Genomic DNA, 56334 nt, shown 5'->3' on the forward strand with positions numbered 1-56334 from the left:
TCGGGGGTAAAATTACGTTTTATACGTTTAGTCATACGATCACCTAAATAATAACGAGGCCATAATATCAACCTCTAACTAGATGGCCAAATTAACTATGCCACTTCAGAGAGTCGCCCTCAGGGAAAGATGATCAATGTGACTGAAGCTTTTTTCGACTCTATTCTGACCAACATCCGCCTTCCTCTCTTTACGCCGACCCACCTGGTGAGTTCATATCTGCCTGTGTTTATCTTGAGCCAAGCATTGACGGAGACTTGCGATGCCTTATTGTTGGAGATCAATAAAGCGCAAAAGGAGGTGAATAATAATCCTCTGCTCATACAACTGCTGTTTTCATCACTGCTTGTCGCGTTAACTCGAGAGCGGAAAAGTAATACTGAGCACTTAAGTGAAACTCAGACGATGCGCTTCAATCAATTTCTGTTATCGATTGAAGATAAATTCACCCAGACCAGAGACGCATCAGCTTATGCAGACATGGTGCACATCTCCTATAAGTCCTTAAACCAACTTTGTAAGCTGGCTTGTAATCAAACGGCTAAACAGCTGATCGATGCCCACACCATATTAGAGATCAAGAGAAGACTCATCATAGAAAACTCCCAAGTACAGGAAGTCGCCTATGAACTCGGCTTCGATGATGTCACTTATTTCGTCAAGTTTTTTAAGAGACACACCTTACTGACACCCTCTCAGTTCAAGACGTACACTAAAGCGAAATAATGCTTATTCACATCGTGGCGAGTCGTTTTTGTATGCACTTCCAATAATGTAAAACCGCATTGTCCATTTATAGTGATGGATATCAGCTAACTTTTACAAGCCGATTTAATACACCTAACCTCCGCTTCAAACTGTAATCATCCTTAAGCTGGACCTGATACCTATTTGAGGTCACAAAATGGCAACAGGGTTCGAAAAACACCATTTTAAAGCCGATAAGCCCATGCCGGACATTAAGCCTTTCTACTACTTTTAGGGTATTAAAGTATGAGTTAGCGAAGAGTTAAAGACTTTTATTGCAAACAAAGCAGTACCGAAACAGGACTGTATTCTTAATGTCTTGGTAGCTTCAATTTTGTCTGTGAGAAAAGTGATTAATTTTTTGCCTCGGAACATATTTTAATGATTGATATATAACGTTTAGCTAACCATTCGCTTTATTCGTTATCTATCTTACTGATGAATTCTAATCTGAAAAAATATGTATTTTCAGCGTTAGAGTTAACCGTTAGACAATAAAAATAATATCCAATATATAGCGTTATAAATATATTAAGGGCATGTCATGATGAATATTACAGAAATACGTATTCCATATAAGAAGTTAATCCTTGCCGGTATGATCTCTATGCTGGTGGCTTGTGGTAGCGATAACGACGATCCACTTCCTCCACCAGTAGATAATACCCCACCCGTTGCTAATCCAACCGATGCAGAAACTATCAACGGCAGCAGTATATTAATCGATGCTTTAGCCAACGATACCGATGTTGATGGTGATGCGTTAACTATCGAAACAGTGTCTGTGGCAGACGGAACAGGTACCGCATCGATTAAAGATAATAAGATCTTGTTCGAACCTGTAGAAGTCGGTACCACCACACTCAATTACACCATCTCAGATGGTAATGGTGGCCAAGCTGAGTCGATAGTCACTGTCGTGGTGATATCAAATGAAGTTGCCCTAGCCTATGTGGGTTCCAACACCTGTGTCTCTTGTCATACAGATAAAAAAAGCTATCTAGAGACCGGACATAACTTTAAGTTGACTGAGGTTGTTAATGGAGAAAAGCCTGTCTACCCGTTTTCCTCTATTCCTGACGGGATCTTGGAATTTTTTGATGTAAACAACACGCTGGGTAACCCTTCCGGCTGGGCAGATATCGGTTACGTTATCGGTGGTTACAAAAGCAGTACCATGTTTATCGATAAGAATGGCTACATCATGACCGAGAATGCGGTTGGTACATTCCCTGTACCAGAGGGGACCGAAGCGACTCCCCAAATGGCATGGCCCTGGAACCCGAATGATGCACCCGATTCACATGGCTATGATTACTGCGGCAGATGTCATACTACAGGTTGGCAAGATTACACTGAAGGCACCGGTGATTATCGAAACCTGAACAGACAAAATGATATGCCGGGAATGGGCGGCACGTTTGCTATGACCGGGGTTCAGTGTGAAAGTTGTCATGGCGCCGGTAGTGCTCATATTAAGGCTCCAGCAAAAAATAATATTGTTAAAATAGCTGAAGCACGTGTTACTGGAGATTACCTTGCTGAGGATATGGGATATGGTAAGGCGGCTACCTGTACCGAGTGTCATACCACCGATGATGCAGTCAGACGCTATCCGGACTATTTGTCTCCCTTTGACCAGATCTTTGGCGGCGTAACTCAAGGTGCACGCTTGAGCCGGAACACAGGCTTTGGCCCCGAAGGACGCCGAGATGGTCGTGGTGGCCGTCACGCGGGCACAACCTTAATAGGTACAGATCCAGATACTGGCGAGGCGATGGGCAAGAAGAAGGACTTCACCTGTTCAACTTGTCATAACCCTCACCAGTCTGAATACAATCAGGACAAACCTGGCCATGAAGACGCGATGGTAAGAGAGTGTACCGATTGCCATAGCAAGGAGTTCGCCGACGCCCCAGGCAGCAGCATCGCTTCTGTCGCTCATGAGCTCGCTGCCAAGTGCACCGATTGCCACATGCCAAGTTCATCTCACTTACTCAAGATCGATCTCGAGGGGGCAAAGGATGACCCAAGACACTTCTCTGCAGACGGCGAGTACATGAAACCATGGCTTCGTGCCTACGATAGTTGTTCAGGCTGTCATGCGGATGATTATGACTTGCGAGCTTCGAAGATAGGGAAAATTCATAAGTAACTAGTTTTACGTCAACGCCAGTCACTTATCGTGGCTGGCATTTTCAATAGGCTCAGTTTAACTGTTGTCACTTACACGTTAGCTGATTAACTGTTCAGGACATTGATAACTAATGTGTTGATGGAACCGCACTATGAGTTCTTGGCGTGATTTATCTAACGCCAATTCAGCCGCAAAGTTCTTTAGCGCTTCTTCAACCCGATTCAAATAACGGCCAAGCCCACCATCTTTAGAGTCTTTCACTCCTGCTGCAATTGTAAAGCTAACCATTTCAACTAAATGGTCACCCTGCCAATGACGAATAAATTGTTGCTCTTCAACATTGGGGTCAAAACCGAGCATTTGTACTTCGTCGGTACCATCAACTTGATCGTATTTACTGTTGCGTACCAGTGGTGTTAGCCCATTAGCCACCATCGCAATTCGATTGAGCTGTTTGGCTGATGTTGCTTGGATAAAGGCATCTTCTAGCTTTTGATACAGTGCTGTAAAGTCATTTGCATCTGCTGGCAACATCGCTTGTTTAAGCATACGGCTTAAAGGTAGCTTTACCGTCACATAGCATAATGAACCATGTTCTGCAGGCAGCGGACAGTTTCTGGCTTTATATCTGTCGCTAATTGAGCGCAGCTTATATCCATAACTCTCTTTACTGCCCTTAGCTTTGGCGAACAGATCATAAGACAGGTGTTGATGATCGCGGACTTTAATGGTGAGATCTTTTTCTGGCAATTGAGGCATCAATTTTGCGATAAAAGACTGCACCTTTAGATGAAAGTTAGCCGAGTTACTGCGAATATCTTCACCCGTCGCTAAAAATACAATCCTGATTTTGCGTGCGCGGTAATCGTCCTGACTATGCAGACTTTGTGCTTCATGATACTCAGGATTATAGAAAAATATGATCTGCTCTGCGGTTGGAAAGCAATACGCTTCGGTGTGGAAACGCACCACGGGTAACTTATCATTAGTGATCACATGAAGGTTATATAACTCTTCTTGCTCAGCAAGATTAAAAATGGCACGACTAAGCGTCTTATAACACGTTTTGTAATCGGGGTAATGGGCCAACAAAGCATCCGTTACTTTGATTTCTGCAGTGATGTATTGATTGCTTCTAACATCCTTGGGTATGTACACTTTTTGCTGATGGCTAAGGGACATATATACTCCTTTTGATAAGTTAACCATGTTTAGCTTGGCGCCAATGGTAGCGATAAACGCTGACGATAACCCTGCGGTAAGACACGCTTTTACCTGCTGGCAACATAATACCCGTCGAATATGATTTATTTCTTAAAATCCAAATGTAAAAGCTCATTCTAGGGACAAAAGTTATCATCATGGCTAGCCATGTCGTTTTTAGAACCTCTATATATGGCCATTTTATTCGACTCACTCACCGCACATTAGCAAGCCTGTTTATCAAAAGAGCCCCTCCGCCTGTTTTGCATTATTCAACTAAACTAAGGCAAACAGATAAGAATTGGCCAAAAGGGCTTTTGATGATCAGTACCGATGAATAGTGAGCCCCCCAAAGCGCCTTTGGGTATTTTCCCAAGTTCGTGGAGTGAACAACGGGCCGGTCGAATTCCCGGTCATATTCCGATATGGGTGGGGATCCTGTCTGAATTAACCGAATTTGGCATTTTCTTTGTCGCCTACTTTATTGCCAAGTACAACTACCCTGAAGCCTTTTCCCAAGGTCCCCAAAGTGTCAGTACCCTCGCAGGGGTAACTAACACATTGATATTACTTTCAAGCAGTTACTTTATCGCAAAAGCAATGATCAATATTAGGTTAGACAATCGAGTCAAGTGTGAAGCCTATCTGTGGCTCACTCTGGCTTGTGGTTGTTTGTACTTATTGGTGAAGACGGGCGAATTCTATTGGAATCATCAACAGGGCTTTCGCACCAGTAGCAGTCAGTTTTTCACCGTCTATTACTATATGACTTTTAATCATTTTCTCCATGTAGGTTGGGCTGCATGCGCGGTGTTGTGGGTTATATTTCGTTTGCGCCGAGGGGCCTATTCAGCGAAAGAGCATTCAGGTCTAGAAGCATTAGCCATGTACTGGCACATGATTGATTTGATGTGGATCCTTATTTTTCCACTCTTGTATGTTCTAAGGTAGGCCCTGATGAAACCTTTTGGAAAAATGGAGTATTGCTGGTGGACCCTGATTGGAATAACGCTATTCAATACGTTTTTAGGTGAGCAATTCAGTTCTTCAGCGCTGGTTAGCATCTTGGTGGCATTAACCGTGATGTTTAAGGGATTAATGATCATCGATCATTTCATGGAGTTGCGCCATGCCCATCGCTACTTACGATTAATGATGCGCGCCTACCTTATTTTTTTCCCATCCTTGATTATCGTAACGACCTTTTTATGAACCAAGATAGCCAGGATGTTTTTCTGCTAAACATTTGATAAATGCTATATTTAAATAGCTTTCTTTTTGAGTCGTATCGAATATTAGGGAACAATATGACCTTTTCAACTACCACCGCAATTGCTATTAAAGACCCGATATTCTATCAGCAGCAAGACAACGAAATACAACTCTTCGAGTACGCGTATTCTCATCAACTGCCATTACTCATTAAAGGGCCAACGGGCTGTGGTAAGACCCGTTTTGTCGCTCATATGGCAGAGAAACTTGGCAGACCTTTATACACAGTCGCATGTCATGATGACTTAACCGCCGCGGATTTAGTTGGACGCCATTTGATTGGTCCAAATGGGACTTATTGGCAGGATGGACCGCTAACGAGAGCGGTGAGAGAAGGCGGTATTTGTTATCTCGATGAAATCGTCGAGGCGCGTAAAGACACCACTGTGGTACTGCATCCCCTGGCCGATGATCGCCGCATATTACCCATCGAACGCACCGGAGAAGAACTCGCTGCAGCACCGGGCTTTATGCTGGTGGTATCTTATAATCCTGGTTATCAAAATATTTTAAAAGGCATGAAAGCGAGTACTCGGCAGCGCTTTGTCGCATTGCGTCTTGGCTATCCCGATCCTCTGCTTGAGAGCCAAATATTGATGACAGAATGTCAAATAGAGCAAGACTTAGCGGTTAAGTTGATTGAATTGGCAGGATCGCTGCGCAGACTCGACTGTGACTTAGATGAAGTGGCTTCTACCCGCCTGTTAATTTATGCGGCGCGAATGATATCCAGTGGTATGTCGCCGTTAGCCGCATGTCGCAGCTGTCTGGCGGAGCCCTTGTCTGATGATATCAGCACTGTTGAAGCGCTAATGGATGTCGCGCGCCTGTACTTCGATTGTTAGTGCCCTCTACCGATGTAAAGTCATAACATGGCCAATACTGGATCCAATCAGGTACCGACCGCTGATGTCGCGAGTGTGGCATCAAGTCCACGGCCATATTTGCCCGGTGATTTAGCCATGTGGTTTTTTATTTTGGCGGAACTCACAGTATTCGCTATTTTTATTATTGGATTTGCAGTCACGCGGCAGTTGTACCCCGATATGTTTCAACAGGGACAAACCTACCTGCATCCCGTCGCTGGTGGGATTAACACCATAGCGTTAATCTCCAGTAGTTGTTTGGTCGCCCTCAGCTTAAATGCGATAAAGCATTCACGTCAAAATTATGCAGCAGCACTATTGGGCGGTGCGTTACTCACGGCGAGTGTCTATTTAGCGGTGAAGTCATGGGAATATAATGAGCTAATACAACAAGGATTTGGTTTGTCGACCAATACCTATTTTACCTTGTATTTTTTTATCACAGCATTTCACTTTATGCACGTCATTCTCGGGATGATTATCTTGGGGTCCATGGCATTCAAAACCACAAAAGGAGCCTATCAGGGCAAAAGCCTTTCGGGTTTTGAGTCAGGTGCTTGCTACTGGCATATGGTCGACCTCGTGTGGATCATTATTTTCCCACTGCTGTACGTTATTAACTAATGATAACTAGGCAAATGCGAGGCTGCAAAATATGACCCATCATCAAGGCCTCATTCTCCGAGTTTATCTCTATCTGATTATCCTGACAGCCGCGTCTGCTTATATGGGCAGTGTCGCGCTGGGCTCAAATCATTCCTGGTTGCAAGGTGTGGAAGAAGTTGTTTTAGCCAGCATCCTGCTGGTGACGTTGATAAAGGGACTGCTGATCGTTGATGTCTATATGGAATTGAAACAAGCGCCGACATTGTGGCGCAACTTACTGCGAGCCTATGTCATCTTACTGCCGATAACGATTGGCTTGATATACATCTTATTTTAAGTGTTCTGCTGTCTAGGCCTCATTAAGCATCTGATTAAGAACCAGATTTAGTAACTAATTTAATCTGCTAGGCGTTAGCCTCTATATCTATTTTAGGCGTGATATCAATAACTAAACTTGCTTGTAGCCCATTTTATTACCCGCCCACGCTCGCACTAACATCCATACCGAAATCAGAATAAATACCGCGTGCACTGAGATAAAATAAGTAATGACAAATACCCAAGTCATCCCAGAATTTAACCCCCCAAACAATATGATCAGTGCACTCACGAGTATTAATGCTGTTGCGGCAGCTAAATTCAACTTAATGGCAAAATGCAGGTGATACGTGGCAAAGGAGTTGGTCGCAAATTTATTGATTTTGCTGAGCAGTACAATAAACGATAGCAGCGGCAAAAAGGTAAGATTGAGTAGCGACCACACGGCAATTGCAGACGCTTGTTTTATTTCGTTTTGATCGTATTTATTTATTTTCATGTTTACATACCTGTCAGCTGACATCCGTTATCGGGGTAAATAAATGATCATCAGTAAGCAAAATAACGCAATGAATACAAAGGCCCATAAAAACACTCTGGTTTTGTAAAAACGGCTGCTAGGGTGAGCTTTTGGTAAAGCCATGCCACAGTGGCAACAAACCGGCACCGGGTCGGTCAAATAACCCGTCGTTTCGCTATCAACTGTGTTTTCAGTCTGACAATACAAACAGGGTATTTTTTCGATCATTTAGGTCTCCTTTGCTCAATAAAATCTAGGAAGAAGATTGAGTCAGTTGATGATACAACTGCGGTAACTTTGTCGGTAACTGGCTTGGGTCAAAGATAACGCTGAAGCCATTATGACCAAAAATGTAAGGCAGATATTGATCAGCCTTTTGATCTATGGTGATACAAAATGGTATGAGACCAAGGCGGCGGGCAGCGATAATCGCTTGTTTGGTATCTTCAATGCCATATCGACCTTCGTAATTATCAATATCATTCGGCTTGCCATCAGTCAAAATAAGCAGCAATTTTCGGTGGTGTGTTTGTTCCGCCAAAATACTGCTCGCTTGGCGGATGGCTGCGCCCATGCGGGTATAAAATCCTGGCCGCAAACTCAAAATACGGCCACGTATATGATCATTGTAGGATTCGGAAAAGTTCTTTAACAGTGTAAACCGAACGTGATGCCGCTTTACCGATGAAAACCCATACAACGCAAATGGATCGCCCACAGCAGCCAAAGCTTCACTGAATAGCAGCATGCTGTCCTTAATCACATCAATAACCCTAAGCTCATTATTGATGTAGGCATCTGTCGACATCGAAAGATCGGAGAGTAACAAACAGCTGATGTCACGCTGGCAGCGCTGAAAGCTACGGTAGAGTCCGGTGTCTTGCGCCATTGAAGTCTGACTTTCAATATGAAAATCCAACCAGGCAGTTAAATCAATTTCATCTCCACTCGGCTGAGATTTCTGCCAGTTTTTAATACTTTGCAGTTGCTGGAATTGTTGGCGTATTTTTTTGGCTGCCGAGTGTAATGATGATGGCAATGCCAGTGGCTTGCTGTCGCGAGGTAACATAGGTTGTAATAAACAGCGATCGGCAACCAGTAGGTTAGATTTATAATTCCACTCAGGTAGCGTAATGCCTTTCCCTAAGGGTAAGTCATCCTCAATGGCTGCGGGTAAATCGAGATCTATTTTAAGCTTAGCGGTTTTTTGCTTTGAGCCCTTTGCCACCGTAATAATATCAAGATCTTCAGCCACTCTTTGGGCATCATCATCTTCGGTGTCGTCCTCAGCCCGATTCACTCGTGAAAACTCGCTCCATGAGAATAAGTTTTCTAAGCGAAAAACCATCAGACTATCTTTGGTATCCTCTTCCTCTATTCGTTCTGATTTTTTTCTAGCCTTTACGCTTTGCTGCTTCTTTGCCGCTGATGATCCTTCCTCTTCTTCGCAATCAATATCTGCCGCGCTAAAGGGGTTCGCTTTGATGTTCTCATTGGGATACAACCAGATATAAATGGCTTGAGGTGCGTAGTGGGCGACCGGGAATTCAATAATAGATTCAGGGTGTGTTATTGCTTGTATCACAGCCCTTTCGAGCGGTTGTAAGGATTTAGGCAATGCTTCAACAGGGACTCGCTGCTTGAGTATTGCAGTCACAAGTCGTTGATAGCGCGGTCTTATCGCGGGGTATTTACGCAGAACTTTGGCTACCACAGTTTGATTGTCTCTGGCCCAGTGAGTGAACTGTTCGGGGTAATGCGGGGCAAGAGCGGCAAGCCAAAGGTAGAGTTCTTTATTCAGTTGTGGCGTATCAAAAATAGCGATGGATTGCGGCAAGCGCAGGCTGGTTTCATCTTGCCAAGCAAGGCTGACTTGTTGCTTGGCGCCTGAAATTTTATCGATAAACTTTCTATGGGCATAATAATCACGCGGTATAGCGGCCTCGACGCGTTTTGTCGGTGAGCCTCCAAGCGCGCGAAAAATTACCCCAACCGATTTCTTGATATCATCAAATTGAACACGGGCATGATCAAATTCAGTGTTGCTTTTTTGCACAATGAATTTATGCCAAATACTCCCAACCCATTCTTCCATATATGGTTAACCATGGTGATAAAAAATAGGTGGAACTAGCGTCGATAGCAACTCAGCGCTAGCTCCATTTGATTAATACAGTCTATTTAGCAGCTTTTCTGTCGACAAGAAAGTTGCACATATAGGTGATTAAGCCTATCAGGAATATGAGCCCCGTCGCTTCTCGTGCCCAATAGAAAATTGACAATTTATCCTGAGTTTCCATAAAGCTTAATGCTTCGCCGCCTTCGGGTAGACGTTGTAACCAGACCTGCAATACCCCTGCTCCAGTTAAGAACAGCGTAATGAAAACCATGGCGACCGTCATTAACCAGAAGCCCCACATTTCCAGCACTTGCGCTTTTTTGCTCGATGCTTCGCCAATACCGCGTAACTTCGGCATCGCATAGGAAATAATGGTCAGCACTATCATTGCATAGGCACCGTAAAAGGCCATATGGGCATGTGCCGCAGTGATTTGCGTCCCGTGAGTGTAGAAGTTGACCGGTGCCAATGTATGTAGAAATCCCCAAACACCCGCGCCAAGAAATGCCATGACTGCCGTACCTAACGCCCACAGCGTTGCTGCTTTGTTCGGATGTTCTCGGCGGCGGTTGTTCACCATGTTGAATGCGTACAGCACCATGGCAAAGAAAGGCAGAGGTTCTAACGCGGAGAATACCGAACCCACCCACTGCCAGTATTCAGGCGTGGCTAACCAGAAAAAGTGATGCCCAGTCCCCAGTAGACCGGAGATCAATGCCATCGCAACAATCACGTACAGCCACTTCTCAATAATTTCTCGGTCAACACCAGTGATCTTGATCAGTATAAAGGCGAGGATCGCACCCATAATTAATTCCCACACACCTTCAACCCAGAGGTGGACAACAAACCACCAATAGAATTTATCCAACGCAATATTGGACGGATTGTAGAAAGAGAATAGGAAAAACACAGCCAGTCCAATGAGGCCGGTGATCAGTACCATATTGATCACCGTCTTTCGGCCGCGCAACATCGTCATACCGATATTGAACAGAAACCCGAGGCAGACGATAACAATACCAATTTTAGTAATGGTGGGTTGCTCTAAGAACTCCCGCCCCATCGTCGGGAAATACTCATTGCCCGTGATCTCAGCCAGCCTTGAATAGGGAACCAACAAATAACCTAACACGGTGAGTGTGGCAGCGACGGCAAATACCCAGAAGAGCAAGATAGCGAGTTTAGGGCTATACAATTCAGTTTCAGACTCTTCGGGCACAAGGAAATAAGCGGCACCCATAAAGCCAAATAATAGCCAAACGATGAGCAAGTTAGTATGCACCATTCGAGCAACGTTAAAGGGGATGACCCCGGCGAGAAAATCTCCCACCACATATTGCAAGCCCATCACCAAGCCAAATATAATTTGTCCGGTAAATAGAATAAGTGCAAATACAAAGTAAGGTGTCGCAACCGATTGTGATTGATATTTTAAAGTGCTCATGCCTTAACCCTCAATGTTCGGTGGCCAGCTGTTAACGTCTATTTCAGCGGTGAATTTTAAGAACTCTGCTAAATCGTTAACCTGTTGTTCCGTTAAATTAAATTGAGGCATTTGTCGGCGTCCAGGGACACCAAGAGGTTGAATTAGCATCCAACTTTGCATAAAGCCTTTAAATGCATCGAGATCACCGCCACCGCGGCGATAATAAACATTCCCCAACTCCGGCGCATAATAAGCGCCTTCACCAAGGAGCGTATGGCAACCAATACAGTTGTTGTCTTCCCATATGGCTTTACCGTTTGCAACGGCTTCGGTGAGATTCTCTCGATGATCAGATTTGGGCATTTCTCTGGTGGTATGCATAGCGAGACCAGCAAACAACAGTAGGAAAAAAACACTGCCGCCATAGTAGATATTTCGAGCCATACCTTTTGTAAAAGTGTCTGACATATTACTATCCCTTTACTTATTTACTTTCACTTTTGGTCAAATATTAGCTAAGTGTAGACCATGGTTAAGTATTCACTGGAATTAAACAGATATATTAGACACTTGAGTGCGACAGGAGCTACACGCTAAACCATCGAAGTTAAGTCACTGTAATAATTTATTAAAATGATTCGATAGATAAACAGCCAAGATGTGCCGTCACCTCAGAATTTTAAAGCTAAGCTAGCGTGTTACTCAATTTATATACCTCGTCTTATGGCCTTATTAATCGCCTTTATACAAGCCAACACTTTTTATAACCCCCCATTTAAAAATAGAAAACAACGCAGATTCGAAAGAGCTAAAATGTCAAAGAGTAGACGGCGTTTCATCTAAATTTGGCTGTACTTTAAGGTAGGTTTATTGGGCTCGGTTAAACAGGCTCAAGCCCATCAATAACAAATTTTGCTGCAGTGCATTACCAGCAAATATAGAAATATAGTTTGTAGAAAATAGGTTGGGGAAAATATTAAAGGTAGCGAATTAACCAGTCTAAGGCTCATCCATCGTCATAGAGAAACCTCTTGTTACCAACCAAGCGTGCCACTGAGAATAAGCATGGCAGGTCAATTTATTATTTAGTCGAGCTGATTGTTTGTTGTTAGGTTTTTTAGCACAAAATCAATAAAGGTGCGGTTTTTAAGTGACAGTGTTCTGCTTCTGTAGACAAGGTGTATAGGTTTAGCTATTGGGGTAAATGCTGCCAATACCTCTTCTAATGCACCGAACTCTATGTCCTTACAAACCAGTATTCTGGGCTGAAGAATAATACCCGCTCCATTCAATGCCGCGGCCCTAAGTGCATGCCCATTATTCGATGCCAGCCGACTATTTCGTTTACTGAATGCATCCGTGCTTAACCTAAAGCTCTGCATTGTTTGCCCCTGACTATAGACAAAACCCAAGCAAGAATGCCCTTTCAAATCTTCGAGTTCATCAGGCTTACCCTGGTGAGCTAAGTAAGCTGTAGAGGCACAAAAGCACAAATTGTAATACCCAAGCTTACGCGCAATTAATGTCGAGTCGTTCAACTCGCCTATTCTCAGCAAAATATCCGCATCGGATTGAAAAGGGTCGATCAGCGAATTATCCAATGTCATCTCAACATCAAGCAAAGGGTACTCCTGCAGAAAGGCCGCGACTATCGGCGCCAACAGTTCACTTCCAAGGGTAACCGGACAATTTACCTTGATGGTGCCCATTGGCGTATTCTCAAGCATTTGAATTCGATTTTCGGCATCGACGATGTCTTCAATAATCCTCTTACACTCTTCATAATAAACCTGGCCACTTTCCGTTAACGACTGCTTCCTTGTCGTCCGATTCAAAAGGCGTGTTTCAAGTGATGATTCAAGAAACTGAATATGTTTACCGACCATGGTTGCCGACATATCAAAATGATTTGCGGCACTGCGAAAACTGCCGTGCTCAACCACGGAAACGAACACTTGCATGCTTTTCAGCTTATCCATTACGCACTCATAGTTTATTAAAAATCAATTAAAGCCCACTTTATCAAACTTGAAGACTCAATTATATTGAGTTTTTTCCTACAAAGTGAATAAACAATGACGATAGCAATAACAGGAACGCTTTCTATAACAGCAGAGTTAAAGATAAAAGACACTGTTGAACTGAATGACGGATTATTAGCCATTCAGAAATTTTGTGTCGATATGAACAGCGAACAAGGCTGCTTCCTTGCCGTTGCTCATCAAGATAATCAAGATCCAAGAAAAGTCATTTTGTGGGAAATATATCGAGATCAAATAGCATTCGATGAACATTTTAAGGCTGAGCATACTCAAGCCTTTATCAAAGAAGGCCTAACAGACTTAATTACCGCCTATCAAACACAACCGATGGCGACTCAACTCACAGGAGCTAACCAATGAAATGGGGAATAATAGGCACTAGTTTTATTTCTGGCATCATGGCAGAAGCCATTAATGGTGATGATAAAAGTGAGCTATACGCAGTCGCAGGAAGAACGCAGACAACATTGGATGAGTTTGCCAAAAGTTACGCGGTGCATAAATCCTATACCGACTATGATGCGCTCATTAACGATCCCAATGTCGACATCGTTTATATCGCACTGCCAAATCATCTTCATCATGAGTTTGTCGTTAAAGCTGCCGCTGCGGGTAAAGCGATACTGTGTGAAAAGTCACTGTCTATTGATATGGAAAAGACCGAAATCGCTCTCGCAGCCGTTCAGAAACACCAAGTCTTTTTTGCCGAAGGCTTAATGTACCTGTGCCATCCCTATATTGAAAAAGCACTCAGCGTGCTAGTTTCAGGAGCCATTGGAGAGATAAAAGCCATACAAGGCTCCTACGTCGCGGCAATTTCTCAGTTTGTAAATGCTGACAGTAAGGGTGCCTTGTATAACCTTGGCTGCTACCCAATGTCTCTCGCTTATCTCATCCTAAAACAGTCGCTATCTGCAGCCGAATTGATGGACTACAGCGTATCAGCCATCGGCAGAAAAGGGGCAGACAACAATATCTGTGAATCCAGTGCGACTTTTCGTTTTGCGAATAAGGTCAATGTACAGATCCATACCGCGGAAGATTATGGGCTTAAACATGGTTTTACCGTGCTGGGTAGCAAAGGCTGCTTAACGTTTAATAGTAATCCATGGCTTCCAGGAGAAATGAATGAATTTGAGCTGGAAACCTACGAAGCGAACAAAGAAACCATTACAGTAACAGCCGCAGGCGATGCCTTCTTCTATCAAGTTCGAGCGATACGTGAAGCGTTTGAACGTGGTGATAAATCACTGCAAGCGCCTAAAGCGACGCCGGAAAGTTCTGAAGATATCATGAAATTATTAACCGACTGGGAATCGAGTACCCAACTGAGTTAAAGCACCAAGTTTGATCTGTTAACGGTCATCACACCATGATTTTGCTATTTTTTCATTGAGAAAATAGCAATCAATTTTGGTTCTGGAATGAATGTGAGGCTGGAGATAAATTAGTTAACACTTTGTATTTATTGCATTATTAACTATAGGGTCATGTTGTTTTTTATGTTGTTTCTTAGGTGGAAAAGTATTTTACCCCCCACTTATTTAATCTTCAGATTTAAACGCCTAAAAATACCTGTTACTAATGAATTAAAGTCATTATAGACAATACGGTCTTGGTACTCGTAAGAAAAGCGTCCATGAAACATCAGCGTCATCACTAAATCGCGATAGCCCAAGTAACAGGTATAACCATCAATATCATGCCAAGCTGTTAGTCCATCTAAATGGTATTTGTCATCATGCTTCTTACCCTTTGACAGCACATGATTAAAGACGAAAAGATGTTGCGATAAAGACATAAGCCCTCTTTTAAGCGTATATTCCCGCTCTGATTAGTAACAGGTACAACCCACAATCAAACTCGCTGATGGCTAGTTTAATACGTATAAAAACCCGTAATGGTTCAAAGCAATATTGATGCATATTTTACATCAGACGAGCAGATCTCATCCATGGTGATCACGGATAAATACATCCATGTATAAACCCCCTCTTTCACCATCCATGGTGATCACGGATAAATACATCCATGTATAAAAAAAGCGAATCCTTAGATTCGCTTTTCATTTGCAGACGTGAGTGACCAATGATCATTAAGTTTTACTCAATGAAGGTTACTCTGAAACATCTAAGTCAGCAGCTTACTTATAAAACGCTTCAACTGTGCCTTTTGCCGTCACCATCAACGGTTGGCCACGACGGTCTAATGCTTTGTGTGTCGGCACTTTAACCCAACCTTCACTGATGCAATATTCTTCAACATCAAAACGCTCTTTGCCGTTAAGCATAATGCCAATGTCGTGGTCGAAAATTGCTGCCACATGATGTGGGCTACGAGGATTAACGGAAAGGCGATCAGGTAAAGCTGGTTTTGATGTAGTGTCAGTCATGGTCTGGCCTGTAATGAAAAGTGGTTATCAATAAATCGTGCGCCATTGTAGGCAATACAAACCTTATGCTCAAGTGCGGCCGTCATAAATGTGAGTGCACTAGTCCTCACTTATCTAGACATTAGCTAGACAGCCCCTAAACGTTCGCTAGAAAAGGAGCATCTTTGCCGCTCGTTTAAACGAGCTAACGGATAGCTTCGAGCTTCTCAAGCAGGACTCGCAAGAGTGGGTCCCACCGCCTATATGCAAGCTGTGCATATAACGACAACTCAGCATTTCAAGCCATCATAAAAGGAACAATGAGTCGTTATGATACCTCACTCGTATTTTATTTCGGCTTTAATGGAAATAAGTTGACAGATTAGAAATTCAATCTTATATTTCCGTTTAAATGGAAATATAAAGCCACCTATATTTCAAGCCTAAGAGAAGTCATATGGCTATCATTGATTTGGCGCGGTGTTTCTATCTACCAAGCTTACTTCATTAATAAAATCTGCACAGGGAAGCATCATGATTGACAGCATTTCGATACACGCCTCGCAAGATGCAATTGAGTGGGCGCTAACTCATGGTATGGTGCTAAAAAACACCCCTTATTCCGCGACTCATACGGCATTTAGCTTTACACCAACAAGCATTAGCCGAGAAAGATATGCTCATTTAACCTCTTCAGTTAACTTACTGGGCAAGTTGGTGCACTTTGCATCTGAAAATCATGCATTTTTACACCAAGCCATTGCGCCAATAACAAGCGGTGATCCGTTTTTCAATGCATTGCTTCTTATGCATAAACAAATTCATGACTCGCCAAACAGTGCAAAAAGATTACCCTTATTACTCATGCGCAGTGATTTTATGGACGATACAACTGATGGCCCTAGGCTCATCGAATTCAATGGTATTGCTGCAGGGATGGGACCGTTTGGCCAGAGAGTGCATCAGCTACATAAATACTTGCAGCTGCAATCAGCACAAGCCTACTCAAAGTGGGGAAGCTTAGATGCTGAACTCGTCGACAACCCTGCAATTGAAAGACTCTCACTTGGGATAGCAACCGCAGCGCAGAAGATAAAATCGGAGTTTGACGATGCTGGACCCGCTGTATTTTTAATGGTGGTACAAGCAGATGAAGATAATGTATATGATCAGCATTTACTTGAGCACGCCTTACAAGTCAAAGGCATTAGCACCGTTAGAAGAACATTCCGACAGTTACACGGTAAGTTATCAACGGGCGTTAATGATCGGCTGATTTTAGAAGATGTCGGCGCAATTGATACCATTTATCTGCGAGCAGGTTACCAATATTGCGACTATCAAGCACATGACTTAATCAGCAAGGTTTGTTGTGATGCGCTAATGCAAACTCGTATTTTTATCGAAAAACATCGCGTAGCGGTTAATGCAACCGTAAGCCAGCAACTCGCCACCAGCAAGCGTGTGCAAATGTTACTGTCCTCAATGACGCCCAAAGAGCTCACAGCCTTTGGTTTATCCGTTGATGAAGCCAGTATTGTCAGTGAGTTACTAGGAGAGATGCTGCCTATCACCGAGAACTCTGCCACTTGGATAAAGCAAAGGCCAACAGATGAATGGGTACTTAAAAACCAAGGAGAAGGCGGCGGACACTGTATTTTTGGCGACGATATCCATCAAAAACTGTTAACACTGCAACCTAATGAGTATCAAGCTTGGTCATTGATGCGCCGTCTGCACCCCGCTCCAAGATCTGCTTCTGCTTTGACTGTACGCAAAGGTGAGCTGCAACAAATCGATGACTTGATCAGTGAGATTGGCATGTTCACTGTGCATATAGATGGCATCCCCGCTACAGCTGAGCAAGGTTACGCTGGCTATTTGATCCGAAGTAAATCGGCACGCACAACTGAAGGTGGCGTCCATAGTGGTATGGGAGTATTAGATTCGCTGGTTTTTAGTGATGAGTCATCATGGGAGCCCAAGTGATTATGTTATTTAAAGTTTAACTAAAGCTAATTGACTAGAGGTTGATTTATCATTGTTCTCCATAGAGAATGGTAGCTCGTTTTAGTAGTTTATTTCGCAGTATAGATCAGGAGTTAGTGTTAGATGATGACAAAATGGGCGACACGTTTTTTACAGATGGCCGAGCTCGTTGCATCTTGGAGCAAAGATCCCTCCACCCAAGTGGGTGCAGTGATCACCGAAGATAACCGGATTGTCTCATTAGGTTACAACGGCTACCCAAATGGGATCTCCGACAGTGCCGAAACCGACAACCGTGAGATGAAGCTCCTAAAAACCCTTCATGCAGAAGAGAATGCCATTCTCTTTGCTAAGCGTGATCTCAGCGGCTGCGAGATCTGGGTGACTCATTTCCCCTGTCCTAACTGCGCTGCAAAGATAATCCAAACTGGCTTAAGTACAGTCCATAGCCCGCAACCAAGCGAAGATTTTCTGTCACGCTGGGGAGAGAAGATTAAAATAAGCGAAGATATGTTCAAACAAGCTGGCGTTAAAGTCGATTGGATGCAGCTAGGATAATAAGCGGGGTCAGTTTCTGACCCACTTATTGAATCTAAAATAACGGCTATCCCGCATTTACAATCAATCTTACCAAGGCAATACCTGACCGTTTGAATGCCTAAATACACCGGACTGACTCATATCAAGCTGTTCGATTAAACCAACAATACGGCTGGCCGAATCGGTTGCTGAGATGTCTCCGCCGTGATTAACCATATCTGTTTGCACATAACCCGGGTGATAAATACCAACGGCGACCTCTTTAGGGGCTAAATCATGGCTTAACGACATTGATGCCGCATTTAAAGCGGCTTTCGACATACGATAACCATAACGACCACCAGAAGTATTATCTTCAATTGAACCCATTCTCGAGGTGATCATCGCCACCTTAGCACCGCGAGTTAACTGCTGCTGAAGCGCTTCAACCACACGCAGAGGTGCAATAGCATTGACTTCAAACTGGGCGCGAATGGTATCAAGGTTTAAGTTTTCTAAATTCTCATCCCGTAATATGCCAGCGTTACACACCAACACATCAATCTGTATATTCGCTAATGCTTGTTTCATGTTGGCAATGCCAGCATCCGTTGCCACATCAATATCAGTTACCACGTTCACCTTTAAAGCAGATAACGCGGCTGATGATGTACGACATAAAGCAATAACATTTTTACCTTGAGCGGCATAAAGGGCTGTTAACGCTAAACCTATACCGCGATTGGCACCGGTAATGACGACAGTTTGAGACATGTTTGCTCCTACAAGCTAAATTAATAAACTGAAATATCTCATTATAGCTTTAGCCACACAACCAGCGTTGGCAATTGCTCACACTTTGTCGCCGTTTACGCTGTAAATATTCACAACTTAGAGCAGGCTGCACTCTTTTTAACTCAGTGGCTTTTAAAGGAATCGCCATTATTTCAACCATCCGCTTTGAAGTTTATTCGCTCAGGCAGCTATTAAACCTGCAGTTTGAAGTAGAACCTATATAGTTCATTTGCTAGAATCCCCCCCTATTTTATGGCAACTGTATTTACTGCCACACTCAGGTGTCACGGATCAGTTTCGCACTGAGTATTCAGGTTTTACTATTTAAAGGCAGGCTATGACCGTTCTTCTTATGACTCCACCGATGACCCAGCTGAATACGCCCTATCCGGCAACAGCGTATTTGACGGGTTTTTTACGCTCTCGAGGCTATGAGGCGGTTCAGCGAGATCCTGCTATTGAGCTTTTCCTAGAAATGATGACAGCACCTGCGCTGGAAATTATTCGTCAGCATGTGGAAGAAAACTTCGACCACTTTGAAGAAGATGAGCTGCCTGATACTATTTCGACCTTTATGGCTGAATTTGACCGCTACCACCTAACCGTTGAGTCTGCTATTCGTTTTTTGCAGGGTAAAGATCCAAGCCTTGCACTGCGTATTAACTCGCGTCGTTTTTTACCAGAAGGCCCAGCATTTGACGCGATTGCTCAAATGGAAGCCGTATCCGGCGATGTGTTGCAAGCAGCCTTTGGCAACCTTGGCGTACAAGATAAAGCCAAATATCTAGCAACGCTGTTTATTAATGACCTGTCGAACGTCATTACTCAGGGAGTTGATCCCTACTTTGAAGTGAGCCGTTATGGCGAGAAATTAGCGGCGGCCAACCCCAGCTTTGATAATCTCTACGATACCTTGATGGGCGAACCTAGCTTCAGCTCTGAGATTTTAGAACAATTGGTTGAGCTATATCTAGAAGAAACACAGCCTAGCGTGGTCGCGTTAACCGTGCCCTTCCCCGGCAATATGCTCGGCGCCTTACGTATAGCGCAAACCTGTAAAGCCATCAATCCTGAGATCCCCATCATCATCGGGGGGGGATTTATCAATACCGAGCTGCGTGCGCTGAAAGACCCACGCGTGTTTGAGTTTATCGATTTTATCTGTCTCGATGACGGCGAACGTCCTTTTATAACGCTGCTGGAATACTTTGAAGGCAAGCGTGAAGTCGACGAGCTGGTACGAACCTACTTCCTCGCAGAAGATGAAAATGGTCAGCCATACGTACACTTCAATGAAAATGCAGAGCTGCAGGATATTCCACAAACCGAAGTCGGTGCGCCGATATACGATGGCCTACCATTGGGAGACTACCTGTCTTTATGTGAAATGCTTAATCCAATGCACCGCATTTGGAGCGATGGACGCTGGAACAAACTGACCATAGCGCATGGTTGTTACTGGCGTAAATGTAGCTTCTGCGATGTCAGTCTGGACTATATCGACCGCTTTGACGCCGCTAGCGCCGATGTGTTGGTGGATAGAATCGAAGAACTCATTGAAGAAACCGGAGAGACAGGTTTCCATTTTGTTGATGAAGCGCTACCGCCAAAGCTTTTGTTTACCTTTGCAAAACGGCTAATCGAACGTGGCGTGGTGATCAGTTGGTGGGGCAATATCCGTTTTGAGAGGACGTTTAGCGAAGCCCGTTGTCAGTTGTTGGCAGATTCAGGTTGTATCGCTGTTAGCGGCGGTCTTGAGGTGGCGTCTGATCGTCTATTGAAACTGATGAAAAAAGGCGTGAGTGTTGAGCGAGTCGCCCAGGTAACCAAAGCCTTCAGTGATGCAGGTATATTGGTTCACGCCTATTTGATGTATGGCTTTCCTACCCAAACCGAACAAGAGACTGTTGACTCGCTGGAAATGGTGCGTCAGATGATGAATCAAGGTTGCTTCCAGTCCGCCTACTGGCACCGTTTTGTGGCCACTATCCACAGTCCTATTGGCATTAACCCTGAGAAATTTGGCATTACGCTGGCTGAGCGCCCTGAAATCTTATTCGCTGAAAACGATGTGGACTTCACCGATCCAACCGGCACGGATCATGACATGCTTGGCGAAGGACTGCGTAAGGCGATCTACAATTATATGCACGGTATTGGCTTTGAACAGCCAATGAGCTTCTGGTTTACAAAGCCTGTTACACCGACTCTGATGAAAAAAGATCTGGTATCAAGAGCCGTTAGCAATCTAATCTCCAGCAATGAAGAATAATCCGCGATTAAGAGTCAGCGATTAAAAACCATTAGCGTCAGCTGAATATTCATAGATGGTATCTATAAAAAAAGGCCACTTTCTTGTTGCAGAAGAAAGTGGCCTTTTATTATTAGCGATAAAAGGACTCATTTTGTTTCCTTAGTTATCCTTAGTTATCCAGAGCAGATTAAAATCTAGCGATATATAACCCTGAGACTTACCACCTTATAAGCCAACTTGTGTAAAACAGCCCCTAAGCAATTACCTCTATATTGACGTCCAGTTCGACATTTATATCTCTTGCTCAGAGAGCCCATTCTAGCTTCAGCCTCGCTTCCTCAAACATCAAATTTAAATATTTTAAGTATAAACAAGATTCAAGATATCAACCCACGATTATTGGCTGTCATTTTATTTGTTTTCTAATAATAAGACATTGATTTCATTAATTAGTCTTATATTCACATACTATCTGCGTCCTATTTAAACGTCGGCCTGCATGGCAGGCATTTATTCAGTCAAAGCAAGTACGGTAAACCTAATTCGATAAGCTCGGAAAGAGCAGGTTCTAAAGGATAGTAAACTATGAGGGAGATGAGTCGATTGAATAAGAAGGTTATTATTGGCGCAACGATATTGTTTTCACAACAGGCATATTGCGCTGGCTTTCAGCTAAATGCACAATCAAACGTTGGCCTGGGACGCGCATTTGCTGGAGATGCAGTCATTGCAGATAACGCGTCCTCTATGTCGCGTAATCCCGCCACCATGGCGCTGTTTAATGAGCCCGCTTTGTCAGTGGGTTTCATCAGCATCACTTCCATGATCGAAGTTAAAGATGCGCTTTATACCCGAGAGTTATATAGCCAGGGAGCTCTCGTCGATAGCTCGGTTCAATCAGCAAACTATGATGATGCTGGCGACATGACTATCGTACCTAATATTCACTTTATCATGCCAGTCAATGACCAGTTTGCCTGGGGCATTAACGCGTATTCCAACTTTGGTACTAAAACAGAATATAGCGATGATTACATTGCTGGTGAGTTTGGTGGCCAGAGTGAAGTTAAGAGTTACAATCTTGGTTTATCCGCCTCTTATCGGATTAATGAGCATGTTAGCCTTGGGGCTGGGCTGGATATCATTGCCAGTACAGGTAAGCTCAAAAGGAGTTTACAGCCGACAGACACTAATCTACTGACTGTCGATGCTAAAGGTTGGGGACTGGGATTTAATCTAGGCGCTGTGTACGAGTTCGATGATAATAACCGCTTTGGTTTGGCTTATCGTTATAGCCCAGAAATGGAAACTGAGGGCGATGTCGATTACGCGGGCTATTTACCTGAGTCAGGACCTATCGACGATACACTGCTGATCCCCCTGCCAAGCATGGTTGAATTTTCTGGTTTCCATCACCTCAAAAACACCAATATCGCACTACATTATAGTATTCAATGGATAGGTTGGAGCGTGTTTGACCGTCTGGACGCCGAGACCAGTGGCACGCTGAATGATTATGAGTGGAAAGATGGTTGGCACTACGCTATCGGCGCCACTTACTACCTGAATAATGCTTGGACCCTTAGAGCTGGTTATCTGTACGATGTCAGCGCACAAGATCAATTGACCTCTATTTCGGTACCGGATTCAGATAGACAATTTTTCTCAAGCGGTTTTACATACCAGATAACGCAAAACTCCAATATGGATTTTGGGTTTACTTATGTATTAGGCCAAGATGTAAGTGTGGTGGAATCAAAACCTATGATCCCAATAGATATCGCCAGTGGTACCTATTTGGCCACAAATCTTACGGCAACGAGTCATGCCAATGCCATGATGGTCGGATTACAATATAACCGTACTTTTTAGACTCTTTGGTTAAAATGGGGCAAACAAAGCCCCTAAAAAACAGCTAAAAATATGCCTTCAGGAAGCTGAATGGCATATTTTCCACATCAAAAGGCTTTACGGACAACACCAGAGATACAATGATAAAAAGCGGTGTCTTATTAGGCTTACCAGTATTCCTCTGAGCCTAACCATTAATAATAGGTGCCCATCTCACTTTTACTTTACCACTAACAATCACTAGTTAAAGGCAGGTAGAATAGTGGATCATTCGATGCTGGCAATACTGCATACAGCAATAAACAGTTGTCTGCGATGCTATAACCTTTAGGGAGGAATACAACGGCAAAACCCGCAAGTGGAAGAAGGCCCCAGTCAGCTTCAAAAGAGTCATCAGCAAACGTGATAGCTTCAAATGAACCTTCAATAGCATTAGGAATATTGGTTGATGTTGCCGCAACATAACCAAAGGAAGTCATAATGGTAGTGCCATTATTAACGATAGAACCCTGCTCTAACTTTTCTTGCCCTTCGAGTACGGCCTTGGAGTAAACCAATTGGTTTGTTGACTTTAATGTACCCTCAAGCGTTTCCATATTGGCGAGTACAGCATCACTCTTTAAGTTAATAAAGTTAGGTGCGGCAACGACAGCAAGCACACCAAGAATAATGATTACCACAACGAGCTCAATTAGAGTAAAGCCATTTTTATTTCCGTATTTCATTTGTCCCTTAATTGAGCTTTGCGTAAAGATACTTATATTAATAGCCATATCTTGGTCAATCGGCAACTGTTTTAATGTCGGTGGGTACAACAATTTGATTGCAGTTCAAACTGTCTCATTAATAAGTTGGTCAGGGCAAACTAAAGAATCTATCTACACTTTGTAGCGTAATGAGCTTTGCAAAAGGATGGATGAACGAACAACAATAGGTGGCCATGTTATTTTTTAGCGATGCATCAAAGTTGCCATTTCAAGTAACGACTGCTCGATATTAATCTGCATCTGCTCGAGTTTGCCCTGCATTGCACTTCGACTTGTCATATTAAAGCAGATGGAGTCACTGCGCGTAAAGTAGCGGATCCCGTAGCCGTCATCAACAAGCGGCCCGTAACCCGCCAGCTCTACACCGTAGTCTGACGTAGTGCTGGTACAAACCACACTGTGCGTTAATGCCTGGTAGCCTTTATCTGTAAATATTTCTGGTAGCTTATCAATTCCGATGTCAGACCCAGCCTCTTTATAGCGGTATTGTAGCGCCATAAAGTGGGAGTAAATCCCAAGACCGAGTCGGCATTCTTTTGCCCTTTCAACGTGTTTTTGAGCAGCCTTTATGAGCGAATCTATTTTCGTCTGAGCACTGCAGTCGGCGTTACATATATTGTGAATAAAGGCCATCGACTCATGAGAAACAGTATGTAAAGCGTCGAGGCGTCCATCGAGAAAAGTTCTCGTCATCACCGCCTCATAGGCGCTGTAGCACTTTCCATAAATCTTATATTCAGCGAGCTGCAGCGCCAACTGAACGAACGCATCGGGACTTACACCAAGCTGTTTTATTTGGTTTTTGCCAAACTGAGTAAAATTTAACACCCTCGTCTGGGTATTGGCTGTGTGCTGCTTAAACGAATCTACCGCTGTCGAAATTGTCTGTCTCAGCGCATCATTTAGATCAAACTCAATCTCTTTAACGTTGGGGCAAGCAGCTTGTTCAGTCTGTAAAGGGACAGGGCTTTGATCAAAAGAAACCTTATCAATCGTGTCATAGACATGCTCAATCAAACGCAGCATCACAGAGCCATCAACCCCGGTATGCTCAAAATTAATCCCAGTCTTACCATTTTTGAAAACGATAAATTGTAGCGACTTATCGAAAAATCGATCCTGACCCGCACCGTGGAGTAATTGCTTTGAGACTTCGGTGATTTCTTGCGGGCTTTTTTCATCGAGACACAAAACAAACGCGGCTTCTTCCACAGCTGTCATCGCTTTTTTATTATCAGCCGATATTTGAAGTAAATCTGCTCGGCTTGTTGCCCATTGATCACGAAGCATGCTGCTCAGCATACCTAAATTTTGTCCTTGCTCTGAGGGAGATAGAATACAATTCAACTCAAATTCAATCGCAGAGGGAGAGAGGATATTTCCATTGTCATCAATGATATCGAGTTTGTAGATACGCTGATGATGCATGATGACGAGGTGCTTTCTGGACGATGAAGTTTTGAACTCGTCCGTCCCTTGGTGCGGTATTCTTGTTGAGGAAAAAAGATGGCGATACTGATTCATGCATAGCGGTAGGTTTTTCTGCCTATCAACCGAGAGCTCTTTTTTATCAATCAAGGCGATAAAATGATAAACACAGCTAATCAGCGCTGCTGCGATATTAGCCTGTGAATGTGTTGTTTCATCAAGCTTACTTTTTAGGTAATAAAATACGTTGCTGTTAATCACCAGCGATTTGGGACACGCCAGATAGAAATCGCGCCAAACGGGGGCGAACCAGTTCCCAATGGAGGGTTGCTGAGCCCATTCAATCAACTCATTCTGCAGTTTTTCACCGTCTCCGCCAGGCTGAAGAAACTGTTCAATCACTTGCTTGGTCTTCGTTGACTCTTGTTCCGTTAATAACGGCTCTGACCATTCAATGAGTTTACGGCAGGCGATATTTAAGTCCGGCACCGGCATGACTGGTAACTCTTTTTGACAGCTAAATGTGTTCCCTAACAATCTTTCGACTCCTTTGCTCAACGACATATATATTGATGAACTCTCATAAATGAATGCTGACAAATGCGCGCAGCCTGAGTGATTTGTCTGGGGCAAAGCCTCTTATAAAAATCGATTACTGGTCTCTCACCCGGAAGATAATGACAACCAAAATAGTTACAGCTGAAATAGTTTGAACTGTAATTTTCTAGTAATTTCCATTGCTATGGCAATAACCTAAAGCCCGACAAATAGCGAGTTTCGAGCAGTACATTACGCTTTACTTGCCAAAACTCCACTTTATTTGATTATTACTCAACACTGATCACGTTAAAGATAATACTTGATAGTTAGAACACTAACTACTTTGATGATTATCAATTGATCGTTCAACCAATAATGTGTTTAGCAGTACAACAATTAATAATGGGAGGCCATGTTATTTAGGTCAGGGAATGTTATCGGAAGGTCATTATGAACAAGCTTAGCTAAAGTAATGACTCGAAATAATTTGGCTCTGCTCGCTAGACAACTACATTGGATGGCCATGTTATTTAGATACAGCGTCCACGGCTATTTCGACGAGTAAAATTTTTGCTTAAGCGGTCCTAGAAAGCGTAGATATAACCTCGCGATAGGCGGACAAACTTTCGGCCATGAAGGCCGCTCTACTTAACGATTTGAAAAGGAATAAACGATGGCATTGCCAACAGCAGTAAACAGTCAAATCACCGACTCGGTATCCCAGGTAAATACTAAGGTTCTTGGTGATGCGCCGGCTGTAGCAACCGGTAACTTCATGCTAGCGACCAGTCAGGCGTTGTCGAATGCGGCTCACAACGCAACAACTGGCCAGCAAAACAACAGCGTTACGGCTCAGGCTGCACTTGTGCAGGGTGTAAATACCATGTTTGGTATCGATGTCGCATCGGCAGCGGAAGGCACTGCAAAGATTTACCGATAAGGTTAATCTCTCTGTCGATATTGGTTAGGAAAACTAGCCAATATCACCAGAGTCTTAAACTGCATAACGGCAACAATTAATAATGGGTGCCCATGATATTCATTATAAGTTGACGCAGCTTATTTCATTGGCCACATCATCCATCGCTTTAGCAAAGCTTGATATGCCAGAAGAGGGGATGAACAAGTGACGCTTATTATGTTGCTTACAGAATCGCTTCAATCTGTAGTAGGCGTCGTGACTGATGCAATCGGAGGCGCAAATAACCGCATCGGCAGACCACAACATGGCATCTAAGCGCTTGCTACGGTCTTGGACGCCGCCATCATGATGGCTGAACTCGCCATTACAACGAGACACCAGCTCCCTGTATTGTTCAGTCATGCGCTGCTGGCCACCAACACATAAAATTTTCAGACCCTTAAGATCTGGACAATCGGTGCAAGAAGCCGCGCTGCATTTATTACAGGGAGACAGACTCTGCTTTACTAACCCCTCTAGGGATCGGGATTCTTGCCTCTGTAGCTGCAATTTTTGAGTTAAACCCAAAATGTTATCTTCACTGTGTTGCAGTTTTTGCTGCCACTGCAGTTTCTGTTTATCTAAAATCTCGAGCGAAGTATTTTTACTCGCCACTTCGTTCTGTAGCTGCTTTAGTTCAAGCGCCGCTGCATTATTATTTCCTTGCCGTTCTAGGCGCTGGCAGTGCTCTTTAAGTTGCAAATTGTCCGCCTTAATATCAGCCAGCTGTTGTTGTAGATCACCCAGCTGCCGCTCTTTGCTAGAGATCGTCTGATGTGATTTTTGCTGACTTTTATCTGACGATTTTTTCAGTTCTAACAGCTCCTTTTCAACAGTGTGTAGACGTTTCAGATCGGCACGTTGGCCAGCCCCAATCTGGTGGGACAACATATGAATGGTTTCATAAGCCATTTCCTCAATAGTCAGATCACACAAAGGGTGCGTTAACAGTGCCCATAGGGCTTCGGCGCTGGCTCCTCGATCTATATGTTGCTGCCAGACAGGTTTGAGCTCATCGCGACATTTAATCAGACCAAAACGCGTGATAGCGGCAGTAAACTTTTTATCTAGGTGCTTTTGTACCGCCAAAGACAGGTGATGTTTAACGTCACAGTTGGAAACGATCCAAGTGTGTAGCCAGTAATCACTTTTTCGAGCCTGTTCTTTGTCGACAATTTTCTCTGCCAGCTTACGGATCTCAGATGTCGTCAAACAGGTACCGATAACAGGACATAGCAGTTTAGCGCTTAACTCCCACAGTTTACGTTTACCTTTAAAGCAATTAAATGCCTGTGTTCCAGTGGCTGAGATATCACACATGCAGTCCTCCTTAATCCTGTCGCCGTTAAACTTGCCTTTAAGCAATGATTGAGTCGTCAATGGCATCAGTGTAACGACACACAACAATGATAATAGTTATCATTCGCATAAATGGGAAGTATTACTTGAGAATATTTTTCGCGAAAGAATAATAATCGGTGACCATGTTATTTTCTTAATCAAGCATCTCGCACTTAACTCCATAAGTGTTCACATTGAACAGATTATGTGTTCACCCTCTCCTGAGTTTTCAATTACAAAAAAGTAAAACTAATAAAACCAGTTAATTAAAATAGGGCACGATTTATGCTGCTTTTATCGCACATGTAATCTATATCATTAAGGATACAACTATGAATATAAAAATTATAATTGCACTGGTTTCATTTATTTTTATAAGTGTTTCATCAGATGCTTTAGGACAAAATCAAGGCGGAGGAAATGTAATGGTCCTAAACTTGGTTGGTACTGGGAATGGGGAGCTACTTAAGGTACCGGATATTGACGGTGATGGTATTGAAGATGACGCTACTTGTTTCGCAGTCGATCTGTACAATGGCGAAAATGGTCATTTGATTGGTACAGCAGTCGACTGCTTGTCGATGATTTCCAGCGTTGGCGACGGACTTGCATTGGTTGGCACTACATACTTCAATTTCCCCCAAGGCACACTCATCACCAGAGGAAACACAAGCGTTCAGCCCGTCACACAGCCTACAGTGACTCCAGATGGCCAATCCATAACTCACATCACGGGAGCTGCCAGCAACGAAAATGCAATTTTAGAAGGTACAGGTCGCTTTGAGGGCCAGACCGGAACTGTGCGACTTTCTGGGATGGTAGACATGTCAAATATTGATATCGGCCAAATAACCTTTAATTGCTTGTTTGTCATAGCACTCGATCCGTCAGAGTCAGAGTAAAATGTAGCTGTGTATATAACCCTGATATTTAACAATGGCTGGCCATGTTATTCAAAATAGTGATGAACACGCATATCCAAAACACCACATTAGTTAGGTTTAACAATGGCTGCCCATGTTATTAAGCATCTGATTTACACCAAAATCCCGTAACAAGTCGTCACTAAATACTGACGAATACGCATATCCAAAAACACCCAATCACTTAGAGTTAACTATGGGTGACCATGTGGTGCTAAATCCTGCATTTTGAAGTGGTTTGGGTCTCGTTATCTATATCTTTGATGATAGCTATCACTGATAAGTCAGCGACTGGATAACTTCTGCAATTGAAACTGGCTAACATAACTAGCGTACCTCACTCTACCAACTCAACTAAAGCAACAGACGACAGCCACAGACCGTGTTGCTTGGCTGAAACAGGACTATGGCGTAATCTTTCTGCTCATCGAGATCTAATGTTTCTAGAGTCAGGTTATGCATCCCTTTATTATCTAGGTTAAATGAACTCACATAGGAAAGGTATTGCATATGTTCAGGTTGTCTCTGATCATTGACCATCGACTCCTCTTTGGTCTTAACAGAAAAAGAGTACCTCTGGGCATCGCTATCGTAATTTAACAAACTCCCTTTCATCCTGATATTACCGGCCGCACTGCCGTCAAAGTTGAAGTATCGATAATTAAACTGTACCTGTTCTCCCTTGGCAGTCACATCGACGAGTAGATAATTTCGCCCCTTCTCTGTATCGCCTTTATGTCTATCGAATAACTCAGAGCTACAATTTAACATCAAGGTCTCACTCGGATTCAGATACCGATAGCTGATAGAAAAACTAATTAATAGCAGCGCTAAGATAGCGGAGTTGACACCCCAAAGTAATTTTCTATTCACAAAGCGCCACCTCATCTAACCAAGCTTGAGTGATAAATTGCTTATGATGACGGAAATCAGATAACTTAAGATTTCTGACGACCGACAGACCCAACTTCTCCCCTCTCATGGTGATATTAAACACTTGTTTATCATGGGATAAAGATAGATAAATATCTTGCCATGGCGCTGAATAGCACCCTTTGAAGCCGGCAGAAAATTGCGTAATAACTCTCATTAATGACTCATTGTTTGTTTTAGATTTTGAGTAACTAATCAGGTTTATCTGCTGACCAGATAAGAGCGTGAGTGCCGTAACATTATAAGGCTCGGTAGTCGAACCACTCTTTGAAAACTGCCTCACGAGCCCAATGGTAATGACGATAATCGTTATCAACACAGCGAAAATGAGCCAACGTTTAACCTTAGCTATCTGTGTCCACTGAATACGCTTCGCTTCGCCTCGTAACCGATACCCTTTACTCTTTACCGTCTCAATCAACTGCTCATGCTCAGGCCCTAAGAAAGAACGCAACATAAACACGGCGCGAGTCACTGAAGAATCACTCAAAGGAGGATGCTCTTCATCGGCAGCACCTAATTTATGCTTAGCCACAATCCGGTTTCGATTGGCAATAAGCAGTTTAAGTACCTGTAACTCGGCCCTGGGTAAGTGCCATACATCACCACTGTCCAGATTCTTTAGTTGCTCTCGCTGAATATCAAACTGACAGCTGCCCAGTTGCATAGATAGATCCGTTAAAAGGTAACAGTAAAATAATATGCAATAAAACTAATGATTTCTGTGATCCCCCCTATCTCCTATAAAAATTCACTATTAAATACCCCCTTAGAGGCAGAATGATGACAATTTTGAGAATAAAGTCACACTGTTGAATAGATGAAGAAGGTCTGGGATTCATCTTCATAATGAGCGAATTAACATGAATTTAACAAATGCAGTGATTCATCACCGTTTCTACTCTGCAAAGCCGATACTGACAGGGGTCCTAATCGATAAATGACATTGTGGCGATTCTCATTTGGTTCAAAAGTTTTTTCTAATCAAGCTAAATATTCATCTGCCGAAGATCACACTATTTATGATCCAGACCCCGCAAACTTATTCCATGTCAAACGGTGATGAAGTCAACCCTGACCGAGTCACTTTATAGTTAACCATATAAAAATAACGCAGGAATGATTATGACCATTAACAGACGACAAGCATTAACCAAAATTATTGGTATCAGTACAGCTGCAGCAGGTGCCACCCTTATGGGAACCTCAGCATTCGCGGCGACAGATGCAGACGGAAACTTCCATTTAGAGCTAGGGGACAAACTTATGTATGTTCCACTAGACGCAATGGCAACGGCTAAACTCGCCTATGAAACTGGCGGCGGTTGTATGCATCAGATTTTCCATTCTATTGTCACTATGTTAGCTAATTCAACTAGTGCCGATGCAGCCAATTTCAAGACCATTCCAACGGCATTGGCCGGATATGGTTGGGCTGGCATCATAGGACAAGGTACTATCTGCGGTAACCTAAATGCTACCGGTATGTTAGTGAACATTCTTGATGGTCTTAATGGCCAAAACTCGGCGGTTATCGGCTCAACTTTCAGATATTATGAGAATACCGAACTTCCACTATCTTCGCCTGAGTTTGTTGCGGGAATCGGTTCTACCGAAGAAAAGACAACAACAGAGGTCGTCAAGCCATCTGTTGCTAACAGTGTTCTTTGTCACTCATCAATCAGTAACTGGTCTAAAGCATCGGGTAAAACCTTCTCTCAGAAGGGTGAACGTTGTAAGCGTCTGTCAGCATCTATTACCTTCCACCTTGTAGAACTGTTAAATCGTGCCCATGGCGGTGAAGATCTTAGTCTTCTACCTGCGTCTATGCCTTCGGATGAAGCACAAGCCTGTAAGAGTTGTCATGGTGTCGATTCAACAATGGGCTCAGCTGCCAGCGTTAAATCCGATATGGAATGTACTACTTGTCATACCGGCCACTTCAACTAAAGGAGCGCGTCATGAACTATAAACTTTTCAGCGTACTCTTAACTGGTGCGCTAATGACCACAGCCTGTGGCAGTGATGATAATGATACTGTTACTCCTGTAGATCCAGTGACACCACCAGTAGTGGTAGTGCCGACAACGATTGACGTTGCTAAAGCGGCAACCATAGAATTAGAATTAGCGAGTTTTGATGGTGTAAGTGGTGCCTTAAGCTTTAGCCTCAGCGATGCCGACCAGATGGCTATCACGAATGCTAAAGAGTATCGAATTGTCTACTTTGGTTTTCCGGACCATGATGACCCATCAACTAAGGCTAAGGCATGGAAACGTTGGCATTTAAGCAAGTCATATCAGTGCGGTAGTGAAGCCAGTGAATGTGAAGGTTTACTCACCGAAACTGCCACGAAAGGAAGCTACACCTTCGAGGCCCCTGGGTTGGATTGGAGCAGCGATGCAACTCCTGACGCAGTACAAAAGTATAAGGTCGCCATTGAAATAAAGGGCGCTTTAAGCAGCAATGACTTGGAAGTTCTTCCACCACCGGCAGTGTAAAAGTAAATTTTTACTGTGTTCCTGCTTTATACAAACTTGGTGTTTATCACCATTGAGAGCCTGGGTCTCATCACCTTGATCTTAGTATAAAGCCGTTTCCCATTGCTAAATGTTAGTCATCGTTTAAATGTCTAAATAGTAAGTAAATTGTTACCGTCCCCACTTTTGGAGAGGCTTGCCCTCTCCTTTTTTTGTACTCACCAAATAATACCAATTTCATTAACTTTCTGCTCATTCACCGCGAATTCAAAGCGCTGAAGGCAAGGTCTATATATTCCTCCTCGGTAATGGCTCCATACGTTACTCTCGATAATTGCTCCTGCATTATTCAACCTTCGCCCATCCCTAGGATCCTACCTCCGATATCCATATAGCCCCCGGTGTCAGGATTGTTGTCGTCTCAATTAATGTTATAAATAAAACAGGCTGCGGTAAGTTAAAGCGAGTGGGTTATCAAAGGGATTCAAGTCAATTTAATACCTCAGGTTTAAACCTGTCAAAAGTACGTTCATCGGATAAGTGGTCAAGTGGTCAAGTGGTCAAGTGGTCAAGTGAGGAAACAACGAATAATAATGGGTGGCCATGTTATTTTTAGTGATCAGTTAATAAATCGTTAAGTTCCCGTACAGCATACTGTCGTTATATTAATGATCAAATTAGGATGATTAAGCAGAGGCGACAGATGAAACGATTAACTAAGATGTTAGCAACAGCAGTAAAAACGGTAACCACTATCGCTCTGACCTTGTTTATCTCAATCGGCAGCGCTCACGCCTCTTTAAATACTGCGGTAACAGCCAATTTAGTGAACTCTAAAACTGATGATAACTTACTCATTTGCCAATATCAGACAGTATCAGGTAGCCATTTCCAGGTGTTTGATAAGGTTTTAGACAATGAGTATGCCTGCCCAACTAACATGCAAGTCGCCCACGAGACTATGCTTACCGATGCTGAAAAAGCCCAGATTAAACAGATGCTCTCGCTGCAGAATTATTAACTCTTCACGTTAACCATATTAGAACCGAAGCGCAGCACAAGCTGCGCTTTTTTGTGGCCGAGTTAAAAATAGTAATGAGTGGCCCTGTTGTTTTTTTAAGTGGGTCAATAGCAAGCGAAAGCAGATCGCGAAGTGATCTAGAATGTGTGATATCCATCCTATACTCAATCAAAGGCGATCGGCCTTTAATTGCTATTGACGGCCTAGGGAATGGATATGAATGTTTTACGAATAATACTGTTATTACTGGTGGTGATGCCTATCACCACGGTCGCCGATGTCGATAAGCAAACCCTCGATAAAATCTATCAGCTAGATATTAAGCTCACCGAAGAAGACTTGCTCGTTAATGTGCAGGGCTATCCGGTGCCAACCTACGACGCCTTTCATGGCTGGTTGATTATTAACGACGTCGAAGATCGCTACGATGAGATAACAGCATTCTTTGCTAAGCAGGGCGTCGAGAATGTTATTCCTATTTACTTAGCAATGTTGCAAGGCACTAGTTGGGAGATGAAAGGCACCTCTGTTTTTACCTTTCCCGAGGTCGAACAATGGCAGAGCATGGCTAATACGCTGATCTTTTTACAGAAGGAAATCGTGCCTATTATCGGCGATGTGATTCCGGTCTCTGGCGACCGTTCCGATGAGTATAATCGCCTCGCTGGCGGTGCCGGACAGAGCAAGCACATGCAGTTCTGCGCCTTGGATATGGTGCCGGTTAAGAGCTATTCCCGCGAGGAATTAATGTCAAAGCTTAAGGAGATACATCGTAAGGTAGGGCAGAAATATCAGGCCGGCTTGGGTATCTATGGCGGTATTCGGTTTCATATCGACACCTGCGGCTTCCGCCAGTGGTAGTGCTAGTGTTTTCGAGTGAATAAACGGGTGGCCATGTTATTTTTAATTTCACAAAAGCCATAATGACGTTACTGCCGACGATAAGACAAGGAAGCCGATGGTTTTCGCCGCGGAGTTGATTCCTGTCAATGAACAGCGAAAAGCGGAGGCAGACATCCTATTATCGAGGTTAAGTCGTCATTTACGACAAAGCCAACAACCCATGCTGTATCCCCACGGCATTAGCCACACTGAGCAACCTTGCCTTTATCGCCTGTTCAATACCAACACCGCCCTGTACTAAGTCATCAACTGCAATAAAGGCGCGAGTCTTCTGGCTGCTGCTGTCATAGTGATAAGCGTAACCCGATTCGACAATCCAGCGCCCTCCACTTTCAGCTCCCTCATCGCTCACAGCCGTCAGCAGTTGCTGTTTTTCTGCTAATGTCCTGACCAAGGTAAAATAAAAAGACAAGACACAATCTTCTTTACCGTACCAATCTGCTTTTAACGCCTGAAAATTGATCCACATCTCCAGCTCGGTCAATAATGGCTTAAGCGAATTGGAAAAATTGCCATCGGCCACTATCGTCATCGGAAGTTCTTGTTGCATATATGCCTTTGTCTTTTTCATCGATCGTGGGTCATTCTGGATTAAGGTAGATATTGCTAGCTAACGATCCCAGATGCAACCATCGGCCATAAAAGAATCACTAAAGCCACCCATTATAAATCAGACACATAAGACTCGATTACCATTGCGTGAAGCTCAACAGAGATGATCAAGCCAGCAGTTCGTTTATGGGTACTGTTTACTCAAGTAAAAGCCGACATTGTAATTAATGATGGGTGTTTATGATTGGTTTACTAAATGATCGGCATTAAGCACAAGCTGCGTTTTTTGTGTTCTCATTTAAGCATCCCATTAATGATCGCTGTCTATTATCGGTTTAATATATAAGTAATAGACTTTTTTTGATAACACTGTACGGTTACGACCGTGTTTCTTTACATACCATTAACAGTGGTTAATGTTTGATTTTTGCGAATTTCAGACCTAAATCAGTGCTATTACCGTAGAGGTTCGATATAACTTTAATCATTTATAAGTGTTCTTATATCTGAGTTTTACCTCTATCACCTTGATTCAAGTTAGTCCCAAGGATCGTTAAAGGAACGCATTTTACCAAGCTAAATAATTGACTATTTAGTGTATTTCAGCATATTCAGGAAGAAAATATGACAACAAATAAATGGACGTTAACAGCAATATCCGCATTGATTTTAACTGCTTGTGGCGGCGGAGATGACTCATCAGGCTCCCCTGATAATGGTGGGGCATCGGGCGGAAATGTGCCACAAATCACTTTAAGTACAGTGGTTAATAATAAATGTGGAATCGAAATACCTAAGTCAGGTGTTGACGTCTTTGTGCACAATAATGCCGGTGACATTATTGCTGAGTACCTAACAAATAGCGCTGGTGTGCTCACGGCTGACTGGCCGAGTAACGCTGAACATATCACCTTAACCGCTGAAAATAATATCTATTATAAAGACCAGCCTGAACGCAAGGTTATCTCTACTGTTGATGTTGAGGCAGGTGATTTAGGTGTTACCTATTTTAGGGATGATAACAACGAAGAAGGTTGTAACTGTAAACAAGTCGAATTTCCAGTGCAGTCACTTATAGCCGATGCACCTGACAGTATGTTGTACCTGGGGGATAATCGCTTCGAATTGATGCCATTTGCTAGTAATCCCAAAGTAGAATGGTGTGATGGTACAGGTCCAATCGATGTGCAATTGGTGGCAGCTGATGGTCAGAGCAGTCTCGCTGGCAGTATTGATTTGAGCAATCAAACCCAATATACATTGGGCTTGAGCGACTTTACTCACGAAGGTGTAGCAGTTGATTACGTTAACCCTATTAACGCAAGGTACTTATATGCTTTATCGTTTGATGGTTGGCGTAATTTCAGCTCAACTGATTTGGTATTTGTTTATCCGACATTAACGAATAAAAATTATGTTTGGCCGGCGGTATATGGTCAAGAATACGTGGTTAATAAGCTCGCTGAAACTTATAGCTCAGCGCGACACCTTGTTACATCAGAAGGCACCACTTCTCCGGTTATTCTCTGGGATCCAACAAACGGCTTCGTTGATTCTGTTAACGCATTATTAGCGGAAATATCTACTGAGAAAGCCCCTTATCAATATGATTTTACAAATGTTGGTGATGTGGCATTGACTCATATCACTCTATCGGGATTTACCGATGATGGTCATGCCGAGTGGGCTATTTGGGGCGGGGCATCGGGTAGCATGCCAGATCTAAAACTGCCAACAGCTTTAGATGCAAAGTTTGACTCTCTTAATTTACCTAATTTACGAATTGGTATTAGAGGATACGACTCAGTTAAAACATTAAATGAATGGCGTAAGTTATTAGCTGACAGAAATCGCATGACAGATGGTGAAATCAGTGTGCTTGATTATCAAACCAACTATATGGAGCTGACTTTTTTTCTTGAAGATTAGTTTTATATAAGATTTTTATCACTGCAGATAAAACTAAAAAAGACAGTATAAGCTGTAATGCCGGTAAGTTAAGCTTACTGGCATTAACCCAAAAGGTCGCTTTTTCGATATATATAGCTTCTAATCCCAACCTAACACCAAAGCAGCACGACCTATCACGATCTATAGCCACCCATGTTAAATCATAACTAAAGCTTAGGGGCTGTTGATCTTTCACGGTTGTTTTTGCCGCAGTTTATTGGCTATTTTGACAAGGCGGAGGCTATGTCGTTTAGTCATTCTCCACAAATAACCTACAACACAGTCAAAATAGCCAAGAAGCGCGGCCCTTCGGGTTCGTTTAAATGCTTTTAGTCTTTTATGACTAGAATGCGTTACGCGCTTTCGCTTAGATTGCTAAAGAATCGCTCAAGCCTTGACCTAAAATCATTATTCCTTATGGTAAAGAATCGAACAAAAACTAAGCTCGAAAGATCAACAGCCCCTAGTAAGAGGCACAAAACTTGTAATTAATGATTGGTTCGATAAATCACTGCTATTACAGTGGCTCTTCAGCGTTCTTTTCTCGCTTATATGCGGCAGGAGTGATACCGACTAACCGTTTGAAATATTTATTAAAATGGGTAATATCTTCGAAACCGAGGTCATCAGCAGTTTGTTGTAGTGATAGACCGTCCATAACGAGCTTGCGTTTGATCTCAAGCGTGATTCTAAAATCGATTAATTGCTTGGTTGTGCGGCCACAGCATGATTTGCATAGCTGGTTTAAGTTCTTGTAGCTAGTGTGCATCCACTCTGCATATTGAAGGGCTTCCCTAGCCTCAAAGAAGTGTTGTTCCACTAGACTGATAAACAGATCGAAGCGCTCCTTTTGGTGCTCGCTTAAGTGGCTAAGATGACTCTTTCTCTGCCGGCCTAATTTGATCAATAGGCTAGAGAGCAGTAGCTGCACCACCACATCATCGTCAGCGCCCTCATAAATAGCCTTTTTCACCTCTCTTAACAGCACGTTGCAGCTCTCTTTTAAATCTGCGGGTAGTGTCGTTAGCACTGCTGATGACGCCATGCTTTGGTGAAACGGTGCAAAGTAAGAGGTGCGTATATTGGAAGCACTATCGGAGAAAAAGTCCGTGCTAATGTTAATTATCGTACCTTGAGGTACATCCTCGGGATCGAAGGCATGTACTTGATTGCGGTTGACAAAAATAACACTACCCGACTGGTAAGGATAATGTTTGAAGTCGATTAGATGCTGCCCTTGGCCTTTGGTGATGAACAGGAAACAGAAATAATTCACTCGGTGGGGTTGGTAGGGATCGAAATCGTAGCGACTGAGCCTTTCGCGAAAGCACTCAAGATCCATAACTTCGATACCAGAGTTCTCTTTAGAGGGAGCTCGGTAGTGAATGTTGGGAATTGAAACACAATTGTTCATGCATGCCACTATAACACCTCCTTAAAAGAGTTTCTGTGAAGGGACTGGTTAGCCAGCGACAAGTCGCCGCTGGCCAAAGAGTACTAGCAAGAGAGTACTATAAGTGTATTTTCCCTATCCGATTGGCTCGCTCATCATAGTCATCCTCATGACAGCCTGAACAGCTGTCGTAAGCACGAAGCCAGGGCTTCATGTAGTCACCATCTGCCGAGAAGTGTCTTGGGTCATCTTTTGCACCATCCAGATCGATCTTGAACAGATGAGACTCACTAGGCATGTGACAATCGGTACACTTAGCGACGAACTCATGAACGGGAGCTGCAATGGCAAACTCCTTGTTATGGCAATCAGTGCACTCACGCACCATGGCGTTATCATGACCCGGCTGATCCTGATATTTTTCAGACTTATGGGGGTTATGACAGGTTGAACAAGTGAAGTCCTTTTTCTTACCCATTGCCACACCAGTGTCTGGATCGGTACCGATCATGGTTGTGCCCGCATGACGGCCACCACGACCACCTCGGCGTCCTTCGGGGCCAAAACCTGTGTTCAGGCTCAAGCGTGCACCTTGGGTAACTTCGCCAAAGACCTGGTCAAAGGGAGACAAATATTCCGGGTAACGCCTAACGGCATCATCTGTAGTGTGACACTCAGTACAGGTCGCGGGCTTACCATACCCCATATCTTCTGCAAGGAAATCGTCAGTAACACGTGCATCTGCAATCTTAACAATATTTTGTTTTGACGGCGTCTTAATATGTTCACTACCCGCACCATGACAACTTTCACATTGAATCCCAGTCATAGCAAACGTGCCATCCATTCCTGGCATATCATCTTGTCTATTCAGGTTGCGGTTATCATTTTCAGTGTAATCCTGCCAACCTGTTGTGTGGCATCTGCCACAGTAACCGTAGGGATGTGAATCAGGCGCGGTATTAGGTTGGTAAGCATACGCATATGGGATCTGCCCCCCTTTAGGAGCGACTCCAACGCCAGCTTTATCACCGGACATGATATAGCCATTTTGGTCAATGAACATCGCACTAGATTTGTAGCCACCGATGACGTAACTGATGTCCTGCCAGCCAGCAGGGTTACCCAGAGTATTGTCTATATCCAACAGTTCCGGCGCACCAGAAAGAGAGGTGAATGGGTAGAGAGGTTCCTCCCCTTCGACCTTAGTCAGCTTGAAATTGTGACCTGTCTCGAAATAAGATTCCTTATCCGTATGGCAAGAAATGCAGGTATTGGAACCGACATAGGCCAGCCCACCCGATGTCACCACAACAGTGACTATTGACTCAGCATCGCCACCGTTACCATCTGAGATAACGTAATTGAGTATGGTAGTACCGACCTCGAGAGGTTCGAACAAGATCATATTATCCTCAATCGATGCAGCTCCCGTACCCTCTGACACAGTAACGGTTTTGATCGTCAATGCATCACCATCTGGATCTGTATCGTTGGCCAAGGCATCGATAATACTGTTGCTGCCTATAGTGGCCTCTGCATCCACCGGATTAGCAATCGGTGGGTTGTTACCAGGAACTACAGGATCTCCATTATCATCATCGCTGCCACATGCACTCAGAAGGCTGAGAAGCATAGCTGCAATGAGCGTCTTGCGTGGGGCACTTGGCCCGTTAAATTTCATCATCATCATTTCCCTTTATTAGTTGATACAACTGGCCCCTAGGTATGGGATTTAGCCCGGAGCGCATTAACTTGTTCATTTGTTAAATTAATGCTAAAGCCCATGTCAAAGTAGGTCAGTAAGGGTCTGGAAATTGCCGATTAAATACCGAAAGAGAGGAGTGTGAGCCAAAGCAGTTACTGAGACCCATCGAATGCTAATCATTAACGAATAGGCCACAACATCGACGCATCATAGAGATTGCAAAGAGGATAAGGACAGGCAGTCCTCATTGTTCGGATGTGGGTGCACCCCTTCTCTCTATAGCCACCCATTATAAATCATAGAGATTGCAAAGAGGATAAGGACAGGCAGTCCTCATTGTTCGGATGTGGGTGCCCCCCTTCTCTCTATAGCCACCCATTATAAATCAGACACATAAGACTCGATTACCATTGCGTGAAGCTCAACAGCGATTATCAAGCCAGTAGTTCGTTAATCGGTACTGTTTACTCAAGTAAAAGCCGACATAAAAGTAGGTTCAGTAGAAAATTAGGGGATTTCAAACAAAGTAAGTTTGCTTTTAGAATGCTCTAAAAACAGAAGGGTTTGTTATGTTGGTGGTTCAACTTGCCGAGAGGTACTGGCAACTACTAGCAAAGTGCCGTCGTCGCTTTTCTAAGTGCTCACAATAATGAGTTAGTTCTTGCAACGACCCGACTGGACCATGGAATAACTTACCAAAATCAGTAGTAATTTTGAGCCAGTTTTCGCTAGGAATATTGAGTCTATTCAGTATCTTTTCTGTATTAGGAGAAATAGCACCTCGTTTATCATCACGAATGATTCGACCCGTTTCATCAACAAGTATTAAGTAATCTTGAAGCGAGAAGTTGATACCTTTTGGTTGGTTCTTTTTTTCATTACCGATAAAAGGTAAGAGCTTGGTGGGTTGTTTCCCCTTCAGAGCGGCATTCACTCTCAGCTGCAGGCTGGTGTAGTCTGATTGTTCGGGTGTTTTAGCCATCTTAGCGCGAATAGGATTGAGCTCTACATAGGCCATACAGGCCAGTACTGCCGCTTGATCGAGTAATGCCTGGCTTTTGAAACGCCCTTCCCAGAAATGCCCTGTGCAGTTATCTTCATAGTTGGCCTGTCTGGCGATAGGTTCATTCAAGCATCTCATGAACCATGAGATATCACTTAGGCGTGAACGGTACGTCGCAATCAGGTGTTTTAATGATGCGACCATACACTCTTCAATCACTTCACCTTTAATAAATTTCTGTGTTAAATCAGTACCGTTAAATAGCTTATGCCACTGCTCAACAACGTCTCTACCTGACCAGTTATTCGCAGTCTCTAGGTCAATATAAAGGACAACATGCAAATGATTACTCATCACTGCATACGCTGCTACGTCAATCGCAAACACTTCTGTTAACTTCAGTATTTGCACTTCAACCCAGCCACGGCGATGGTCATAATTATTGCCCGTAAACTTATCATCTCCACATAGAAAGGCACGCCGAACCACACGACTACAGCAGTGGTAATACGGTGTGTCTTCTAGGCTAATCAGCGTACTTCTGGGACGGGGCATAACAACCTCCTACTTAAGCAATAACTAAAGCTTAGTAAGAGGCACAAAAACATGCAATTAATGATGGGTGTCTATGATTGGTTTACTCTTAGCTTTAAACTGGTGAAATCGGATTGCTCAGGTGTACTCGCCATCTTGGCGCGAATAGGGTTGAGTTCAACATAAGCCATGCAAGCCAGAACTGCAGCTTCATCAAGTAAAGCTTGTGACTTAAAACGTCCTTCCCAGAAGTGCCCAGTGCAGTTATCTTCAAGGTTGGCTTGTCTGGCGATGGGTTCGTTGAGGCACCTCATAAACCAACTAATATCACAGAGCCTCGAGCGGTAAATCGCTATTTGATGTTTTAACTGAACAACTAGGTGCTCGTCTATCACTTCACCTTTAGTAAACATTTGGGTAAGCGCGGTACCATTAAACAGCTTATGCCACTGCTCTACAACCTCCCTATCTGACCAGTTATTCACTGTTTCTAGGTCAATATAAAGCACGATATGCAGATGGTTACTCATCACTGCATACGCCGCGACATCAATGGCAAACACTTCGGTTAACTTGAGTATTTGTTCCTCAACCCAACCACGACGGTGGTCATAGTTCTTACCTGAATATTTATCATCACCGCACAAGAAAGCACGCCTCACTACACGGCTGCAGCAATGATAGTAAGGTGTGTCTTCAATGCTAATTAGGGTTCGTCTTGGTCTTGGCATACAACCTCCTTGTTAAATGCTCTTTCAAAAGCTTAGTAGGTGCTCATTCTTTATGCCATTGACTATGGCTGGCACTTTTTATTCGCTGGTCGTCGTTATTTATGCCATTAACTATGGCTGGCACCTTTTATTTTCCTTTTATTCTCTGGCCAAATTAACTATTTCACAACACTATAAATGGAACTGTATAGAGAAAATATTAGCAGTCTGTATGCGTAGCAGCATTAATTCAGTTTCAAGATCGTCCCTTTCGTTCTTAAGGCTTCTCTTATCTTCATTATCAACCTTGGTAAGTTCGTACTCTATATTTTTGAGTCGGGATTGAATTGCAACTATTTTACTCTTTATCTCAAATTGTTTGTAACCTTCGTTGTACCGTTTGACAAATTTGTTATTTGAACAAACCCCGTTGTAGTTAGAACCCTCTAACCCTTGTTTGTAACCATTTTCTGGCAGGCAGTAGTTCTCCAACCCCACTAGGTAACCAGTAGTCCACTCCTCACTATTAACAGCCAGTCCAAATTCACTGCAGTCTTCTATGTATGTATTTAAGGTAGAAGATGACTTTCCGCTGTTACCGTCGGTCATCCCAAAGGAATGCCAGTTGGAATGTTGACATTGAATCTGGTTTAAGCTTGTACATTGAGCCATTCCCAAAGCCAGTATTGCAGTACATATTTTAAATTTCATTACATTTCCACCGTAGAATTGAAGCTCAATAATTAATTCTGTCGCAAACAGATAGCTCGCCACTATAAATGAGGCAACTAGTTCCTATGGCACAATATCTTCGTTGGAAACCATTCGACCAAGCTTGAACACAGACCAAAACTCAACCCACCCTGATGTCGACTCCGGTGACTCTTCTCTACAATATTATTCAAATATTTAACGGCCAAACCCTCAATTATAAACAGCATATATTCAGAAAGACAAAGATGGATATTGTCGGTCCGTGAAGTTAAGTTTCATACCGTTAAAATTTAAAATTAATGCCTGAATATCGCCAACACTTCAGCTTTCATAATCAACTAGGCGACAGAACCTACTTTTAATATAAAGAATATCAACAACGTACCTAATTGTCATCACTCCCTCTATACTCTAAAATATCCCCTGGCTGACAATTTAAATGCATACATATCTCATTTAATGTCGAGAATTTAATTGCTTTAGCATGACTATTTTTCAATACTGAAAGGTTTTGCTCTGTAATGCCGATCAAAGCCGACAACTCCTTCGAGCGCATTTTTCTTTTAGCAAGAACAACATCAAGATTTATAATAATACTCATAGCTCTTCCTTAAACAGTCAACATATTCTCTTCGTGAATATTAGACGCCATGTCCATTACATGAGATATAACCCTGACAACTATCCCTACTAGAAACAAATCCATATAAGAGCTACTGAAATTAACAGAAAACATTAAATCATCTTGACCATAAGTGGTGACAAGCCCTAGTAAACCACTTGAAATCATTTCAATAAAAGGTATAGCGATAAGTATATAGCTAATATTTTTGTAACATTTTACATTATCCGTCAAAAAAATGTTTCCGTCCCTATACAGTCTGAATAGTTTTATTAAACTCCATAACAAATAAACTACCGCCAACTTAGGTAACATGTATGGGATGTAACCAGTTAAGGATTCGATGTTTGAAAGTGGTAGTGTAATTTCTTTCGGGATTAACGAATCAGTCCAAGCCCCATCGAGAACTAGCTGTAAGTCCCCAATATTAAAAACAAGAGCTCCTGAAGCATCTGGATGATGGTTAATGAAGATCCAATATGCACTATTAAAAACAAACACACAAAATAAACTGCACCAAATAATCAACAGTGCAAAATTACTAAGTCGCTTTATATTTACCATTAAGTACTCCAATGAAAAGCGTTATAAACTTTAAAACTTACGGCAATACAGGCGAAGTTATAAGTATCAATATTTAGGCACTATAAATAATAGCACGAATGCATCATAATGCAATAATTAGTTACCGTCTTACGATAACTAATTCAAAAAAAACAATGTTAAACCTTAAAAATCAGACACTTAGAAAGCACTGACTGTAGCTGCATGGGCGAGCGGTTAGAGTCCACCTTGATATATATCAGTTAGTTACATATTTAAATAAAATATAAATATCACTTCAAATAACTTGATGAGGTTAATTTTATTGACACATTTATCTTTATAACTAGAATATAAATTGAATTTTATAAATATACTGATTTAAAAAATGGGCATCCCTATGATTAAAAAAATAAAAACATTAACGTTGATGTTTTGCATGCTTCAAATGACATCCGTTAACGCAGGTAATAGAGACCTACTTACTGATTACTATAAGTCAGTAAATAATGATTGGCTTGATAAAACTTCCATACCTGATGATAAAAATATGGTAGGTAGTTTTGATGTTATTCAACAACAAATTGATCAAGAGATTGATTTTTTATTGGAAGAATTAATACAAACCAATCCACGTTCTCAATTGGAAGATAATGAAAGTAAAATAGTAATTATGTATCAAGACTATCTTAACCTCCCTCTAAGACATTCTTTAGGGATTAAACCTATCGCGGAAGAGTTGGCCTTAATAGACAATGCAAAAGACTATAAAGAAATAGCACAATTAATGGCAACTCTCCAAAAAATTGGTGTATCCTTTCCAATAAATTTTGAAATTTCTTCAGATTTGAAAAACTCTCAAAAAAAGATCATCTATTTGATGCAAGGTGGTTTGTACTTAGACCGAGAAAGCTACTTGAGTAACAATGATGCATCAGTTGAAAAACTAGATTATTATACTGAATTATTAGATACGATATTTAAGTTATCAGGGATAGATCAAAATAATGTTGCAGCAAGAGTCATATCATTAGAAAAGAAAATAGCTAAATCACAATGGACAGAAACTGAAAATAGAAATGTAAAAAACCAATATAACATAAGGAGTTTGGCTGAAATTTCAGAGTCTCTACCAAATATATATATAAAAGAACAATTAGCAGCTCTATCACCCACTATGAGTAAAAGCATCATAAACTTAAATCAAATTAGTTATTTAAATTCATTCAATCAGGCTTTCAAAGAAGTAGATATAACTGATTGGAAGCATTACTTAAAGGCCAGACTGCTTTTGGCATATTCTAATTATTTTGGTGTAGACTTTGTAAATGCTAAAAATAAATTTTTAATCAACATGGGATATATAAAATCTCCACAACCTTTTAAGATGAGAGCTATAGATTACATCAATAATTCTCTAGGGATGATGTTGGGAAAAGTATATGTTAAACAAAACTTTAACGATAAGATGTTGTCAAAAATCGAGTCGATAATTAGTGATATCACTAGTCAATATGAAGTTTCAATTCGACTTTCTAGCCGCATGGATGCTCAAACAAAAAAAAGTGCACTAAATAAACTTAAAAAAATGAAATTCAGTATCGCTTACCCAAAAGAATGGCAAGATTATTCAAACTTTAACCCCGAACCTAATAATTTAGTTGAAAATCATAAAAAATTAGAACTGTATAACTATGAACGGCAAGTTAAAAGCTTATTAGACCCCTCTGAGAAGTACAAAGACCATTCAATTCCACAGGAAGTAGGTGCTCGTTATTCTTTCACTAGAAACACTTTTACAATTACAGCTGGTATATTGAAGCCTCCATTTTTTAGTATTGAGTACTCTGACTCGAAAAATTATGCCGGTATTGGTGTTGTTATTGCTCATGAAATCGGACATGCTTTTGATGATATAGGGGCTCAATTTGATGCCGATGGTAACTTAAACAATTGGTGGTCAAAAGGTGATCTTGTCCGGTTTAATAAATTAAAAACAACTTTAATTAGTCAAGCAAATAGGTATCAAATTTCACCCGGAAAAACTTTGAACGGAGAATTGGAAGTCGGTGAAATAATTGCAGATTTAAGTGGTGTCGAAATAGCAGCTAAAGCACTGGAAAAGCACGTAAGTAAACTTAAGGATAACGATACAGATTTATACAAGGAATTTTTTCATCATTTCGCAAGAACTTGGCGTGATAAAACTAGGAAGGAATTCACCGATTTTCTGATAGAAAAAGACCCCCATCCACCTAGCATATTTCGAGTCAACAATACTTTGATGAATCTGAGTAAATTTCATGAAGTATATAAGACGACGAATAAAGACAAAATGTTCATAAAGAAGGAGCTTAGAGTCAGCCTGTGGGACTAGTTAACCTCAGGTCGGTTTAACAGAACACTGAAATAGCATTGAATTCAGTTGAGGTAATATTTAATTGTGGCTTACTCTCTTTGAGTTGATAAGCCACTAAACCACCAGTCACATTAAGGGTTCTGTCGCAAACTGAGATCTAGCCACTATAAATTGAAGGAACGGACTTCCTCAGACACGACTAGGCCGCCAAAGAATAAAATTGCTCCCATTGTGTCATATTTTCAGTAGTGTCCATTTGTCCCAGCTTAATCATGGACCAAAGTTCAACGCCTGCCAGTGTCGACTCAGCCCCTTCCCAAGACTTCCAACCTAGACATTGATGCATTTTACCCTTCACTTTTCGATGACTTTGCTCAACAATATTATTCAAATATTTAACGGCCAAAACCTCAATCATAAACAGCATATGTCCAGATAGCCAAAGACGAATATTAATGGACTCTAATGCTGCGGCATTCGCACCACTTTTATCAATGACCACCTTTTCAGGTAAGCCGTGCTGGTTGATAACTTTATTGAAAAACGCTTGTGCCGCTGGCTCATCACGGGTTTCACTCAAATAAAAATCAATAATAGCGCCGTGTTTGTCCACGGCTCGGTAATAGTAAACCCACCGACCTTTAATTTTTATGTAGGTTTCATCCATTCGCCAAGAGCCAGAGATTCGACGTTTTATCTTCCTAAATACTGCTTCGAGTTGTGGCGCATATTTGATAAGCCAACGGTTCAGAGTTGAGTGGTCAAAATAGATATTTCGCTCAGCGAACATCTCTTCAATTTCACGGTAACTGAGTTTGTAGGACAGGTAATAGCGAAGCGCCTGCATGATGATATCCGATGGGTAATGTCGCCCCGAGAAGTTAAGTGTCATGCAGTGGATACTCCAAATTCATGCCTGAACATCATCAACACTTTAGCTTGCTTCGTCAACTTTGCGACAGAGCCCAGTAAACTACCCACGCACAAAAAAAGCGACCCCAAAGGTCGCTTTTTCAATTCTTTAACTAGCAGAAACCACCAAACTTACGGTTCCCATAATGGCGTTACTGCCGATGATAAGACAAGGAAGCCGATGGTTTTCGCCGCGGAGTTGACTATTGTCAATGAGCAGCGAAAACCTGAGGCTGAAGCCGTATTATCGAGGTTAAGTAGCCATTTGATCATGTCATATCTAGTTGGAAACTCCCAGGCACCTAAAATCAATTAGTTACCGAACATCAACAAACAAATCTAGTTGGAAACTTTCGCTGTTTCAGGCCCAATGAAATCCAGATTGAAGCAAATCTAGTTGGAAACACCAAATTGCCAACTACTCGAAGCATACTAACTTTAACTTAATTCATTGATATCAAAATATTGTGAATTAAATTTAGATTATTTAACTCACTTTCCTCCACAAATGGCTATCCTTCGAATTAGGGTCTATTGCATTTCCTATGCGTTTTTTTGGTATTGGTAGGTCTGTTTTCCGGTCGTACCTAGGATTGAAAGCGACACTGAATTTTCAATATGAAAGAAACAAACAAACTGAATATAAGCCATTGTTTCATAGAAGTTCATATGAATTAGTGTATCGGTACATCGTAGTAAAGTAACACTTATTGAGAAGCGCATAATGTGATATTTGAACAGTTAACAGTTCACTTATCAGTGTCTTCTTATTTTACTTTGCAAACAATGAAACCTAAGATTCTCATTATAAATGAGCCATTATGGATTTTGATTATGCAAACCATCAGACCAATTTTAGCGGAGAATTCAACAAATATTAGTGAGTTTAAAAAGAACCCTATGGCTGCGGTAGCACAAGCTGATGGCTTTCCCGTAGCGGTGTTAAATCGTAATCAACCTGTTTTTTACTGTGTTCCTGCCGCCGCTTATGAGCTGCTGATGGGTAAGCTTGAAGATTTGGAACTAGCACAGCTAGTTGAGGCTCGTAAAAATCAGACTGAAATCGACGTTGATATAAATGATTTATGACGTCGTTGTTCATTATCCGCTCGCTCTAACATGGAGATACTATCCCCTGTGCCTGAGCACATCAATTACATCCCCCAAATATGACGGCGCATGCGCTAGTGTCTCATCAACACCAGTGAGAAATGAGGTGTTTTTTCTATCAATCATCAATATTGAGCTTTGGTCTTAAAAGCTTCCGAGCAAACGCTGTTGACTTGGGTAGCTTGCGATGAAATCGTAATAGCCAACCATGACCTCCCAGCTCTCGGTCCAGTGCCGACATTGAGCGATATCCTGCCCGCAACCCCATCAACTGAGCCAATACAGCATAATCCCGGTTAGCCCAATTGACTCCGACTCTGGGAGCATATGCTTGCCTTGCGGGGAGTTGGAGATAAAGCCACTCTTTATCATGTTTGTAGAGCCACATATATGCGCTACATTGCTGTTTTATCGTATTACGAACAGCGTCTGGTTCATCTCTGATAAATGCTAATAGTCGCTGTCTGTTTTCCTGTTTATGTTGAGTCATCAACAATTGATGTCGCCATTGCGACAGCCCACTATAGCTTTGGATTATCTGCTCGACGGCACCTGTTGAGACTCCAAAATGATCTGCGATAATAGCTCGGTGAGTGCCTATCAATGCCTGACGCCAAATAGCTCTCTCGATATCCGGAGTAATTTTCTGTCGTCGTCGACCAATTGTGATCTGATTGCGTAATGCTAGCTGCTTAATGAACCCGATACTACGCTCTAGTTTTTTAGATACTTGGCGCATTGAGATGCCAGCTCTCAACAACATCAACGCTTCCTCAATATCAACTGCAAATTCTGGCGGGATACTTTGATTTGGCTTAGTTTCGCGAAGCGGCCCCTTAAAAAATTGCTCTGGTGTTCTTGTTAGAAATGCCATCAATAATACATGCTTGATGTAATGAACATTACGCTGTTGATGAACTAAGGCTGGCACAAAACTAAACTCTGACAATTCCAGAGGTAAAGTGGGCTCTAATTGGTTGAATATCCCCTGCCAGCAATGAGTCAAATCACTCTTAAGCCGCTTCCATCTGAGGTTTTCACATTTAGTTAAATACCCCTTCGCATCAAGCCATTCTCGGTAAATATCACCAAGTGGTATAGAAGGAGACTTATTTATCAGTAAGTTATACAAGGCTATCAAGTACCCTGCTAGTTTCAATTCCTCTCCAATTGCTGGCTCGTTACACTTAAACATAGCTTCAATTGGTAGCGTGTAAGCATGATTTAAGCCTCCTTCACCGGCCTTCAGTCTGGCTAAGCGAAATCCATGCTTAGGACATGCAATGACTCCATGAAGCTGATGTACAGTATGCCAGTAGCCAACACCATGCATTATCTCATCCTCCTCAAAGCACATTGGACAAGCCTTCAGCCAACTACCAAATGAGAGCCTGCTGGCTGCAAGACGCGCATCGCTAAACAATGAAGTCCCTTTCCCAAGTAATAAGTCCTGCTGCAATATAAGAGCTTTAGACTTGTCCTCCAGTCCAAACCCAACCATCACGTATCCTGTTCCACGGAGCAGCAATGCCATAGGATCAACATTAGCCATATCAGCGATTTTGTTGATATGGCATGTCAGCATAGGGTGTATACGTATTCCGACCTTATCAAATAAGCACTGGTTTGATTGCTTCCAGGACTGGTACGGAGAACGAGCATCACATTGAGCAACATAACTGTATGCACTCTCATCAGGCAGCCAGATTGGTAATAAGCTATTCATGACAACGTTCTGTGAACTCACGCTCCGATATACATGAGTCCTGCTGAACAAAAATTTCAGTAAGTATGTGCACTAAAGGGTGCAATGGAGGCCTTGGTGTATTTGGGTCAAACAGTCTCGGGTTTCGTAAGAAGTTTGATGCTCGGTTACTCTGGCTCACATTAATATTCTGAAAGTACGCGGCTAGCATGTCAGGTGGGAAATAACTCCCGAGGTCATCTAGCCAGCTTGTTAACCGTTTACGCTCAGACACATTATTAATGGGGGTGGGGTTTAATCCTGCTCGCCCGCGAATTCGCCTAATATAATCTTCGTAATAACCTATTGCCTGAGGATGCCGAGCTAACGCCAAACTTCTAGATTCAACTTTAGCCATTTCCTCACTGAAATATCTATCAAAAGCCCCCATCCATTTACCACAATGCGGGCAAAGATTATCGACTGGAGGCACGTTTTGATGCATAAGCAACTCGACAGTAAACCCACACTCCTGACAGCCATCAGTGAGTGCCATATGGTGTTTATCACAGTGAAACACACCTGGTAACTGATGGTCGCGATGGTAATAAGTAGTGCCGAATTCAACCTCATCTTCCTCTGCACAGCTAACGCACCAACGCCAACAGCAGGGCAAAACGGCATGCTTACCGAAGACGTTTAATAGAGGGCCGCCACGTAGACGAGCCTCATCCACTTGTATGTGCTCATCCTTTTTCAAAAAAACGGTAGCATAACTCCCCATGGCATGCTGATGCCAAACATCACTAGCCCCGTTAGATTCATATAACAGACTAAGAGAGAAATCGTCTTCATCGAATAGACGATGCGGCCTAAAGCGATGTTTACTGGCACCGAGGCGACGCATCGTATGCTCCAAAGCCCCAACTGCTGCCAAGTGATGCAAACGAGCGACAGAGGCACCGAGATGCTCTTCTGGTAGTAAATGCAAGATATTATTCATGAGCACTACTCCCCATATCCGAGTGTTTTCATTAACGCACCAGGGGCGAGCGCTTCAGAAGATTTCTTGGCATCAACCTCATGACTTTTTTCATTTGGCTTTTGCTGTACAAGCTCAACGGCCCCTTGCATCAAACGTGATTCTAACTTTTTAGCTGCGAGCAAAAGACTGCCTTCTTGTGTGTAATCAGGTTTTGATTCCTTTAAAAGCAACATCGGTTTTAAATCTTCAAATCGATGATACTCGCCATGATTCAAGGCATCGATAGGGGCACGTAATAAAGCAAATTGCTCATCAAAAACATGATCGATCGCATGCGTGCTCAGATCCTGTTGTTCTGGAGCCATATAGGTCAAGTAGTACAACGTTGCTTGCACGAGGCTGACTGCAATAGCTGGAATTCCAGCCGAGCGTTGATGTAGATGCATTTTAAGGGTGCTAATAGGCGTAACTTGATTGTACATAAAGCCAGTATGTAAGATTCGGTCGCACAATCGATTCCAAAAAGAGCTATTTAAATCGCAGCTGGCTAAAGCCAATGAACCTCGACGAATTGTACGACGTGTAATGGTCATTTCTTTGCTAAATAGATCAAGAGTCGAAAATGTTCCGACGAAAATCAATGATGCGCCAATTCGATTAAATATTTCCTCAACAAATTTCATCGACGTTTTTTCGTTGGTGCCAATTTTCAACTCGACTGGTGAAGACGCAAAGTTTTGAGCCTCATCGATAATGATGGTACCTATCCCGTGGACGATTACAGCTTTACGTACAGCGGTAATTAACTCCGAAACTGTGCTTTTACGATTCACGTACTTGTACTTTTCAGCCGTTACCTTATCTATAGCTTCCAATATGCTCTGTAATAAGGCTTTCTGACCTTTCCTGTCATGATGTTCAATGTAGATATAAGTTACTTGAGTGAATCGAAGTGGAATAGGCTCCTGGCCTTTCACCCGATACTCAGTATGCTCTATGACCTGTTCAATCTGCTTAAGTGCCATACTGATCATTTTGGTTTTCCCCCGACCTGACAATCCGCAAAGTAAGTAACTAAATGCAGTATCGAATAGACCCAACCTATCAATATTTGTAGCCTGAATGGGTTCAGCTTTATCCTGCTCAATCGCCGAGAGCACTCGCCTAAGTTCGGGATTCAAAGGATTTCTATGACGGTAGCCATCCTCTATCGAATGCCGCAAGACTTCATAAATTTTAGCAGCCTCATCTTGGCAAACATGCGTATCAAATAAATTGCCGAGAACTGAACGAGTGTAGTAACCATGCAAGTCACTAGGCACATCACTCAAATCTACCTCATCGACAAAAGGCACATCACAGTTTTTCTGCACCTCTGATATTGAAAGGGGAAATCCCAGCCCCTCGATAAGTGGGTTCCCCCGCATCGATGGATTTGGATGACGAATGTAGGTTGCTTTAACCATGGTAAACCTCCTCATACGGTACCGAGGTTGGATCAACCCAAGTATTAGTTGCAGCGCTCTGAGTCATTTCCGTCTTAGTGTTACCGCCAGATAACGCCGCGATCATGTTCTTTCCATCTTGATGTTTCTGCACTATCCCCTCGACAGCACCTCGTTCTTTGATACCCGCCGCAATACCTTTTGCTTTCGTCTTTTTCAAGCCCTTTAAATTACGTTTCAACTGTTCTTCCCCGCGACTTAAGTCCATGAAATTAATGACCTCGGCGGTAAAACGCTTTTCACTGAGTAATGCCAACTGACCTTTTACAATTTCTAAACGATGCATCACGCTAGCCCAAAGCTGATTTTTATAGGCTTCACTGCGGTCGGTAAGGTTTAATTGATATAGCACTCTAGTCTCATCATCGCGATACCAGATATGGTTAGTACTACAATCTGTGTATCGCACCGCAATCTGTTTACGACCGAAATTTTTAGCCTCATCAATCTTTTTCAATTTTTCAAATTTATCTGAGCTATAAAATAAGCCACGGAAAAACACACCCTGTGCTCGAATGGTGCCTTTAACTTCGGGAAGCAACGCAAATATCAATCTATCGCGAGAAATGGTCGGGGTGATCATCATATTTGAAAGGCCATATACCCATGCATCTCGAGAAGTAAATGCAACATCGTCACGTTCCATCTCAAATGTGCGACCATTGATGCGCTCAGAGGTATTATTGCTGACCAGGATGGTTTTGATGAGAATCTTCATAAACTCATCGTAGGTATAAAGCGCACGGCGGGAGGCATGCTTATCTTCATATCTATATACTTTTTCTACTCTGCCCGCCTCGTATGTAATTGCTCTTTTTTGCGCGGTATCAAATGTCTTCTCAACAGTGCCCTTGCAGTCTCCTCGATGGTAGGCATTGAGATTAACAATGCTTACACCAATAAGTCCTTTCACCAAAGACGATAAATTTTTATCAGAGTTCTCTGTTCCTCTATCTCCAGTTAGCTCTCGACACACGTGATGACAGGGCCAATCAGCCTCTTCAATATCCACTCCAAATTGCTTACAGAAAGCCACTTTCTCAGTAAAAGCATTCAGCAGAGCTTGCCCAGCGCCATGCCAATCAGGGCCATGAAAGCAGACATGCACTCCCACTATCATCCCAGTTACTGTATCAATCACAAAATAAATGATTGGTCTGCCGATACTGAGTAGCTCATTGCTGAAGGGATAACGAATGTAGATATCAGCTACCGTGCTGTCGATTTCATAGCGACTAGTCGGCCCACGGAGACCTTTATGCGCGACTCCAGTTTTACCTGCATGGTCTCGCTCATAATTTTTTTGACCTACCCTCTTTCGGATCCAATCTAAACGACTAATAATTTTATTTAACTGACGTTTAAATGCTCGAGATGAAATGAGATTACGCCGATCAAGTACCATTCGAAATGGCTCAGCAATATCTTCATCAGGCGCTTCTTTTGGTTTGATCACTGTAGATAGATATGAGCCACAAAACTCTTTGTAAATATCTTCCAGAACGACTTGCTGGCCATTTCTAATTTTTGTTGAAAATTTTCGAATATTATCAACATCCAACTGCGTCACTTGGCGAAAAGGATTACCATATTTCGTCTCTCTGCCAGGTTTACTGGCAAGGTTAATAGCGCCATCAACAAGCGACTCAGGAGCTTCGCGTAAAGAAAATTGTTTGCCACAGAAAAAATACTGCGGTAACAAAGAATTTTTAATACCTCCCATGACGAAATATCGATTAATGCTGCCTGTAATAAATTTCTTGCTAGTTCCAGAGCTTTCAACCAACTCGGCAACAATGCCTTCGACTGGACCATAGAGATAATTACAGAGGATTTCATCATCTTCAATCAGGGGGGAAATGGCCATCCATGCCTTGTCACGCTTTATCAGATGCTTTTCACTAATCGACTCATCTATTGCAAACAATTCTTGCGGCAAGTCATGGGACTCCATCCTCCATGCACAAGTCCTCAGCATTTCTGCAACATACAAAGCGTTTAAAACCTTGGGACGACGAGGGATCTGATCGAGTAAATCTGACACTGCAATTTGTTCGGTGGCATCGTTCACATGAACAATCAATAACTCCACAGCCTTCCGCTTCCCGTTCGACACCAACTTTTGATTAACGAGCATGATTCACCTCAACAGGCATCATAGAGACAGGTCGATTGAGGTTAATTTTCTCGCATAAATTAAGTTTGAGGACATGTGTATACACGAAGTGTTGAAACAGACACTGACACTGAAACAGTTCAATACCAACGTCCTCTGCAACGATGACCAGCACCTCACGTACGGTGGCCTCTTCTAAGGCAGAAAAGTGATGGCGAAAGCGCAGTAAAACGATAGCTTTAAATTCATCACTAACATCAAGATACTCAGGAAAATCCTTACACTCACGTAGATATCTAAAGTTTTGAGTTACATTTTCATCGAAACTCTTCTCTGTTATGAGTACCCATGCCACATTTAACCGCCGCCAATACTCGCATTCAAGCGCGAGTTTGGCCTCTGTTCTTGCAACCGCAACAGGATGAGTTACCGTTCGTTCAAAACTGCTTGAGTATTTGAAACTATAGGCAGCTAATTTATGTCTCCCATCTGGGAATTCCATCACTAACACATAGTCGGTTGTCATGGTTTTAGCCGGTACTAGTCCATCAAAAGCATCTTTGTCGAGATAAGAGCCAGGATGTAAGATTTGCATCTCATCCGCCAACTTCAAGGTGTCTTCAAGAGGCAAAGGATACTGCTCTAGGATATCGATTACTTTCGGATCTTGTTCAAACCAGAGGAATGGCATAAGTTCGCCGCGACTCAGTAGATGATGGTCGCGTTTAGTCTTCCAACTGTAAACTATTTGTCCTTGTCCGATCGTATGAGACTGACGAACGGTTACCCATGGCCGATAACCATTCTTCTTTACTTCACGCAGGTACTTTTCAATACGATTCAGTTCGGGTTGGGTGATCGTAGGTTGCGTTAACTTTTTACATTTCGGTTTACTCATTTACTATTCTCCATATGGTCATAACTTGGAGGATAGTTCAAAACAACAAACCAGACAAACACATTAAGCCATTGTTATTATTACAATAATTATATAGAACTGCTAATATTCCAAATTTCAAAAAAATAAGAAGTCATAATTCTCAGTGGGTTAACTAATGAATATTTACAGCTGTTAATATTGCAAAACACAGGTCTTAATCGCCATTTCAGATTGAAGAACCTATCGGTAATCAAAAAATACATGGGGTTATTTTTATGTCGATGGTAAACATTTATGATTCTGACTAGATGAGTACTCCAGAAGCATGCTTTCAAACTGACTTCTGTACCCCATCCTCCCCCCATATTGTTAGAGAATAATTTGATGCTTTGGATGAATAGAAAGCCAGGATGAGTTCTTTTTTGGTCGTCAAACGGCATGAGACAACGACAATGTTTACATGACCTTTTGGGGAATTTATTAGCTATCAAGTTGCTTTGTCGTAGCCTATGAGCAAGCAACATCTTATCTGTATAAAGTTTGTCCAGAAATGAGACTGGGGGTGTAACTCGTTTATGTCCGTGCGACGTGAAGTCGTATGAAGCGTTTGAAGTGGCATAGTTAATTTGGCCATCTAGTTAGAGGTTGATATTATGGCCTCGTTATTATTTAGGTGATCGTATGACTAAACGTATAAAACGTAATTTTACCCCCGAATT

50 protein-coding genes and 3 pseudogenes are annotated in these 56334 nt (G+C 42.5%); 22 read left to right on the forward strand and 31 right to left on the reverse strand.

Features of this window, described 5'->3' with window-relative positions; translation table 11 throughout:
• Nucleotides 1-138: 138 nt before the first annotated feature.
• Both L2729_RS21800 and L2729_RS19090 read left to right on the forward strand, forming a co-directional pair.
• On the forward strand, nucleotides 139-726 hold the full coding sequence (locus L2729_RS21800) for a helix-turn-helix domain-containing protein (protein ID WP_248989688.1): 588 nt from the start codon (nucleotides 139-141) through the stop codon (nucleotides 724-726).
• 565 nt (nucleotides 727-1291) lie between these two features.
• A complete protein-coding gene (locus L2729_RS19090; RefSeq protein WP_248989689.1) occupies nucleotides 1292-2902 on the forward strand; it encodes an Ig-like domain-containing protein in 1611 nt (536 codons plus the stop codon).
• A 78-nt stretch (nucleotides 2903-2980) separates the two neighbouring features.
• Here the strand turns inward: L2729_RS19090 and L2729_RS19095 are convergent, their stop codons facing one another.
• The gene (locus L2729_RS19095; protein ID WP_248989690.1) at nucleotides 2981-4066 is read right to left on the reverse strand and encodes a DUF3083 family protein; all 1086 of its coding nucleotides are present in this window, start codon (nucleotides 4064-4066) and stop codon (nucleotides 2981-2983) included.
• A 354-nt stretch (nucleotides 4067-4420) separates the two neighbouring features.
• Here L2729_RS19095 and L2729_RS19100 point away from each other — a divergent pair, with 354 nt between their 5' ends.
• The 5 genes from L2729_RS19100 (at nucleotide 4421) to L2729_RS19120 (ending at nucleotide 7168) form a co-directional block, all read left to right on the forward strand.
• Nucleotides 4421-5038 (forward strand): cytochrome c oxidase subunit 3 family protein, encoded by a 618-nt coding sequence (locus L2729_RS19100; RefSeq protein ID WP_248989691.1) that lies wholly within the window; start codon nucleotides 4421-4423, stop codon nucleotides 5036-5038.
• Between the two features lie 6 nt (nucleotides 5039-5044).
• Nucleotides 5045-5299: a cytochrome C oxidase subunit IV family protein gene (locus tag L2729_RS19105; protein WP_248989692.1), complete on the forward strand. Its 255-nt coding sequence runs from the start codon at nucleotides 5045-5047 to the stop codon at nucleotides 5297-5299.
• Nucleotides 5300-5394: 95 nt separating this feature from the next.
• The gene (locus L2729_RS19110) at nucleotides 5395-6204 is read left to right on the forward strand and encodes a CbbQ/NirQ/NorQ/GpvN family protein (protein ID WP_283104286.1); all 810 of its coding nucleotides are present in this window, start codon (nucleotides 5395-5397) and stop codon (nucleotides 6202-6204) included.
• A 27-nt stretch (nucleotides 6205-6231) separates the two neighbouring features.
• The gene (locus L2729_RS19115) at nucleotides 6232-6849 is read left to right on the forward strand and encodes a cytochrome c oxidase subunit 3 family protein (protein WP_248989693.1); all 618 of its coding nucleotides are present in this window, start codon (nucleotides 6232-6234) and stop codon (nucleotides 6847-6849) included.
• Between the two features lie 31 nt (nucleotides 6850-6880).
• Complete coding sequence (locus L2729_RS19120) at nucleotides 6881-7168, forward strand: cytochrome C oxidase subunit IV family protein (RefSeq protein WP_248989694.1); 288 nt, start codon at nucleotides 6881-6883, stop codon at nucleotides 7166-7168.
• A gap of 111 nt (nucleotides 7169-7279) precedes the next feature.
• Here L2729_RS19120 and L2729_RS19125 read toward each other — a convergent pair whose 3' ends face one another.
• From L2729_RS19125 to L2729_RS19150, 6 genes are all read right to left on the reverse strand, one after another.
• Nucleotides 7280-7648, reverse strand: a complete 369-nt coding sequence (locus L2729_RS19125) for a hypothetical protein (RefSeq protein ID WP_248989695.1) — start codon at nucleotides 7646-7648, stop codon at nucleotides 7280-7282.
• Nucleotides 7649-7675: 27 nt separating this feature from the next.
• Nucleotides 7676-7897 carry a DnrP protein gene (locus L2729_RS19130; RefSeq protein WP_248989696.1) on the reverse strand — a complete coding sequence of 74 codons (222 nt, stop codon included), beginning with the start codon at nucleotides 7895-7897 and terminating at the stop codon, nucleotides 7676-7678.
• A gap of 25 nt (nucleotides 7898-7922) precedes the next feature.
• Nucleotides 7923-9764 carry a nitric oxide reductase activation protein NorD gene (locus L2729_RS19135; RefSeq protein WP_248989697.1) on the reverse strand — a complete coding sequence of 614 codons (1842 nt, stop codon included), beginning with the start codon at nucleotides 9762-9764 and terminating at the stop codon, nucleotides 7923-7925.
• An 82-nt stretch (nucleotides 9765-9846) separates the two neighbouring features.
• Nucleotides 9847-11235, reverse strand: a complete 1389-nt coding sequence (locus tag L2729_RS19140) for a cbb3-type cytochrome c oxidase subunit I (RefSeq protein ID WP_248989698.1) — start codon at nucleotides 11233-11235, stop codon at nucleotides 9847-9849.
• Nucleotides 11236-11238: 3 nt separating this feature from the next.
• A complete protein-coding gene (locus tag L2729_RS19145) occupies nucleotides 11239-11685 on the reverse strand; it encodes a c-type cytochrome (protein WP_248989699.1) in 447 nt (148 codons plus the stop codon).
• Nucleotides 11686-12302: 617 nt separating this feature from the next.
• Nucleotides 12303-13196 (reverse strand): LysR family transcriptional regulator, encoded by an 894-nt coding sequence (locus tag L2729_RS19150; RefSeq protein ID WP_248989700.1) that lies wholly within the window; start codon nucleotides 13194-13196, stop codon nucleotides 12303-12305.
• Between the two features lie 96 nt (nucleotides 13197-13292).
• Here L2729_RS19150 and L2729_RS19155 point away from each other — a divergent pair, with 96 nt between their 5' ends.
• Nucleotides 13293-13619 carry a putative quinol monooxygenase gene (locus L2729_RS19155; protein ID WP_248989701.1) on the forward strand — a complete coding sequence of 109 codons (327 nt, stop codon included), beginning with the start codon at nucleotides 13293-13295 and terminating at the stop codon, nucleotides 13617-13619.
• Nucleotides 13616-14596: a Gfo/Idh/MocA family protein gene (locus tag L2729_RS19160; RefSeq protein ID WP_248989702.1), complete on the forward strand. Its 981-nt coding sequence runs from the start codon at nucleotides 13616-13618 to the stop codon at nucleotides 14594-14596. Before L2729_RS19155 ends, L2729_RS19160 begins: the two co-directional genes overlap by 4 nt.
• A 203-nt stretch (nucleotides 14597-14799) precedes the next feature.
• Here L2729_RS19160 and L2729_RS19165 read toward each other — a convergent pair whose 3' ends face one another.
• Together L2729_RS19165 and L2729_RS19170 are read right to left on the reverse strand one after the other, a co-directional pair.
• Nucleotides 14800-15060, reverse strand: a complete 261-nt coding sequence (locus tag L2729_RS19165) for a DUF3081 family protein (protein WP_248989703.1) — start codon at nucleotides 15058-15060, stop codon at nucleotides 14800-14802.
• A 342-nt stretch (nucleotides 15061-15402) separates the two neighbouring features.
• Nucleotides 15403-15651 (reverse strand): DUF3297 family protein, encoded by a 249-nt coding sequence (locus L2729_RS19170; protein ID WP_101093202.1) that lies wholly within the window; start codon nucleotides 15649-15651, stop codon nucleotides 15403-15405.
• Between the two features lie 513 nt (nucleotides 15652-16164).
• Between L2729_RS19170 and L2729_RS19175 the strand changes: the two genes are divergently transcribed.
• Together L2729_RS19175 and L2729_RS19180 are read left to right on the forward strand one after the other, a co-directional pair.
• Entirely contained in the window at nucleotides 16165-17619 is a 1455-nt protein-coding gene (locus tag L2729_RS19175; RefSeq protein WP_248989704.1) for a glutathione synthetase, read from the forward strand.
• A gap of 123 nt (nucleotides 17620-17742) precedes the next feature.
• Entirely contained in the window at nucleotides 17743-18177 is a 435-nt protein-coding gene (locus L2729_RS19180; RefSeq protein ID WP_248989705.1) for a dCMP deaminase family protein, read from the forward strand.
• 69 nt (nucleotides 18178-18246) lie between these two features.
• Here L2729_RS19180 and L2729_RS19185 read toward each other — a convergent pair whose 3' ends face one another.
• On the reverse strand, nucleotides 18247-18912 hold the full coding sequence (locus tag L2729_RS19185) for an SDR family oxidoreductase (RefSeq protein ID WP_248989706.1): 666 nt from the start codon (nucleotides 18910-18912) through the stop codon (nucleotides 18247-18249).
• Between the two features lie 358 nt (nucleotides 18913-19270).
• On the opposite strand from L2729_RS19185, the gene L2729_RS19190 reads away from it, so the two are divergent.
• Nucleotides 19271-21205: a B12-binding domain-containing radical SAM protein gene (locus L2729_RS19190; protein WP_248989707.1), complete on the forward strand. Its 1935-nt coding sequence runs from the start codon at nucleotides 19271-19273 to the stop codon at nucleotides 21203-21205.
• Nucleotides 21206-21781: 576 nt separating this feature from the next.
• The gene (locus tag L2729_RS19195; protein WP_248989708.1) at nucleotides 21782-23059 is read left to right on the forward strand and encodes an outer membrane protein transport protein; all 1278 of its coding nucleotides are present in this window, start codon (nucleotides 21782-21784) and stop codon (nucleotides 23057-23059) included.
• A 209-nt stretch (nucleotides 23060-23268) separates the two neighbouring features.
• Here L2729_RS19195 and L2729_RS21740 read toward each other — a convergent pair whose 3' ends face one another.
• Together L2729_RS21740 and L2729_RS19205 are read right to left on the reverse strand one after the other, a co-directional pair.
• Complete coding sequence (locus tag L2729_RS21740) at nucleotides 23269-23811, reverse strand: type II secretion system protein (RefSeq protein WP_283104287.1); 543 nt, start codon at nucleotides 23809-23811, stop codon at nucleotides 23269-23271.
• A gap of 177 nt (nucleotides 23812-23988) precedes the next feature.
• Nucleotides 23989-25770, reverse strand: a complete 1782-nt coding sequence (locus tag L2729_RS19205; RefSeq protein ID WP_248989709.1) for a choline/carnitine O-acyltransferase — start codon at nucleotides 25768-25770, stop codon at nucleotides 23989-23991.
• 676 nt (nucleotides 25771-26446) lie between these two features.
• Here L2729_RS19205 and L2729_RS19210 point away from each other — a divergent pair.
• Entirely contained in the window at nucleotides 26447-26713 is a 267-nt protein-coding gene (locus L2729_RS19210; protein ID WP_248989710.1) for a RebB family R body protein, read from the forward strand.
• A gap of 102 nt (nucleotides 26714-26815) precedes the next feature.
• Here the strand turns inward: L2729_RS19210 and L2729_RS19215 are convergent, their stop codons facing one another.
• Nucleotides 26816-28054 carry a DUF2325 domain-containing protein gene (locus tag L2729_RS19215; RefSeq protein ID WP_248989711.1) on the reverse strand — a complete coding sequence of 413 codons (1239 nt, stop codon included), beginning with the start codon at nucleotides 28052-28054 and terminating at the stop codon, nucleotides 26816-26818.
• A 353-nt stretch (nucleotides 28055-28407) separates the two neighbouring features.
• Between L2729_RS19215 and L2729_RS19220 the strand changes: the two genes are divergently transcribed.
• A complete protein-coding gene (locus L2729_RS19220; protein WP_248989712.1) occupies nucleotides 28408-28977 on the forward strand; it encodes a hypothetical protein in 570 nt (189 codons plus the stop codon).
• Between the two features lie 375 nt (nucleotides 28978-29352).
• On the opposite strand, the gene L2729_RS19225 is transcribed toward L2729_RS19220, so the two are convergent.
• Both L2729_RS19225 and L2729_RS19230 read right to left on the reverse strand, forming a co-directional pair.
• Nucleotides 29353-29871 (reverse strand): hypothetical protein, encoded by a 519-nt coding sequence (locus L2729_RS19225; RefSeq protein ID WP_248989713.1) that lies wholly within the window; start codon nucleotides 29869-29871, stop codon nucleotides 29353-29355.
• Nucleotides 29864-30598, reverse strand: coding sequence for a winged helix-turn-helix domain-containing protein (locus L2729_RS19230; protein WP_248989714.1), 735 nt, complete (start codon nucleotides 30596-30598; stop codon nucleotides 29864-29866). Before L2729_RS19230 ends, L2729_RS19225 begins: the two co-directional genes overlap by 8 nt.
• A 458-nt stretch (nucleotides 30599-31056) precedes the next feature.
• Here L2729_RS19230 and L2729_RS19235 point away from each other — a divergent pair, with 458 nt between their 5' ends.
• The 4 genes from L2729_RS19235 to L2729_RS19250 all read left to right on the forward strand — a co-directional run bounded on the left by L2729_RS19235 (nucleotide 31057) and on the right by L2729_RS19250 (nucleotide 34293).
• On the forward strand, nucleotides 31057-31881 hold the full coding sequence (locus tag L2729_RS19235) for a cytochrome c3 family protein (RefSeq protein ID WP_248989715.1): 825 nt from the start codon (nucleotides 31057-31059) through the stop codon (nucleotides 31879-31881).
• An 11-nt stretch (nucleotides 31882-31892) separates the two neighbouring features.
• Complete coding sequence (locus tag L2729_RS19240; protein WP_248989716.1) at nucleotides 31893-32432, forward strand: hypothetical protein; 540 nt, start codon at nucleotides 31893-31895, stop codon at nucleotides 32430-32432.
• A gap of 682 nt (nucleotides 32433-33114) precedes the next feature.
• Nucleotides 33115-33432: a hypothetical protein gene (locus L2729_RS19245; protein WP_248989717.1), complete on the forward strand. Its 318-nt coding sequence runs from the start codon at nucleotides 33115-33117 to the stop codon at nucleotides 33430-33432.
• Nucleotides 33433-33648: 216 nt separating this feature from the next.
• Complete coding sequence (locus L2729_RS19250) at nucleotides 33649-34293, forward strand: D-Ala-D-Ala carboxypeptidase family metallohydrolase (protein WP_248989718.1); 645 nt, start codon at nucleotides 33649-33651, stop codon at nucleotides 34291-34293.
• 181 nt (nucleotides 34294-34474) lie between these two features.
• Here L2729_RS19250 and L2729_RS19255 read toward each other — a convergent pair whose 3' ends face one another.
• Nucleotides 34475-34906: a hypothetical protein gene (locus tag L2729_RS19255; protein WP_248989719.1), complete on the reverse strand. Its 432-nt coding sequence runs from the start codon at nucleotides 34904-34906 to the stop codon at nucleotides 34475-34477.
• A gap of 605 nt (nucleotides 34907-35511) precedes the next feature.
• On the opposite strand from L2729_RS19255, the gene L2729_RS19260 reads away from it, so the two are divergent.
• Nucleotides 35512-36816 (forward strand): hypothetical protein, encoded by a 1305-nt coding sequence (locus tag L2729_RS19260; protein ID WP_248989720.1) that lies wholly within the window; start codon nucleotides 35512-35514, stop codon nucleotides 36814-36816.
• A gap of 538 nt (nucleotides 36817-37354) precedes the next feature.
• On the opposite strand, the gene L2729_RS19265 is transcribed toward L2729_RS19260, so the two are convergent.
• From L2729_RS19265 to L2729_RS19300, 8 genes and pseudogenes are all read right to left on the reverse strand, one after another.
• Nucleotides 37355-38251, reverse strand: a complete 897-nt coding sequence (locus L2729_RS19265) for an AraC family transcriptional regulator (protein WP_248989721.1) — start codon at nucleotides 38249-38251, stop codon at nucleotides 37355-37357.
• Between the two features lie 97 nt (nucleotides 38252-38348).
• A complete protein-coding gene (locus tag L2729_RS19270; protein WP_248989722.1) occupies nucleotides 38349-39917 on the reverse strand; it encodes an Ig-like domain-containing protein in 1569 nt (522 codons plus the stop codon).
• Nucleotides 39918-40518: 601 nt separating this feature from the next.
• Nucleotides 40519-41496: a transposase gene (locus tag L2729_RS19275; protein ID WP_248989723.1), complete on the reverse strand. Its 978-nt coding sequence runs from the start codon at nucleotides 41494-41496 to the stop codon at nucleotides 40519-40521.
• Between the two features lie 83 nt (nucleotides 41497-41579).
• Nucleotides 41580-42206, reverse strand: a pseudogene (locus L2729_RS19280) (transposase); the annotation flags it as partial.
• Between the two features lie 171 nt (nucleotides 42207-42377).
• Complete coding sequence (locus L2729_RS19285) at nucleotides 42378-42896, reverse strand: DUF2799 domain-containing protein (RefSeq protein ID WP_248989724.1); 519 nt, start codon at nucleotides 42894-42896, stop codon at nucleotides 42378-42380.
• A 77-nt stretch (nucleotides 42897-42973) separates the two neighbouring features.
• Nucleotides 42974-43159: pseudogene (locus L2729_RS19290) on the reverse strand (hypothetical protein); the annotation flags it as partial.
• A gap of 125 nt (nucleotides 43160-43284) precedes the next feature.
• Complete coding sequence (locus tag L2729_RS19295; RefSeq protein WP_248989725.1) at nucleotides 43285-43500, reverse strand: helix-turn-helix domain-containing protein; 216 nt, start codon at nucleotides 43498-43500, stop codon at nucleotides 43285-43287.
• A 9-nt stretch (nucleotides 43501-43509) separates the two neighbouring features.
• On the reverse strand, nucleotides 43510-44085 hold the full coding sequence (locus L2729_RS19300) for a DUF2975 domain-containing protein (RefSeq protein ID WP_248989726.1): 576 nt from the start codon (nucleotides 44083-44085) through the stop codon (nucleotides 43510-43512).
• Nucleotides 44086-44464: 379 nt separating this feature from the next.
• On the opposite strand from L2729_RS19300, the gene L2729_RS19305 reads away from it, so the two are divergent.
• Nucleotides 44465-46441 (forward strand): M13-type metalloendopeptidase, encoded by a 1977-nt coding sequence (locus L2729_RS19305; RefSeq protein WP_248989727.1) that lies wholly within the window; start codon nucleotides 44465-44467, stop codon nucleotides 46439-46441.
• Between the two features lie 16 nt (nucleotides 46442-46457).
• Here the strand turns inward: L2729_RS19305 and L2729_RS19310 are convergent.
• Both L2729_RS19310 and L2729_RS19315 read right to left on the reverse strand, forming a co-directional pair.
• A pseudogene (locus L2729_RS19310) lies at nucleotides 46458-46559 on the reverse strand (IS982 family transposase); the annotation flags it as partial.
• 63 nt (nucleotides 46560-46622) lie between these two features.
• A complete protein-coding gene (locus L2729_RS19315; RefSeq protein ID WP_248989728.1) occupies nucleotides 46623-47315 on the reverse strand; it encodes an IS6 family transposase in 693 nt (230 codons plus the stop codon).
• A gap of 746 nt (nucleotides 47316-48061) precedes the next feature.
• On the opposite strand from L2729_RS19315, the gene L2729_RS19320 reads away from it, so the two are divergent.
• A complete protein-coding gene (locus L2729_RS19320; protein ID WP_428848267.1) occupies nucleotides 48062-48424 on the forward strand; it encodes a type II toxin-antitoxin system Phd/YefM family antitoxin in 363 nt (120 codons plus the stop codon).
• A gap of 139 nt (nucleotides 48425-48563) precedes the next feature.
• On the opposite strand, the gene L2729_RS19325 is transcribed toward L2729_RS19320, so the two are convergent.
• The 5 genes from L2729_RS19325 to L2729_RS19345 are packed head-to-tail and all read right to left on the reverse strand — an operon-like array spanning nucleotide 48564 to nucleotide 55633.
• Nucleotides 48564-50171 carry a TnsD family transposase gene (locus tag L2729_RS19325; protein ID WP_248989729.1) on the reverse strand — a complete coding sequence of 536 codons (1608 nt, stop codon included), beginning with the start codon at nucleotides 50169-50171 and terminating at the stop codon, nucleotides 48564-48566.
• Nucleotides 50164-51132 (reverse strand): TniQ family protein, encoded by a 969-nt coding sequence (locus L2729_RS19330; RefSeq protein ID WP_248989730.1) that lies wholly within the window; start codon nucleotides 51130-51132, stop codon nucleotides 50164-50166. Before L2729_RS19330 ends, L2729_RS19325 begins: the two co-directional genes overlap by 8 nt.
• A gap of 5 nt (nucleotides 51133-51137) precedes the next feature.
• Nucleotides 51138-52580, reverse strand: a complete 1443-nt coding sequence (locus L2729_RS19335) for an ATP-binding protein (RefSeq protein ID WP_248989731.1) — start codon at nucleotides 52578-52580, stop codon at nucleotides 51138-51140.
• Entirely contained in the window at nucleotides 52573-54711 is a 2139-nt protein-coding gene (locus L2729_RS19340) for a transposase (RefSeq protein WP_248989732.1), read from the reverse strand. Before L2729_RS19340 ends, L2729_RS19335 begins: the two co-directional genes overlap by 8 nt.
• A 34-nt stretch (nucleotides 54712-54745) precedes the next feature.
• Nucleotides 54746-55633, reverse strand: a complete 888-nt coding sequence (locus tag L2729_RS19345; protein WP_248989733.1) for a TnsA endonuclease N-terminal domain-containing protein — start codon at nucleotides 55631-55633, stop codon at nucleotides 54746-54748.
• Between the last annotated feature and the right edge of the window lie 701 nt (nucleotides 55634-56334).

The sequence above is a fragment of the Shewanella gelidimarina genome (assembly GCF_023283945.1).
GTDB classification, from domain to species: Bacteria; Pseudomonadota; Gammaproteobacteria; order Enterobacterales; family Shewanellaceae; genus Shewanella; species Shewanella gelidimarina.

Coding starts and splice junctions, on each gene's coding strand:
- L2729_RS19150 (WP_248989700.1), bottom strand. CDS start 13,196: ATGGATAAGCTGAAAAGCATGCAAGTGTTCGTTTCCGTGGTTGAGCAC.
- L2729_RS19195 (WP_248989708.1), top strand. CDS start 21,782: ATGAGTCGATTGAATAAGAAGGTTATTATTGGCGCAACGATATTGTTT.
- L2729_RS19135 (WP_248989697.1), bottom strand. CDS start 9,764: ATGGAAGAATGGGTTGGGAGTATTTGGCATAAATTCATTGTGCAAAAA.
- L2729_RS19130 (WP_248989696.1), bottom strand. CDS start 7,897: ATGATCGAAAAAATACCCTGTTTGTATTGTCAGACTGAAAACACAGTT.
- L2729_RS19110 (WP_283104286.1), top strand. CDS start 5,395: ATGACCTTTTCAACTACCACCGCAATTGCTATTAAAGACCCGATATTC.
- L2729_RS19285 (WP_248989724.1), bottom strand. CDS start 42,896: ATGAAATTTAAAATATGTACTGCAATACTGGCTTTGGGAATGGCTCAA.
- L2729_RS19095 (WP_248989690.1), bottom strand. CDS start 4,066: ATGTCCCTTAGCCATCAGCAAAAAGTGTACATACCCAAGGATGTTAGA.
- L2729_RS19295 (WP_248989725.1), bottom strand. CDS start 43,500: ATGAGTATTATTATAAATCTTGATGTTGTTCTTGCTAAAAGAAAAATG.
- L2729_RS19155 (WP_248989701.1), top strand. CDS start 13,293: ATGACGATAGCAATAACAGGAACGCTTTCTATAACAGCAGAGTTAAAG.
- L2729_RS19210 (WP_248989710.1), top strand. CDS start 26,447: ATGGCATTGCCAACAGCAGTAAACAGTCAAATCACCGACTCGGTATCC.
- L2729_RS19325 (WP_248989729.1), bottom strand. CDS start 50,171: ATGAATAGCTTATTACCAATCTGGCTGCCTGATGAGAGTGCATACAGT.
- L2729_RS19240 (WP_248989716.1), top strand. CDS start 31,893: ATGAACTATAAACTTTTCAGCGTACTCTTAACTGGTGCGCTAATGACC.
- L2729_RS19235 (WP_248989715.1), top strand. CDS start 31,057: ATGACCATTAACAGACGACAAGCATTAACCAAAATTATTGGTATCAGT.
- L2729_RS19220 (WP_248989712.1), top strand. CDS start 28,408: ATGAATATAAAAATTATAATTGCACTGGTTTCATTTATTTTTATAAGT.
- L2729_RS19160 (WP_248989702.1), top strand. CDS start 13,616: ATGAAATGGGGAATAATAGGCACTAGTTTTATTTCTGGCATCATGGCA.
- L2729_RS19275 (WP_248989723.1), bottom strand. CDS start 41,496: ATGCCCCGTCCCAGAAGTACGCTGATTAGCCTAGAAGACACACCGTAT.
- L2729_RS19165 (WP_248989703.1), bottom strand. CDS start 15,060: ATGTCTTTATCGCAACATCTTTTCGTCTTTAATCATGTGCTGTCAAAG.
- L2729_RS19105 (WP_248989692.1), top strand. CDS start 5,045: ATGAAACCTTTTGGAAAAATGGAGTATTGCTGGTGGACCCTGATTGGA.
- L2729_RS19305 (WP_248989727.1), top strand. CDS start 44,465: ATGATTAAAAAAATAAAAACATTAACGTTGATGTTTTGCATGCTTCAA.
- L2729_RS19190 (WP_248989707.1), top strand. CDS start 19,271: ATGACCGTTCTTCTTATGACTCCACCGATGACCCAGCTGAATACGCCC.
- L2729_RS19170 (WP_101093202.1), bottom strand. CDS start 15,651: ATGACTGACACTACATCAAAACCAGCTTTACCTGATCGCCTTTCCGTT.
- L2729_RS19250 (WP_248989718.1), top strand. CDS start 33,649: ATGAATGTTTTACGAATAATACTGTTATTACTGGTGGTGATGCCTATC.
- L2729_RS19175 (WP_248989704.1), top strand. CDS start 16,165: ATGATTGACAGCATTTCGATACACGCCTCGCAAGATGCAATTGAGTGG.
- L2729_RS19330 (WP_248989730.1), bottom strand. CDS start 51,132: ATGAATAATATCTTGCATTTACTACCAGAAGAGCATCTCGGTGCCTCT.
- L2729_RS19125 (WP_248989695.1), bottom strand. CDS start 7,648: ATGAAAATAAATAAATACGATCAAAACGAAATAAAACAAGCGTCTGCA.
- L2729_RS19230 (WP_248989714.1), bottom strand. CDS start 30,598: ATGCAACTGGGCAGCTGTCAGTTTGATATTCAGCGAGAGCAACTAAAG.
- L2729_RS19265 (WP_248989721.1), bottom strand. CDS start 38,251: ATGAACAATTGTGTTTCAATTCCCAACATTCACTACCGAGCTCCCTCT.
- L2729_RS19215 (WP_248989711.1), bottom strand. CDS start 28,054: ATGTGTGATATCTCAGCCACTGGAACACAGGCATTTAATTGCTTTAAA.
- L2729_RS19245 (WP_248989717.1), top strand. CDS start 33,115: ATGAAACGATTAACTAAGATGTTAGCAACAGCAGTAAAAACGGTAACC.
- L2729_RS19335 (WP_248989731.1), bottom strand. CDS start 52,580: ATGGTTAAAGCAACCTACATTCGTCATCCAAATCCATCGATGCGGGGG.
- L2729_RS19115 (WP_248989693.1), top strand. CDS start 6,232: ATGGCCAATACTGGATCCAATCAGGTACCGACCGCTGATGTCGCGAGT.
- L2729_RS19145 (WP_248989699.1), bottom strand. CDS start 11,685: ATGTCAGACACTTTTACAAAAGGTATGGCTCGAAATATCTACTATGGC.
- L2729_RS19300 (WP_248989726.1), bottom strand. CDS start 44,085: ATGGTAAATATAAAGCGACTTAGTAATTTTGCACTGTTGATTATTTGG.
- L2729_RS19345 (WP_248989733.1), bottom strand. CDS start 55,633: ATGAGTAAACCGAAATGTAAAAAGTTAACGCAACCTACGATCACCCAA.
- L2729_RS19100 (WP_248989691.1), top strand. CDS start 4,421: ATGAATAGTGAGCCCCCCAAAGCGCCTTTGGGTATTTTCCCAAGTTCG.
- L2729_RS19090 (WP_248989689.1), top strand. CDS start 1,292: ATGATGAATATTACAGAAATACGTATTCCATATAAGAAGTTAATCCTT.
- L2729_RS19315 (WP_248989728.1), bottom strand. CDS start 47,315: ATGACACTTAACTTCTCGGGGCGACATTACCCATCGGATATCATCATG.
- L2729_RS19185 (WP_248989706.1), bottom strand. CDS start 18,912: ATGTCTCAAACTGTCGTCATTACCGGTGCCAATCGCGGTATAGGTTTA.
- L2729_RS19120 (WP_248989694.1), top strand. CDS start 6,881: ATGACCCATCATCAAGGCCTCATTCTCCGAGTTTATCTCTATCTGATT.
- L2729_RS19140 (WP_248989698.1), bottom strand. CDS start 11,235: ATGAGCACTTTAAAATATCAATCACAATCGGTTGCGACACCTTACTTT.
- L2729_RS21740 (WP_283104287.1), bottom strand. CDS start 23,811: ATGGCTATTAATATAAGTATCTTTACGCAAAGCTCAATTAAGGGACAA.
- L2729_RS19180 (WP_248989705.1), top strand. CDS start 17,743: ATGATGACAAAATGGGCGACACGTTTTTTACAGATGGCCGAGCTCGTT.
- L2729_RS19255 (WP_248989719.1), bottom strand. CDS start 34,906: ATGAAAAAGACAAAGGCATATATGCAACAAGAACTTCCGATGACGATA.
- L2729_RS19270 (WP_248989722.1), bottom strand. CDS start 39,917: ATGATGAAATTTAACGGGCCAAGTGCCCCACGCAAGACGCTCATTGCA.
- L2729_RS19260 (WP_248989720.1), top strand. CDS start 35,512: ATGACAACAAATAAATGGACGTTAACAGCAATATCCGCATTGATTTTA.